The sequence below is a fragment of the Geitlerinema calcuttense NRMC-F 0142 genome, from assembly GCF_030285425.1.
In genome coordinates, this window is the sequence record NZ_JASVEJ010000040.1 from 1 (window position 1) to 57,671 (window position 57,671).

Sequence of the window (57,671 nt, forward strand, 5' to 3'; positions counted from 1 at the left end):
CTCATTTACGGTGGGGAAACCACCGTGACCATCAAAGGTTCCCCGGGCAAAGGGGGACGCAACCAGGAACTGATTCTGGCCGCGGCCGTCGAACTCCACCGGCTCGGCGCGCAAAAGCAAATTGCCTTTGCGTCATTCGGCACCGACGGCATCGACGGAGCCAGTGACGCCGCCGGAGCCATTTGCACCGGGGAAACGATTCACCGCGCCCGCAAGGCCGGGCTGAACCCGCGCAAATTGCTCACGGACCACGACAGCCACCATTTTTTCAAAACTCTCAACGACTTGATCATCACCGGACAAACCGGCACGAATGTCGCCGATGTCATCGTCGCCATTCACTCTGCCCCTCAGAAAAGACGCCGCACCGCACCGACCACCCGGTCGGAAAAATCGGTTCGGTGAGCATTGACCCCGCCTGCAGGACATTCCGCGAGAGATTCTTCGGGGCCGAACCGCATCACAGACTCAGGCGGATATCCGTAAGGCCCGGTGAGATCCGGATCGGAAGCGCCAAAAAGCGCGATCACCGGCTTGCCCAGCGCCACTGCCAAGTGCATCGGGCCGGAGTCATTGGTCAGGAGAGCCGCACCAGAGCGAATCACTCCGGCCAATTCCACCAAGCTCGTTCGCCCGACCAGATTGACGACATTTGGCGACTCAAGGCAACGGCTCTCGGGCAGGCTGGATTTCTCACCGATCAAAACAAATTTTACGTCCGGCATTTGTTTGATGACCGCGGCAAATCCGCTCAGCCGCCATCGTTTGTAATCACCCCGTGAAAAAGGATTCATCACGATGAATTTCTCTGGTATCAGCGGCGCAATTTGCGCGGGCAAATCCTGAGGCAAAGCCAGCGGAAACTCCACAGGCTGCTGTTTCAAGCCCAAATGGTCGATGACTTTCAGGTAGCGGTCAATCGCGTGCAACTTGCCCGGCGGCCATCGAACGATGTCGGGATAGAACCATTTGCTCCCCTCACGCCCGTCCTGAAGCCCAAGCTTGCGTTTGCCCCGCGCCGCCCAGGTGAAAATCCCGCTGCGCAGGAGGCACTGCACATCCACGACCAGATCGTATTCCTCCTCAGGAACCGTGGACAGGACAAACCGCGCAAATTGCGCGGGACTCCGCCAGGGTGTCCAACGCGCCCGGTCGAACTCCAGCGTGCGCCGCACCAGGGGGCAATGCCGGACAAAGGCGGCGTAGCTTTTGTTGATCAGCCAATCGATTCGCGCCGAGGGGAGATTGGCCGACAGCGATGCGGCCAAAGGCAACGTGTGAATGACATCGCCAAAGGAGCTGGGTTTAATGAGGAGAATCTTCACAAATCACTCATTTTCTTAAAAAAAAGACCGGAGCAAAACGGCATGGTCACAGCCTATGGGCAAAAGGATTATTTCCCGACCGCCAACCTCTCAGCGAGGCGTTTGGGCAGCCCGGCATCGAGAATTTTTTGTTGGGCCTTTTCAATGTCATAGTCCAAACGGCGCAACTGGACGAGCTGCGTCACCGTGTCATAAATCGCATAGGAGGCTTTCGGATTCCCATCGCGGGGCTGACCGACACTGCCCACATTGATGAAATACTTTTTGCCCAGCTCAATGCGCACAGTGTCCCAAGGGCCCCCATGCACAGAGGTGTCCCGTGTGAAAGCCAGAGGCACATGCGTGTGGCCAAAAAACAAATCGAGGTGTTCTGATAACTGAAACTGGCGGCGGCGGCCAACTGGTCAAAGACATATCCCCAACGGTGCGGGGTGTCCAAGGTGGCATGCACAATCGTGAATGCCCCCACCTGCCGGATCATTTTCAAGTCGCGCAAGTATTGTTTTTCCTCCGCGCTGAGCTGGTCGCGTGTCCATTGCATGGCGAAACTCGCCAGCGGATTAATCCCCTCAAAATCATCGTCGTTGCTCGCCTGCTCGTCATGATTGCCCTTCACGATGGGACAATTCATCTGCCGAACAATGTCCAAGCACTCGCGGGGGTTGGCATTGTAACCCACGACATCGCCCAAACAGCAATAATGGGTGACACGCGAAGCCTTGGCGTCGGCAAGAACGACTTCCAAAGCTTCGAGGTTGGCATGAATGTCACCAAAAATGGCGTAACGCATCAGGAAAGGATAGTAGCAATTCCCGTCTATCGCGCAAATAATCTTTTTTCGGAGGGAATCTGAAGTTGATCCTCCAACTCCGGGATTCTGGTCCTGAAAGTGGGCACATGGTTGTCCTCGCTGTCCAACCAAAGCCGCCGCATCTCGTCGTAAGCGCCTTGAATATCCCCGCCATCAAGAAGTTTGAAGGCCACCTGACGTTTCAAATAGGTCGGGGTCTCGGGAAAAGCCGCCGCTTTGCGGTAATATTCAGCCGCTTCCAGCGGGCGTTTCTGCTTGTCAGCCAGCAGTCGCGCCATGGCGGCGTGGAGTTCCCAGCTGCCGGGATTGTGCTCGATTCCTTTTTTCAGGGTTTCCTCCCCGAGATCGAACCACATTTGCTGGTTGCGCGCGCGAACCGATTCGCGGGGTTCCAGAGGATCCACGGAAGCCGCATAGGAGCTATTCCACGCAAAATGCCACGCGGCATTGTCCCAAAAATAAATCGAATTGGGCTGGAGGGTGTTCACGACATGATATTTTTCCTTCTGCTTGAACCACAGATGCCGTTCCCAATCGTTATGCGCGGATATCCACAGGAGATTGGCGACGACATTGCGGAATCCTCCCATGAGCGCGACGAACATGTATTGGCTGAGTTTCTCCCGCACACTCAGCAGTGAGGAGACATTGCCGAAGCCCAGCGCGGCATAGTCACGGTTAAGCGCGCGCTCCATCGGCAGTTTCACGGCGTAGGCGGCGACAATGACCGCCACGGCGGCGATGAAGCAGCTTTTCCTGAGTTGAATTCTTTCAATGAGAGTCATGAATGGGTCGTCGATGATGCCAAAGCGCTGTGTCAAATCTCCCGGAATTCAAAAAATGCCCACGCCACAGCCAGAAACGCCGCCGTCATCACCAGTCCATAGGCGCAGGAAGTCAGCGCCACCGACCACGGCAGGATATTGCCCATGACCAGCTCATCGGCGAGGTTGAATTTATTCATGTCCGGAAAAATAATGGCGACCACACCCAGAAAAACTTTTTTCAAGGGCTCGGTCGTCCCATGCCACGCCTCTTGGGCAATGGACTGCAAATGGCAAATGGTCACGGCCACAATGCTCATCAAAATGGTGAAAATCATGGATGTGGAAAAACTCGAGATCGCCAGTGTGATCGCCGCGACGAGAACGACTTTGACCAAAATCAGCACGATGGCCTTAAAGACTTCCGGATCACGGGACTGCTTGAGGATTCGGGCTTCCTCGGTTTCAGCAAAGGCGCGAACCTCGGGATTGTCCATGGCTTGGCTGTAATTGGCCCGCAATTCGCTCACCAGCTCTTTTTCCTTGTAGAAAATCACCCCGGTAAAGGTCGCACTCATCAGTCCGAGGGCCACGAGCAGGATCAGCACACTGCCGAGGAATTTTCCCAGCAGAAACTCCAGCCGCAAAACCGGCTTGGCCAGCAGGGTGTAGATGGTGCGATTATCCAGCTCCGTCGGGATCAATGAGGCGGTTCCGGCAATCGCCAGAATCATGCCCATCAGTGACATCGCCCCGAGACAGAAATCCTTGATGAATTTAAACTGCGCCTCAAAGGTGAATTGCGTAAAAATCACCGCCGACGAGATGAAACACAGCGAGAAAATCAGGAGAAAAATGAGCACTTTCTGACGGACAAGCTCCGTGACGGTGTTCCGGGCAATGACCCAGATGCGTCGGGGCGAGAGCATCAGGAGATTTTGGGCGGCGCTTTTAGCTTTCATGAGTCGGTCCCGCTTTTTCAACGGCCTCCAAAAAGAGTTTTTCGAGTGTGGTGGTGGGATGTCCGGTTTCGAGAACCCGGCCACCGAGCCGGGCAATTTCAGCCTCGATTTTGGCGAGATTCTCCGGGGTGATATTTTCCATGGTGACAGAATAACGGTTCTGCACCGGGGCAAGCTCTTCCATCCGTCCATCGAGGATTTTTTTGCCGCAGTGCAGGACGCAAATGTGGTCGCAAACCTCCTGAACCTGTTCGAGCAGGTGCGAACACAGCAGAATGGTTTTGCCGCGTTTTTTGAGCTCCAGAATCAGGTCGCGGATTTCACGGGACCCCACCGGATCGACTCCGGCGGTGGGTTCATCGAGAAAAAGAATCTCGGGATCATGAATCAATGCCTGGGCCAGCCCGATGCGTTGCAACATGCCCTTTGAATAGCCGCGCAAACGGCGTTTCTGCCGGCCATCGGCCAGTCCGACGAGATCGAGCAATTCCCCGCTGCGTTGCCGGAGCAATTTGCCCGACAACCCGGTGAGTTCCCCAAAAAAACGGAGGGTTTCCTCACCCGTGAGATAATTGTAAAAGTAAGGGTTTTCCGGCAGATACCCGATCAACCGGTGCGTCTCGACGCGGTGACAGCTTTCGCCGAAAATCGAGGCGCTCCCCGATGTCGGCGACACAAGGCCGAGGAGGATTTTGAGGGTCGTGCTTTTTCCGGAACCATTCGGCCCAAGCAACCCGAAAACCTCGCCCTCGCGCACGGTCATGTCCAGCGCATCCACCGCCGTCATGGTGCCCCGACGCCAGCCGAGCTGGAATTTCTTTGTCAGTTGTCTGATCTCAATGGCCTCTGGCATGATCCTTGGAATCCTTCACAAAAAGTTTTGTGGTTTCATCGTTCCCTTTCATATTGCCCGATTTTTTTGAACAGACAAAGGTTTTCTTTGTTGCGCACAATTTGCCTTCTCTGATGCGTTCCCCCATGATGATCGATCCTGTTCTTGACCATGTGTTATCAACCGTGTACACTTTTGGGTGACAATAAAGGAACACTATGAAATTTCTCAGCGTCCGTGATTTACGGGGAAATTCAGCCCGCGTCTGGCGTGAATTGCCCACCGAAAAAGAAATGGTCATCACCAGCAACGGCCGCCCTGTCGCCGTATTAACCGCTGTCAATGAGGCGAATGTCGAAAAATCACTCGCCGCATGGCGTCAGGCCCGCGCTCTTCAAATCATCACGGAGATTCAAACCGAATCAGCCCGCAAGGGGACATCCGTCCTTTCATTGGATGAGATCAATGCCGAAATCTCTTCGGCCAGAAAAACCCGTCGGAAAAGCTCCCGGTGAAGGTGGTGTTGGACACAAATGTCCTCATTTCCGGGTTGCTCAATCCTTTTGGCACCCCCGGAAAAATCATTCGTTTGATCGGCAGCCCTGACCTGACTCTCTGTGTGGATGCGCACATACTGGCTGAATATGAGGAAGTGATGAAACGTCCCCGGTTTCAAATTTCCCCAAAAATGATTGATGAACTCATGGAGTCCATTCGTCTCGCGTCTGAGATTCACCCGCCTTGTCATTTGAAAATCGATTTGCCCGATGAGGAGGACACCCCTTTTTTGGCTGTGGCAATCGCATCCCGCGCCGAGTTCCTGATCACGGGGAATATCAGACACTTTCCTAAAACCCATCGACAAGGGGTCAATGTCGTCACCCCCGCTGAATTCATCATGCTCTCCAGCAAACCCGGCAAATGACAGGCCGGTTCTCCGCTGATTTTCCCCTGAACAGACAAAGGTTTTCCTTGTTGCGCGCAATTTGCCGCGTGACAGAACGGGGTGAATCGTTTTGGATTTTTCTCCTGAAGGATTGCCTATGCCAGAGAGTTTTTATCATCATTTGGCCGATTACCACATGCACACGCCGCTGTGCAAACACGCCAGTGGCGCCCCGTGGGAATATGTCCAGCGCGCGGTGGAGCTGGGGCTGGGCGAGATCGGGTTTTCCGACCATTGCCCCATGCCGCCGTGGTACGATCCGGATTTCCGAATGAATGAAAATCAGATGTCGATCTACCGGCAGATCGTCGATGACGCCCGGCGGCGTTTTCCCGATTACCCAATCAAATTCGGCATTGAGGCGGACTTCCATCCCGGCACGGAAAAATATATCGAGACCCTGATCAAAGAGCATGAATTCGACTATGTGATCGGCTCGGTTCATTACATCGACGACTGGGGTTTTGACAATCCCGATCTCGTCCACCGCTATGACGACATGTCCATCGAGGACATCTGGGAGAAATATTTTTTCCTCTGGGAACAGGCCATTTGCTCCGGGCTTTTCGATGTCATGGCGCATCCCGATCTGGTGAAAAAATTCGGCCACCGCCCGAAAGGCGACTTGACCCGGTTTTACAAAGGCCCGCTTTATCAGTGCATGAAAATGGGCGTCACCATCGAGGTGAGCACGGCGGTCTGCGCAAACCCGTCGGCGAAATTTATCCCAGCGAGGATTTTCTCAAAATCGCGCGGGCCCATGACATTCCCATCGTGATCTCCTCCGACGCCCATAAACCCGGCGAAGTCGGCCAAGATTTCGCCCAGGCTGTGGAATTGGTTCGCAAAACCGGCTACACCCGCACGGTGCGTTTTTCAGGGCGGCAGAAACAATTCATCGACCTGCCTTAAAAAGGACTGTCCCCACACGCCAAGATCGGAAAAATCCGAAAACTTCGGCTTGCCATCAGGATTTTTTCGCCCACATAACTAAAAACTGCATATATCCAAAACATCAACTTCGTTCCCTTATGAAAAAACATTCTCCCCCGGCATCTGGAAACTCACAGTCGGCACCCCCGAAAAACACACGCCCGTAAGCATGCGCAACCGTTCACCCCGCCCGGAAACGGATTTTGCGGCCCTGCCCACTGTCGGGCAATCTCCCCTCTCCACCGCGCAAATCTCCGGGCGAAAAACCTCACGGGGATTCGTCATTGAACTCCCCTTGACCTCCCATGATGCGGTTTTCGGCTTGGGGCTGCAACTCAAGTCATTCAATCAAATCGCAAAGAAAAAAACCCTCCGCGTGAATTCCGACCCCATTGCGGACATGGGAGACTCCCACGCGCCCGTGCCATTCTATGTGACCACATCGGGTTACGGCGTCCTCATCGACACAGCCCGTTACGCGACCTTTTACATCGGATGCGCCACCCCGCTTCAAAAACGCTCCGCCGATGACAAAGGCGACAAGACCAATCTGGGGGCATTCACCCAAGATCTCTATGTGGATAAAAGCGTCGAACAAAACAAACGTGTCTATGTCGAAATCCCCCATGCCTCCGGCGCGGACATCTACCTTTTCGCCGGCCCGGACATGAAAAATGCGGTGGCGCGCCACAACCTCTTCAGTGGTGGGGGAGTGCTGCCTCCGCGCTGGGGACTGGGCCTGTGGTATCGCGGACGGGCGGACTTCGGGCATGAGGAATTCATGAAACTGGCGGATGAATTCCGCCAGAGCAAAATGCCCTGCGACGTTCTGGGCTTCGAACCGGGCTGGCAGACACATTCCTACGCTTGTTCCTATGTGTGGAACCGGGAAAAATTCCCCGATCCGAAAAACACGATGGATGCCCTCCGGCAGAAGGGCTTTCACGTCAATCTGTGGAGCCATCAATTCACTCACCCCGCCTCCCCCATCTACCAACAGGTTCAGGATTTCTCGGGCAGTTTCGAGGCATTCAAACAAGGGGTCGTTCCCGATCTCACCCTTCCTGAGATTCGCAAAATCTACGCTGACCATCATGACCGTGAGCATGTCGCCATCGGCGCATCGGGCTACAAACTCGACGAATGTGACAACTCCGATTTTATCGCCTTCCCATGGTCATACCCGGAAATGACGGAATTCCCCAGCGGACTCGACGGGGAACAGATGCACAGCCTGATGGGGACAAACTACATGGAAACCATCGACGGTATTTTCCGCGCGCGCAATTTGCGCACATACTCCGAAGTGCGCAATGCCCATGCGCTCTGCGCGTCCTACCCCTTTGTGCTTTACAGTGATCTCTACGACCACAATGACTTCATTCGGGGAGTCGTCAATGCGGGCTTCAGCGGTTTGCTCTGGTGCCCGGAGGTTCGCGAAGGAGCCAGCGAGGAGGATCTCATCCGCCGCATTCAAGCCGTTTGTCTGTCCCCTCAGGCGCTCGTGAACGCCTGGTATATCAAGAATCCCCCGTGGAAACAGTGGCGTTACACCGAAAATAACGAGGACAAATTCCTCGAAAATTTCGCCCAGCTTGAGGCAAATTGCCGCAAGTTTTTCGAGCTTCGCATGCGGCTGATTCCCTATCTCTACGGGGCGTTTTATCAATATTACCTCAAAGGCATTCCCGCCTTCCGCGCTTTGGTGATGGACCGGCCTCAGGACAAGGAGACCTATTCTGTCGATCATCAATGGATGATCGGTGATCATCTCATGGTCGCTCCGATCGTGGCGGGAAAATCCGAGCGCGAGATTTATCTGCCCGAGGGTGAGTGGTTTGATTTCTGGACAGGCCGGAAATATGCGGGTTCACAAAAAATCACCATGCCCGTGCCTCTGGACATCATCCCTCTTTTTGTAAAGGCCGGCACAGTTCTGCCTCTGGCCACTGTCACCCAGCACACGGGTGACGAGGAGAGTCTCAAGCTCGACGTGCGCATCTATGGCGACGGCCATCTCCCCGCCACTTTGATCGAGGATGACGGCACGACCTACGATTTCACCCGAGGACAACTCAATGTCGTCACCGTGTCAGGCTCCGGCGTCCCCGCGCAAATTGCGCGGGTGGGACAATATCAGGGACCGGCTTATTCAATTCAAACCACAACCCTCATCCCATAAAAACATCCATTCCACATTCCATGAAAACATTTCCTGAAAATTTTCTCTGGGGCTCCGCCACAGCGGCCACCCAAGTCGAAGGCGCTTGGAATCTTGACGGCAAATCGCCCTCAATCTGGGATGATTTCGCCCACACGCCGGGGCTCGTCTCGGACGGATCGAATGCCGACACGGCCTGTGATCAATATCATCGTTACTCCGAGGATGCCGCACTCATGCGGGAACTCGGGATGAATGCCTACCGCTTTTCGATTGCGTGGCCGCGTATCATTCCCACCGGCCATGGTGAGATCAATCAAAAGGGATTGGATTATTATTCCCGGCTCGTGGACACACTCATCGCCAATGGCATCACCCCTGTGGCGACGCTTTACCATTGGGATTTGCCGCGGGCGATTCATCAGAGCGGCGGCTGGCTCAATCGCAAATCAGTGGGGTGGTTCGAGCAATATGCCCGAACCGTTATCAAAGCTCTCGGGAACCGCGTGAAATACTGGATTCCCATCAATGAACCCAATGTTCACTCGGAACTCGGCTACCGTCACGGGTGGCATGCTCCTGCCTCAGTAGGGGGCCGTTACACCGCGCTCCAGGTCAACCATCATCTGACCCTCGCCCATGGGGTGGCCGCACGCGCGGTCAAGGAACTCGTCTCTGGCGGAATCGTCGGCACGGGGGTCAATGTCGCAGCTTTTTATCCGATGAATCATGAACCCCGCCACGCGGAGGCGCTCCGCCGTTGCGAGCAGGATCAGACCCAATGGTATCTGGATCCCATTTTCAAAGGCGGATATCCGGAGGAGGCCCTGAAACGCGCCTATGACAATGGCGACGATTTCTTCATGAAAAAAGGCGATGATGAGCTGATGTTTGGGCACACTGACCTGCTGGGATTCAATCACTACTTCAGCATTTGGGTCGAGGAAAGCGACGCGCATGGTTATCAGGGATGGAACTATGGCAAGACCCCTGAGGGGCTTGAGAAAAACGCTTGGGAGTCTGTGGTCTATCCGCAGGGGTTTTACGACTGTTTCCAGCGACTCTCCGTGCGTTACAAAGGATTCCCGCTCATCGTCACCGAAAACGGCCTACCCGACCCATCCGACGCAATTTCCGCCGACGGCCAGTGCCATGATGTCGCCCGGGTGGGTTACCTCCGCAAATATGTGGGAGCCATGAAACGCGCCCTCAATGATGGCATCGACATCCGCGGCTATATGTTCTGGAGCTTTATGGACAATTTCGAATGGGCCGCCGGATACCACATGCGCTTCGGCCTCGTGCACACCGATTTTCAGACCCTCAAACGCACGGTCAAAGACAGCGGAAGACTCTATCGCGAAATCATCGCCTCACAGGGCGCGTGTCTGGATTGAATCATCCCCGACACTCTAGGACAATCGGTAAACCCGGTGCGCGGGCAATTTGCCCCCCGCCGGAATTTTTTCTCCGCTGATGATGTCTTCCGCATTCGCCGGAGCCATTTGCTCGCGGAAAGCAAAAAGGTGATGGAGACCGCCGTCTCGCGAGGACCAACGAACCCCCTCGCCGTTTTTGAGCACTGTACGCACATCCATGACATCCCGGATTTTTTTGTAAACGGAGAAAACGTCGCGCATCCGGGCCAATGCCTGTGGGTCGCGCTCTTGGGCGGGCACCTGCCAACAGGCCATGTTCGGCACACGCTTGTGCGCGACACACTCGAAAAGATAGGTCACAGGCAATTTGCCCCGCAGAATGTCATTGTCGATATATTCATGTGTTCCCTCCTTGACCGGGGGATGAACGCAGGAGTCGTAGGAGTAACCCAAGTCCTCGCCCTGATAAGCGTCCAGCCCATACATCCCCAGACACGAATGGCTGGAGAATGTCGTAATGGCCTCGGGCATGAGATACAGCCCTTCATTGGCCAGTTCCGCATAAATCCGCGCCATCTGAGCAAATTGTGGTTTTTTGTCGCCTTTGGAATAGTCCAGCTGCCACCAGCCAAGATTCGAAAATGAATCCCAGAGGAATCCCTTTAACCCCGTCTTGGCGCTGATTTCCTTGATTCGAGCAATCAGGTAATCAGTCACGGGAGCATTGAGATTTAAAGCCCAACAGGCGGAGGCATAACCTGTGTCCGGGTGCGATCCGCTTTCTTTTGCGGCGAAAACGCCGAATGTTCCGTGTCCCTGGCCTTTGTTTGTGTGTCCATGATTCCAAGCGGAGCGCGGAGACAGGTGGGCCGCGATCCAGGACAGAATATTGATTCCTTTGGCTCTGGCCTCGTCACAGACTTTTTTCAGGCCCTCCTCACCCCCGCGCAATTTGTCCACTTCCAAATCAATGACCTCGCATTGGCTGGACAAAGTCAGCTTGGCAAGCACGCCCCCGACTTCCTTGTCCTTGAGCTGGAGTCGTTCGATCTCGTCAATCTGAGTCTGTCCACTCTCCCAGATGGGGTCAATCATCACATTGTCAGCATTGAGTTCGGCGGCCAGATCAATCACATCGCGATAGCTTTCATCGAATTTGATTTGCACCCAGACATTTTTACAAAGACTAATCTGGGGCGGGCCGTCCTTTTCAATGCCGAATTGCCGGCGGGCTTTGTCGCGTTCACGGTCATGCACACGTGTCCAGAGATTCATCAGGTCCACATTGTCCAGCGTGTCCGGGCAATGGAGAATGGTTTTGGGATTCGTGCGGAAGGAATGCGTCTCCTCGAAAAGGTGCAAGTCCCAGAAGCGGAGATGGTCATCCCCGACATTTTTTTCGACCACCGTGCGAATCAGGGACACTTCGTCGAAATAATTCAGCAAAACGCCCCGTCCCTCTCGTCCCCGTTGCAGGTCAAAAGACGGCAGGAGCGTCCAACGTGCCCAGAGATTCCCAGGCATGCAACCAATGACATGCTCGAATCCCGCCGTCGAATACGCCTCGCCCTTTGACATCGGGCAACGCGCCGGGGTGAGCCAACTGCGCAAGACTTGCGTATTCCCATCAATCGCCCCGCCAATCTCCCAAGTCTGCCGGTCCACGATCCGATGACATTTCACCTCAGGACTGTCACCCTCGAACCAATATTTGAACCCCTCAAAAGTGTGGCCGTCCACGGTGTCTGATGCCGGGCGGAATTGAATGCGGAAATCCACCTCCTTGGCCGGGGCGTCCCAGCACACATCCCGGAAACACAGGTCGCCGGATGTGTCCCTCTTTTCCCGAAAAGGATAGTCATTGCTGCTCAGAGCCTTCAAATGAAGTGTCACTTCATCGCCGGTCTGTTGCAAATTGCAAAAACGGTATTTCCCGAATACGTCCCCGGCAAATGTGTCAAACCACGGCAGAAACCTGATTTGCTCATTTCTGAGCGGGGTCTGGTGGCATCGCACCGCACCGATGGAATGCAACTCGGATTGCGCATTAATGACTGGAGTAATCTCGACTGGGCCAAAATGGATGGAATTCATAAAATGCAAATCCCAGCCCTAACCATCCCCCAACATTTTTCAAGACAAGTTTTTCGGCTTGTTCATCACCCAAAAACACATTCGCCCCCAAAGGATATCATGGACATTCAGACATTCCGGTTTCTTTTCCAGCATGAAAAAACAGGCATTGATCAGGCAAATTCTGAGGAAAACAATTCCAGATCAAATCTTTTTCAACATCTTATTGACTTGCTCAAGATTGAAAGCTTCCGGATCATAATCTCCCACCCATTCAAGAAATTCGGCCTGCTCCGCTGATTTCTGGGGCGCTTTCAGGGCTCTCAATATCGCCTCATATCCATAAGGGCCGCCGCAATCCTCCGGGGGGCAGGCTCTGGCTCCATCGGTGCAAACTGGGTAATCGGGGAGGTGATCATCGGCGAGGAGTTTCTCCACGAGAATTCCATGAATCCAACTGTCGCCGAAATCGTATTCATATAAAAATCGCGACCGGGCACGGAGAGCCACCTGACTCAACTCCACCTGGGCTTCATCTTCCATCCCAATGTCGTCTAAGCCCACATTTATCATTGAGTAGCTTTTCCCTTTAATGCGGAAAGCATGGAGATGACAATCCTCCCAGCCCATCCCGAACTGAATCACATCATGCAAATCCTCCAAGGTAAAAGTCAGAGGCAGAATAATTCTTCTCCAAATTAACGGCTCAATATACTCCAGAGTCACATTGATCTGAACATGTGTTTTTTTTAGCCTTAATGCCTTTCCAGCATTCGTCACGGGCGTTCTAATTCTTGCAATCATAATTTTTTCCAAATGGTTCCAACTGATTTTCGCCTGTCAAAATTGATGATGACAGGCTTTTTCATGAATCCCCATATTCAATCAAACACGCTGGAATCTCTGAGGGGTTTTTGACAACGCAATAATTCCAAACTCCAAATGACGCCTCTGCGTTGACTGCGGCAACCCATCTTCTGGCAGCGGCTGTTTTCACCTCTTCCAGCGGGTCATACCCTTTGGTTTCCAGAATCAGGCATATGGGCTTTTCTCCCTTAAGACGAATGATAAAATCCGGGATATAATCATGCATCTGCCCATTGTGGAGGTAAGGAATCGCAAAACCCATGCCGGCATTTTTTGCAAATGCGTCCACAGCCGGATGTGTATCAATAAAATAAGCCGCCGATTGTTCCCATACTTTGGTATCGGCCACAACATAGTTGAGATGACTCTTTGAAACCTCTCGGACTTCTCGGCTGGTCCAAAAATCAACCTCATTGGTAGTCCCAGGTCCACGAGAAGACTCATATCGTGGAATTTCCGGAGCTTCACCACTCAAAGAATCAGGACGAATACACTCCAAGAGCACTTCCACTAACCAACCATAATAAGGGGCAAAATGAAGATCCCTCAAATCGGCGGGGAGCTGAACGGCCACTTCTTCATGAATGTATTTATTCACAATTCCCACCATCTGGGGAAAAAGTTCATGACTCGGAACAGCACATCCACGATGCTCGATAAAATCTTTCGTCAGAGCTTTTGCCACATCAAAAACCAGTTCTTGAACCCTCAATCCTGCACGTCTCTCAGTAAGAGAAACCTTCACCTCTGGTCCGGGGCCCATCAGAGACAGTCTGCCTTTGTTTGTCTGATTAAGTCCCTTTACCTGAACTTCGGGTGGGATTTGATCCGGTTTTAATATTAAAGACGGCACATTCTTCCAATCCACACAAATACGATTCCTCACAGATTGTGTGTACCCTTCCACGCGAGGAAATTTAATCTCCAGATGCTTCCTCTGGGGAATGGAGTGAACATGATGACGTTTGACAGGCTCGGGTGGCGGGGCGGAGGAATTTGCTTTGAATGGCACCACTTCAAAGGGAACACCAAATACCTTGGCCACTTCTTCTCCCATCAACCCGGTTGCCTCATCAATCTCATAGCTTGCACGTCTCAGACCGCGTCCGACGACTTGCTCGCAGAGGAGCTGCGATCCAAAGGGGCGCATCCCAATGATGTGTGTGACCGTGTTACAATCCCATCCTTCCGTCAGCATGGCCACGCTGACTATACAGCGCACATCGCGGCCTGGGGGGTGAAGCGGCCTTCCCAGTTTATTCGCCAAATCGACAAACCCTTCTGGGAAAATGTCTATGCCCTGCATATCCTTGGGCCATGATGTTTTGCCGACTGTATCCAGAGTCAGGCGCATCCATCTTGATTCGTCCCCTTTGGATTCACCCGTATCCGTCTCATGGACGACCTTGGAGTGAACCACGATCGTATTGACTTGTTCTGGCGCATTGCGAAACCCTGGCAGTTTGGCGGAAGGTATTCCAGACGGGCACTTGTCATTAGCCAGCCATTCATATACCACATTAGCCATGGCGGTGTTTTTACAGACGATAATAAAAACAGGAGGTCGACTTTCCCCCCTTTTCTTCCAAAGCTCCCATTCTGCTTCCCACAGACCAGCCAACATTCCAATGGGAGTATGAGCCCACTTCAGCACAGCCTCGGGCTTTGGTGTCGCATGTTTGCCGCCCCGCTCGGCGGGAGTCAGCCGCCCTGGCTGCATAATCCACCGCCAGATATTGAAATACCCTGGGATTTCTGCGCCCGAAGTATCCCTGACTGCCAACTGGGGAATTTTTACCAAGCCAGACTCAATAGCGTCCATCAGGCTGAAATCACTCACCACCCAAGGAAAGGGACGATTGGTTTGCTGCCCCACTCGGCCTAAAAAATAGGGTGTGGCCGACAAGTCCACGCAGAGGTTGATGCCCCTGTTTTTTTGAATGCGATCCAAACCATCGATCCAAACGGTTGCCTCCCTGAAAAATTCTTCGGCTTCTTCGTCTCGCCAAACTCATCTTGCTCATATTCGTCAGGCTCGTCTTTTTTGATCCGATACGCATGATGCGCCTCGTCATTGAGAACGAGAATATTCTGTTTTCCGCCAATTTCCCGGCCAAGAATGCGCTCAATTAGCTTCACATCACTTTCCACATAGCGCCGGGAACGCACTTTGATTGAGTTATCATTTTGCGGGTCTCCTGACACCAGCTCCAGCAACCCATTATCAAGCTGTCGGGCGATTGTCTCACGTGTGAGATAACGAGTCCCCCTTTTCGTATCATTTTTTTCGCCGATCCGAATGATCTCCGTGGTCAATATCTCGCGCCCGCGCTTCACGACACGGGCTGCAGCACCCTCATTGATAGTCTGTGGCTCAAATACATGCCAGTTTGCGACAATGACTTTTCCTTGGCGTAAACGCTCCATCAAATGTGACGGCACAAGGTCACGTGTCCGATAGAGACTGGCTTCCCCTAGTTCTGGATCAAGCTCTCGGCACCGATCCCGAATGGTCACATTGGGCACGACTACTAATGCGACATCTGAAAATCGTGCATCCCCCCGATCATTGGCCTTATTCAGCAGACTCCAAGCAATGACCATACCCATGACTGTTGTTTTTCCAGAACCCGTTGCCATTTTGCAGGCATAACGGAGAAACCCGGTCATGCCCTCGGCTTTGCGGTCATCACTGGGCTCATCACGGGGGATTTCGATACCCTGTCGAAAATCCCCTCGCGCCTCGGTCAGAAAAATGATTGTTTCAACTGCTTCCAATTGCGCAAAAAAAAAGGCGTTTCTCGCGTCCTTCCCGTTGCCAGTGCTGGAGCAGCTCCAATGTCGTCCGGGTTACCCCAGCGTAACCGGCTTCGCGCCAGGCTTTCAGTCGCTCCCGAATCCGGTTGACCAGCTTGATCTCAATGGCCAACCCGCTCCGCTCATCCTCCCGTCCGGGCTCACGGTAAAAATACATCGCGGGGCGTCTTCCCACCCGGCGTTCGGCAGCCTGCCCCTCCAATATCCACCAATGCTCCTTCGGTTCCTCAAAAGGCGAACAAAGAATCGGACTGGAAACTTCAAAATTGCTCATAATCCAAAAGCCTGCTGAATAAAGTCCAGTTTCTCCTTCACCTCGGGATGAATCTCCTCCGGTTTCATCAAAGCTGCGATCTCGTCAAAGCGTGTGTAATCAAATCCATGAATTCCAGCTGTCTCCAACAATGATTCAATAATTTCCGTTCTTGCTTTTGTCGTTTTGAAATAATTCTCAATCAAGGGAGGAGGCGAAAACGGATTCTTAAAAAATGATTTGATCAAATCTTCACCAAATATGCCCACAAAAAACTCTCTCACAATACCCGTCGCATTCCATGTGATCTGTTTTTCGATATATCGAGCCAAGACTTCGGGATGAATGAGATAACTCTCCGACTCATATCGCGACCATACAATTCGATTAAGTCGTCCCGGTTCCGGATTCGGACTAGGGGGAATGCTTCCCTTTCCATCTCCGTCAATAAGCCAGATACCAGTAATACTTTCATTAGCCAATCGAAGTGCATCATAGTGATCATTTACTCTGACTTCCGATGCTCCGATGCGCTGGGGAGACTGTTTCCCTCTCCAAAAGGGAGTGCGATTTAAGTAATCACTCAATGGATGCGCCAATTTGCTGGCCCACACGCGGAGCAAATTCAAATCAGTGTATCCTTCCAAATAGAGAATTCCGGGCGTGGAGGTCGCGGCGACAATATCCGACTGTTGAAGTACAGCTACAGCCTGCTGAAGCTTTTGAACGTCCTTTGGTGCAGTCAACCTACGAGGCCTGCCCATCATAACACAAATTTGCTCTGGTGAAGTGGAATTGAAAATGACCTCCGAATGTGTCGCCACCACGAGTTGACTTTTGGTTGATGCCGCTGCCTTCCGTAGTTCAGCAAAGATAGTGTCCTGCAAAAACACATGAAGGTGCGCATCAGGCTCATCGACCAAAACAACTGAGCCGCTCCTCGTGAAAAGAGACGCCAAAAGGACGACAACTTGTTGGAATCCGCTGCCAGCGCTCAGGATATCTAAACGGGGAGCAGTTTCATTTAAGCGGTATTCACAAATAATCTGTCCTCCGGGTGTCTGCGGAACAAGCAACTCCACCCCAAAAAGCCGCTGAATCACTGCCGTTAACTCACCCCAGGCGGGCGTAACAGACGCTTGATATAATAAGTTGCGTATGACGTCGCCTGGCCGTTGGCGTCCAAGGAGCGTTTCAATATACTCCGCCTGATAGACTGGCTCTTCAACACTGAGACCGCTTACTGTGGAAAGATAGACAACATTGGGGGTTAACTGAGCCACTTGCTCGGGGTCAATACTGTTCTTGGGTCGAACATATATCTGTTCAGTGGAATCCTTAAGAAATTCCATTGCCAGCGTCACACCATCCTCCATCTTTACCTGTATTTCTACTGATCCCAAATAGGCGCGGTCTTTCCAAAGTAAATCAAAAGTACGAACGGGGACAGCGCTAAATGCCTGTCGTGCCAATGGGGCTTTCGTATAGGCCCCTCCATGCCTCTGAAAATCGTTGAGCGATTTCCATTGTTTTAATGCGAGTGCCCATGCAGCAACTGCCTGCAGAACTGTCGTCTTTCCACAATTATTGGGTCCCGCAAGGATGACATGGCCGCTGAGATCGAAGGTCTCTTTTTCAAAGCGCTTGAACCGTCTGAGTATAACTTCTTTGATCATTTTCTCGCCCCCAGCTTTCTGACCACCAGCAGTTCGTTGCCGCGTTCGTCGATGACCTTCACGGCGATCTCTTTGTGGGTTCCGGCGGTGAATGGCGCACTGGTGGTTCCGGCCAAGTGATCCCAGACATCGTTGTCATAGTCGCCTTTCAAAGCTTTTTTGAGACTCTCCCATGCCCCGGTCTTCGGAAAAAAGGCCTGTGTGACATGAAAAACCCGCCCGTTGTAGTCGGTATCGAGAAACCACGCGGGCACTTGATCTCCCCGTCTGTGATCGACCTCCATACTAATGGGGTCAAAGACATCCAGCCCGAGCAACTCTACCTGCCAGCGTTCCTCGGTCTCTTCCTTCGCCGGGGGCAATTTGCTCACGTTCACCTCGGGCGAACCGCACACGCTGAAAATCTGGCTGCTGCGCATATTCTTGAGCAAATCGCCCATGAGCAGGTCAGGGGTCGCCTGCACGTATGTCGCGGGCACGTTAAAAACCGCCTCGCAGTTGTCCACGGTTTCCCGCGCTTTGGCCTCGATGGCGAATCCAATGACATAGAGCCGCGCGTAATTCTTTCCCCAGGCCTCCTTGGCCGCCTCGGCGACAAGCCGTTCGCTCACGGCTCCGTTTTCAGGACCGAAGACAAAGGCGACGGGTTTGTCCTCGCCATTAATCTGCAAGGCCTCCGCCCCAAGGCACAAGGTCTTCGCAGGCGGGCGGATATTCTTGAAATTCACCGTCCGGTTCCCGTCCAGTCGGAGAACGGGCGATTTGCGCAAAACCTCCAGCATCCGGGCGGCAAAATCCGCATACGCTTCACTCTGAATGCCCGGGGTGTCGGGTTCCTCATCCAGCCCATGCGCTGTGGGAATCGTCGCCTCAACAACGAATGGCCCGCAGACCCGCGTGACATTTTTCGACTGTTCAGGTCGATCCACGAGCACCTCCTCCTTGGGCGGCTCGTTGTTGGCGATGCTCTTGAGGGTGATATGCGGAACAATTCCGCCCACTTCCTCGCCTTTCTGATTCTGCTTGCGCTTGTAAACAAATCCCCCAGCTGGTCCGATCGATTCTTCCTTGAGTTTAAACCAATCAAAAGTTGCAGTCAAAAGTCTCTGGCGCGCCAGGGCGAGTGGAACCCGGCTTGTGTCCATGGTGATCCAGCGCCGTCCCCATTGCTCCGCCACAAATGCGGTCGTGCCCGAACCGCACGTCGGATCAAGCACCAAATCTCCCGGGTCGGTCGTCATCAGCATGCAGCGTTGAATGACTTTAGTGTTAGTTTGAACGACATAGGTTTTCTCATCCAAAAAACTTCCGGTCAAAGTATCTGTCCAAATATTACCTATTTCTGAGAAAGGAAAGTCATTGGCAAAACGTCGATATTGAATGCTATTTTTTGCAACATGTATTCTATTTGCCTCAGCTAGAAGTTGCATTCCGTCCGGATAGCTAGCTTTCCAATGAGAATTGGCGGGCGGATTGTATATTTTACCCAAAAATTCAAACGGCTGTGGTTCCTTAGATGATCCCTGGCCCAACAAATTATCTGGCTTATATAATTTGGCACCTTCAGGGAGTGGACATTCACCTCGTTTTTCTTGAGCTGAAACACCACGATAAGTGCCGTCAGGAAACAACATCCAAGAAGCTCCTACATCTCCCGGTTGAATAGATTTTTCAGTGTAAAGCTTATGAACTTTTATTCTCTCTTTGTCCTTCGCATACCAAAGCAAAAAGTCACCTAAAGTTGCCAAAGTGTTAGTTTCAAATCCTGATGTTGTTTGAAAAGATATTTGGCTAACAAAATTCTCCGCACCAAAAACCTCGTCCATGAGTTCCCGGACATGGTGGAGATTTTCGTCCGAGATTTGGACAAAGATACTGCCGGAAGGTGTGAGCAATTCGCGCGAGAGCAGGAGTCGGTCTCGTAGGTAGGTGAGGTAACTGTGCAGGCCGAGTTCCCACGTATCGCGATAGGCCTGCACCATTTCTGGTTCACGTGTCATGTCGGCGTCGTCGCCATGGCCGACATCACGCTTGCGCACAAAAGGCTGGAAATTGCTGCCGAATTTCACCCCGTAGGGCGGATCGATGTAGATCATCTGGACCTGTCCGCCAAAAGACTCGTAGCGCAGGAGGGAATTCATCGCCACGAGCGAATCCCCCAGAATCATGCGGTTCACCCAGTCCTCGCGGTATTCGTAGGCGCGGAGCACCTGATCCGTGACCGAATGACGCGGGTCACCGAAAAGCTCAGCCATAAAATCGAGTGTCTTATCCTTTTTGTGTCCCGTCAGCGTCTCGATAATCGCCCGTGTGGAGAGGCGTTCATGGACAAAAAGCGGCAGTGTGGGCACCTCGAAAGACAACCTCTCGGCCTTGCCCGTCCAATTGAGAAAGGGTTTGGAAAGGGACTTAAGCTGCTCGGCCGCAGTCTTTGCCTCTGCGAGGTCCTTGGACTCCAATATCCTGCGGATCAGCGCCTCCCCTTTTTCCCGTGCCGGGTTTTGCCCATCCCAATCCAGTGCGGGCGACAGGGACGAGTCATATTTGTAGGACTGCGGTTTCTGATGCTTCTTAAACTGCGTCTGTGTGCCGATTTCAGGCCTCAAGGGCAGGTCGGATGTGGGATGCGAATAACTCGCAGTTTCTTTCACGGTCATTTTCCGTCCGGGAGAGGGGCTTTTGGGGCGAGGCATGGTGGACTCCTTTGTAGCAGATGCCTTCGCGGAAGGCATTAAATTTCTGAGGGCTCTGCGCATCCTTGATCATGGGGTTCATCAAAGACTTATTTTCAGATAAAACAGTGGAGCCAGTTGTCGGATTCGAACCGACGACCGACGGTTTACAAAACCGTTGCTCTACCCCTGAGCTAAACTGGCGTTTGGGAAGAATCTTTCACTGTGCCCGAAAGCCTCGCCGAGATCAAGCGCGTTTCTTTTCAAAAAGAGATTTTCTGTTTGATTGACCGGCCACCACGGGGCAAATTGCCCCTATGATCAAAACCCTTTTCTGTGCGGCCTTGTGTCTCAGCATGGCCTCCGCCCCGACCGTGCAAGCCTCCTCAGGCTCAAAACTCTCCCTGAGCCGCGAACAATACTCCTCCATCGGCCAGCGCATCTGGAAAAATGAATGCGCGGGCACCGTCGAGGGGCTGACCGCATGGAATAAAGGCGAGGAATTCATGTCCTTGGGCATCGGGCATTTCATCTGGTATCCGAAAGGCAAGGACTACGGATTCGACGAAAGTTTCCCGAAATTTGTGCAATTTGCCGCGTCACGCGGATACAAATTGCCCGGCGTTTTGCTGGGTAAAAATCCGGCTTGCCCTTGGAATTCGCGGCAGGAATTTCAAGCCGCATTCAACAGCGCCGAGATGAAATCACTCCGGGCTTTTCTGAAAGACACCGTCACACTTCAGGCCGAATTCATCGCGCGCCGTCTCGAAGCGTCCCTGCCCAAAATTCTCGCCGCCGCCCCGGCCTCACAACGCGCCGACATCGAGAAAAATTCTACCAAGTCGCGGCGACCCCCGGCGGCATGTATGCCCTCATGGATTATGTGAACTTTCAAGGGCGAAGGCGTCAAGGAAACCGAGCGTTACAAAGGCCAGGGCTGGGGCCTGCTCCAGATTTTTCAGGAGATGAAACCGACGAATTCCCCGGAGGCGGCGTTGGCGGAATTCCGCCGCGGCGCGGCATTCGTGCTGAAACGGCGCATTCAGAACAGTCCCCCCGCACGCGGTGAATCCCGTTGGGAGGCTGGGTGGATGAATCGTGTGAATACTTATCGCAACTAGCGCCATGGAAGTTTTTTCTCTTGTTTCTCCGGTGGAAAACACTACTTTGGCATCATGAAACATTTCAAAGCCGCATTTGCCTCAATCGCTGTCGCAGCCCTCTTCACGGGATGTTCCAGCGATGACTCCGCCAATTATCAGAGTGCCAGCGCCCACCACGCCGGAGCCGCTGATCAAGGTCTGCCCGCTGATGCTTCGACAGCACAGACCCAAGAGCAGCAGGTCACAAATATTTACACGCCGACCACCCATGAGGGACAACCCACAGTCAGCTCCACGGAATACACCCCACCCGCTCCCGCAGACACCGGAAGTTACTCCACGGTGGATTACACCGTGGTCGAAGGGGATTCCCTCTGGAAAATCGCCCGCCGTCACAATACAAATGTCTCCCGCATCAAGGAGGCCAACAATCTGACCTCGGACAACATTCGTCCCGGTCAAGTCATCAAGGTTCCAGTTCCACAATAACCCACTGGGACATTTTTTTGTTTTACCCAACATGACCTTGGAGCATCACCGCTCCAAGGTTTTTTTATGCAAACACGCGGCATCATCATTCGCAAATATCCTCTGACAGAGTCGAGCCTGATCATTCATTGGATGACCGAGTCCCATGGCCGGCTCAAAACCGCCGCCAAAGGCGCGCGCAAACCGAAAAACAAATTCCACGGCAAACTCGACCTGATGGATGTCGGCACCCTGTCCTGGAGCGCCTCCCGACAATCCGATCTGCATGCCCTGACCGATTTTCATCTCGAAAACCGCCCCGCGCAAATGGCGCAGGATTTGGCCCGGTTGGAATATCTCGGTTATGCGGTGGAATTGCTCGAAACCGTTTCCGAGATTGAAATCCCCCACCCTGAGCTTTTTGCGTGGCTGAGCAAATTGCACACGCACCTCGGCAAAAAAAGCCCTGACGGCCTGCTGCTGGCGCGAATGGAATTGTCCTTGCTCAAGGCGCTCGGACTCCAGCCGGAACCCGACCATCACAGCCTTGATCCGGCAACGATCCAATCGCTCCAAGATTGGATGAGGGGGGGCAAATTGCGCGAAGAATCCATCACGGACGGGCAGGCCCATTCACTGACGCGATGGACGGGCAAACTCATCCGCGAGGCGCTCCACCGTCAGCCACGTTCGCGGCCACATTGACCGGATTCTCCGGGAAAATATCGGCGTGAAAAACCAATCTGCGGCATGAGGTTCAAAAAAACTCAAACTGCGGCAGGCTCTTTTTTGACGGGGGCATCGACCCACTTGCCGTGCTCCTTGATGAGATCGACGAGGCGCTGAACCGACTCCTCCTCGGGGATGTTGAATTTCACAGCTGTTTTCCCGACGTAGAGATTGATCTTGCCCGGAGCGCCGCCGACATAACCAAAATCGGCGTCGGCCATTTCACCGGGGCCATTGACGATGCAGCCCATGACCGCGATTTTGACCCCTTTGAGATGGCTCGTCGCGGCTTTGATGCGGGCGGTGGTGCTCTGGAGATTAAATAGCGTGCGCCCACAGGACGGACAGGCGACATAATCGGTTTTGACCGTGCGGCAGCCTGCGGCCTGCAAAATATTGTAAGAAATGCGCGTGCGCTCCAGCGCGTCCAGACTCCCGTTGAAACGAACCGAGTCCCCGAAGCCGTCACACAACAGGGAGCCGAACACTGTCGAGGCTTCCAGCAGGGGATTGGGGGAATTCGTGCCGTCAAAGACAAGTTGCAATGGGTAATCGTAACCCTCCCTTTGAAGCCATGCCGCCAAAATGCGATAGGCGGGAATCGGCGCAAATTGCCCCGCGCCGGAGACAGCCACAGAGACAAGATGAAAAATTTCTTTCCGCGCAATTTGCAGAAATTTCTCCGCCTGCGCCATTTGCCCGTCACCGATTTCGATTTGAAGGACTTTGTTGCCCTCCCGCGCGGCTGTGACGAGCCGGGTCAAATCGTCTTGTGTCCACTCGTTGGAAACTTGGAAATTCACCTTGTCCACCAGCGACAGGCAATCAAAGGCAAATTGCTTCGACTCACCGACATTTGCCGACAAGGGCGCTTTCGAGACGGCGCGAATTTTTTTCAGCCCCTCGATATCGGCGGCGGAACCCACGGTGACATTGACAATCTCCGCAAAGGCGAGTTCATCCGCCCGAAGCCGGGAAAATTCCCCGAGCAATTTGTCCGGGTTCGACGGAGAAATCGGCACGGGAACCTCCACGCGGAGGGTTTGTTCGCCACCGATGGGCACATTGGCGACGACAATCTGGCCTGTGGGCCGGCGTTGGTAAGAGTAAGGATCACGGGTTTCAGTGACATTGATCTCCAGCGCGGGCGAGGCCACCTCAGGCTTGCCGAGCCGGGCATTGTATTTTTCCACCAGAGCGAGCGCGACGGGCACCTCATAAATCGCGTCCTCAGTCAGGGAAACACGAATCGTGTCGCCGATTCCGTCATCCAGCAGGGCTCCGATGCCAATGGCGCTTTTGATGCGGCCATCCTCGCCGTCCCCGGCCTCGGTGACCCCCAGATGCAGGGGATAATTCCAGTCCGGGCCTTGTTCATCCAGGATTTTGACAAGCAGGCGATAGGCCTCAATCATCACTTTCGGATTTGAGGACTTCATCGAGAAATTAAAATTGTGGAATCCGTATTTCCGCGCGATCCGGGCGAATTCCAAGGCGCTCTCGACCATGCCGCGCGGGGTGTCACCGAACCGGTTCATGATCCGGTCTGACAAGGAACCGTGATTGGTGCCGATCCTCATGGCGCGACCGAGTTCCAGACATTTGAAAACCAATGGCTTGAAGGCCTCCTCAATGCGGTCGAGCTCCTTCTGATATTCCTCGTCGGTGTATTCCAAAACGGCGAATTTCTTTTTGTCAGCGTAATTGCCGGGATTGACCCGGACTCCCTCGACCCATTTGACCGCTTCCATGGCGGCTTCCGGCTTGAAATGAATGTCCGCAACGATGGGCACCATACACCCCTGATCGCGCAGGGTTTTGACGATATTTTCCAAATTCGCCGCATCTTTAACCGTGGGGGCGGTGATGCGAACGATTTGACAGCCCGCCCGTGCCAGATCCAGGGTTTGTTGCACCGAGGCGGCTGTGTCCATGGTGTCGCTGGTGATCATGGATTGCACCACAATCGGATGGTTTGCGCCCATGTAAACAGCGCCCTGCCCCGGTGTGCCGACAACGACTTCGCGGGTCATGCGACGGTGATAGATGAAAGGATTGCGGCAGTAACTCATAAATCTCCTACGGTTCCGGTGTTTGATCAGGCGCAGTGTAAAATTCCGGCGGGGCAAATTCAATGACTTTCCGATCCTCCTCCTGATAAAGCTTTTCCTGTTGCTGGCGGCGGGCGAGGCGTTTGACATCGAAAAATGTCACATACACAAAAAGTCCGAGAAGCAGCACCACAAAAACCGTCTGAATCGCGTTGAGGATTTTAATATTCATCTCCCGCCCGCGAATTTTCTCAATCAACGCCAGAAGGATGTGCCCCCCGTCGAGCACTGGCAGGGGCAACAGGTTGAAAATCGCCAGACTGACATTGAAAAGCACACTAAACCACAGCGCCAGGCGGATGTCATATTTGACCATCTGCGAATAGGCGTCAAAAATGCCGACCGCACTGCTCAAGTGGCTGGGATTGATCCCGCCTCCGGGACTGAAAAGCGAGACGAGTATTCTTTTTGTCTGATAAAGGATTTCGCTGATCTGCTGGGCGGGATTCGGGTGATCCACATAGGCTTCACCTTTGACTTCAAGATTTCCAAGAATCACCTGCTCCATTCCCTTGGGTTTGCGCGGGATGATGGTCGTTTCAATCGTTTGTCCATCCCGGAGAACCGTCAGCGGAATCCCATGGTCGACATTTTCCCGGCAGACATCCATGATCGTGCTGTAGCTGGTCACTGGAATCCCGTCCAAAGAGACAAGCTCATCCCCCGGACGCGCACCGGCGAGTTCCAGCGGGGAATCCTTGATGAGTGGGCCCGCAAGAAATGTCATCGCGGGTTGAATCCCCACCCGGCGCAGTCGATCCTCATTTTCACGGCTAGGAGGAACCGCGATTGTCAGGATTTTGCCGTCGCGCTCCACTGTAAAAACAACCTCTTTGCCCGTGCCCAATATAATATTGAGCATGACCTGCCGCCATTTGCGCGTTTTGTTGCCGTCGATGGCGATGATTTTGTCCCCCACACGCAGTCCTGCGGCGGCGGCGGGCATTTTGGCATCGACATAGCCGATCGTCGTGATGAATTCGCTTTTGTCGGAGGGAATTCCCGCCACCCAGACAATCAGGGACAGCGCCACGGCCAAAAGAAAACTAAAAAGCGGCCCGGCAAAAGCCACGATCATTTTGTCCACAGGCGTAATCGGGGGCAGTTGCTCACGCTTGGAATCTGTCTCGCCTTCGATGGCCTCCATGGGAGCCATTTGCGGCAGGGCCACGTAACCGCCCAGAGGAATGGAGCAAATCGCGTAATCCACCCCCTTGCGCCGCCATGTCACCAGCGGAGGGCCAAACCCAATGGCGAACCGCTCGACTTTGAGCCCGCGCCACCGGGCTGCGAGCATGTGTCCCCATTCATGAACCCCCCACGGCCAATGAAAAGAAAAAGACAATCGCAAAAACGATGTAGAGATAAATCAGTATGTCCGACACAATTTCTCCGCCTCGGCCCGGGCCCAGGTGTCCGCCGCGCTGACTGTCTCCAGATCGTCAGCCGGACGCACTCCGTGCCGTGCCATACATTGTTCCACACAATCCCAGATCCGGGTGTAACGAATCCGGCCATTTAAAAACCATTCCACCGCCACCTCGTTGGCGGCATTAAAAACCGCAGGCAGGGTTCCTCCGGCATGTCCGGCCTCACGCGCCAGTCGCAGTGAGACAAACGTCTCCGTGTCGGGCTCCTCAAAAGTCAATGCCTTCATTTTGGCCAAGTCGAGATGATGCATGGAGTTCGGCACCCGGTCAGGATACACCACGGCATATTGAATCGGGTAACACATGTCATTGACGCTGAGTTGCGCAATGACTGAGCCATCATTGTATTCGACCATGGAGTGAATGATGCTCTGGGGATGAATGATGACATCGACCTGTTCAATCGGCAGGCCAAAAAGCCACCGGGCCTCGATCATTTCAAGGCCCTTATTAAACATGGTCGAGGAGTCGATTGTGATTTTGCGGCCCATGGTCCATGTGGGATGTTTCAAAGCCTGCTCCACCGTGACCTCATGGAGTTCATCGCGTTTTTTGCCCCGGAAAGGGCCGCCGGAGGCGGTGAGAATGAGGCGTTTAATGCTTTCGGTGGGTTTGCCATCGAGACATTGCCAAATGGCGCTGTGTTCACTGTCCACGGGCAGAACTTTGACCCCGTGCTTTTTCGCCTCGCGCATGACGATCTCCCCGGCAATGACGAGGATTTCCTTGCTGGCCACGGCGATGTCCTTGCCCGCACGAATGCGGCCAAGGCGGGCTTCAGCCCGGCGGTTCCCACAATGGCAATCAAGACCATGTCCGCCTCGGGGAACTGCGCAATTTGCTCCAGTCCCGACTCACCGTCGAGCACTGGGGTCACCCCCACGCTCGGATGACGGCGCAATTCCCCCGCCGCCGCGCTGTCGGTCATGGCGACGATTTTCGGGTGGAACTCCGCAATTTGCTCGGCGATCACATCCGCGCTGCGATTGGCGGCAATGCCGACGACCTCCATGCGGTCGGGCAAATCCCGCGCGACTTTGAGTGCGCTGGTGCCAATGGAGCCTGTGGAACCAAGAATGACGACTTTTCTTTTCATGATGCGAAGAATCTGAGGTAGAAATATAGAACCGGCCCGGTAAAGAGCAAGCTGTCAATCAAGTCGAGCATTCCGCCGATGCCGGGAATGATATTGCCCGAGTCCTTGATGTGCGCGCCGCGCTTGAGGAATGACTCGGCCAAGTCCCCGATCACCGACGCAAAAGCCAGCACCAGTCCCAATCCAATGGCCGCTGTCGGCGTGATCAGTGCCAGACTGGTGCCATGAAAATATTTCGCAAAAAGAAAACTCGCCAACACGGAGACAACCACACCCCCGGCCAAGCCTTCCCAAGTCTTTTTCGGACTGACACGAGGGAAAAACTTGTGTTTGCCCAGCGCCATTCCCGTCAAAAGCGCGCCCGTGTCACAGAGTTTGGTCACCAGCAGCAGATACAAAAGATACATGCCCCCGGTTCCGGCTTGCGCAATTTGCGGGATGCCAAAAACCACCAGCACCATAAAATGTGACAGCCACGTCACGTAGATGAATCCTGACAACGTGCCTCCGACTGTTTCCAGCGGGGAACGATCCTTCGCGCACCAAATCGCCGCGCACAAAACCCACAGACACAGCCCGGTGAACACCCCGCCCGTCCAAGCCCAAGCGGCCACCTCACCGTGATTTTGATGAAAATAAATCACCCCCGAAATCATGAAAACCGTCGCCAGCACGGCGCTCCCATAAGCCAACCGCGCACCTTCCTTGCGCAGGAAATGGTAATATTCCAAAAGGCCGACCACCGAGATAAAGTTAAACAGCAGATAATAGCCCGGCAGCCAATTGCTCAGAATGACACCAAAAACCGCCCCCCAAAGGATCAATGTGCTGATGACGCGCCCTTTCATTCGCTGACTCCTCCGAATCGGCGCTGACGTTTCTCATAATCGTCAATGGCCAGTTTAAATTCCTTTTCCCCGAAATCCGGGAAAAGTGTCTGGGTGACATAAATCTCCGTGTAGGAGAGTTGCCACAGGAGAAAATTGCTCAGGCGCATCTCGCCACTGGTGCGGATCAGGAGGTCAGGGTCGGGATAATACCGTGTGTAGAGATGCTGGGAGAGCACCACCTCATCGATCTGGGCAGGGTCGATCAATCCTTCCCTCACCTCCCGAATCAAGGATTTTACGGCATCAATAATTTCAGCCCGTCCGCTGTAGCTGAGAGCGAAAATCAGTGTGATGCCGGTATTCTTCGCCGTTGCTTGAATCGCCAGATGGAGCTCCCGCTGCACTGACGGGGGCAGGTCGCTCAGGCGTCCGATGGCTTGGAGCCGGATGTTGTTTTTCATCATCCGTTGCGTCTCTTTTTTGAGGAATTCCTCCAGCAGTCCCATCAGGGCGTTAACCTCCGTTTTGGGACGTTTCCAATTCTCGGTCGAGAAGGCGTAGAGTGTCACATATTTAATGCCCATATGCCCCGCCGTTTCAACAATCGCCCGCACGGACTCGGCGCCTTTGCGGTGTCCGGCGACACGGGGCAGCCCGCGCTGTTTGGCCCAGCGTCCGTTGCCATCCATGATGACGGCGACATGTTGCGGGATTTTTTTGCCTTTCATGGGGATCAGAGGAAAATGGTCTGGTCACGGGCCGGGCCGACAGAGACGATTTCAAGCTTGGCCTCGACCAGAGTCGCTACGGCCTCGAGATATTCACGGGTGCGCAGCGGCAGGTCGCGCCATTTGCGCGCGCCGCTGGTGTCGCATTTCCAGCCCTTGAATTTTTTATAGACGGGCTGGCACCGCGCAAATTGCCCCAGATCATTGGGCACGGCGCGGATGATTTTGCCGTCGAGTCGGTAGGCGGTGCAAAGTTGAATCTCATCAAGCCGGTCCAATCCGTCAAGGCAGGTCACAGCCAATGAATCAATGCCATTGATCAGTCCGGCGTATCCCGCCACGACTCCGTCAAACCATCCACACCGGCGCGCCCGGCCCGTGGTGGAGCCATACTCGCGCCCCATGGCATGAAGCATGTCTGTGACTCCCGCATCCTCGGTGGGGAATGGCCCTTCCCCGACGCGGGTGGTGTAGGCTTTCACCACTCCGATCACGCGGTCAATGCGGTTCGGGGGGAATCCTGTCCCAGTACAAGCCCCTCCGGCGGTGGTATTCGACGACGTGACATAGGGATATGTGCCAAAATCAATGTCCAAAAACGTGCCTTGAGCCCCCTCGAAAAGAATTTCTTTTTTCTTTTTGTATTCCTGATTCAGATACACGGCGGTATTCACGACAAAGGGCGCGAGGAATTTGCCCGCCTCAAGATAGGCCCGAATCACTGCGGCATCCCCGCCTGCTTTCGCGCCAAGGGATTTCAGGAGCAATTTGCTCTCACGAACCCGCTCGGCCATTTTGCGTTTAAAAACCTCAGGCTGGATGAGGTCGATCATGCGAATGCCGCAACGGTTTGCCTTGTCCGAATAAGCGGGGCCAATGCCGCGTTTGGTGGTGCCGATTTTTCTTTTGCCTTTGAGTTTTTCGCGCAGGCCATCGACCTCGCGGTGGTAGGGAAGAACAATGTGGGCATTCTCACTGATCTTGAGATTGCGCGGGGAAATCGAAATGCCTTTGTCCACCTGCTCGCGGATTTCAGTGACCAACCCGAGAGGGTCGATGACGACCCCATTGCCAATCACACAGGTTTTCCGCCCGCGCAAAATGCCGCTGGGAAGGAGGTGAAGCACGTATTTGACCCCATCGACGACGACAGTGTGCCCGGCATTGCTGCCGCCTTGGCTTCGAACGACGACATCGGCTTTTTCCGTGATGACATCAATGATTTTGCCCTTGCCCTCATCGCCCCATTGGGCGCCGATCAAAATTGTGTTGGCCATAATTTTTCCGACTTTTATTCCTGCGGGAATCGCGTGTTTGGTTTTTCAAAAACTTTCGGCTCCCCTCCGACACCCCCACCATGGAGCGCCAAGAGAAAAACATGAAAAAACCCCTCCTCGCCCGGCGTGGAATTCAAAAAACGATCTCGGGAGATTTTCCCGCTTTTTTTATTCTGTCATGCCGATTGGGTCGGGGTGTCCATCAAAAAACCACACAGGATTACCCGCATCCGCCACAGGTGTCAAATGCTTAAAACCCGCGCTTGGAAAAGCCCATGAAGGGGAAGTGGCGCTTTGTTCCGACTCACGCCTGAGCGGCCTTGTCCTTGTCCTCTGTCGGCCCATGGTCTTCGGCAACGTTGAGGGGGTCAGGAATCAGGAAGGCCTTGCCAGTATTCGCGTCGAAAATCCTGTCACCGGGCTGGCGTTCACCCGGCTCAATCGTGAAATCACTGTGAGGGGACCGAATTCTCCCGTCCCCGGTGAAGGTTCCCTCGAGCAATTTGCCCTCGGAAGAAATGATCTCCGCTGGGGTGCGGATCAACTCCTGCCGGGCCGTTTCAATTTCCTCGCGTGTCTGCTCGGTGATGGCCTTGATCTCGTGGTCAAATTCCGACTTCGCCTTCTGGAATTCCCGCAATGCCTTGCCAAGCCCCCGGGCAAATTCCGGAATCTTGGATGAACCGAACAGCAGCAGGAAAACCAACAGAATCACGACCCACTCGGTTCCTCCGGGGATAAATGAGAAAAATGATGAAAAAATGATTTCCACAAACCAACCCTATCAAAACACCCCGGCGGTTCAATTCCAAAAAAACTCAGGCGCTCATGCCTGGTTGACAGAGCTTGACATTGATTCATTCGCTACATAAAATGTAGCGAAATGAAAACAGCCTCGGTCAGGGATTTGCGGAATCATTACGGAAAACTTCTTGTCTGGATCAAATCCGGCGAGGAAGTCGTCATTCAGGAACGGGGGCGGGCGGTCGCGCGGTTGATCCCCACCACACCGCAAGAACCGGAGCAAATTGATTGGTCAGAGAGTGCGGCGCTGGGGCAGGACAAATCCGGCTGGAAAAAACTCTCCGCCAAAGAATCGGCGAATCTTTTGGATGAAATCCGGGCCTAGCGCAGGGAGAATTCCATGGAGCATTTTTGCGACACCAGTTTTCTTTGTGCTCTTTATGGGAAAGATGCCCACAGCGCCGCGGCGGAGCGATTTGTCCGGAGCCACAGAAAGGCCTTGTGGATTTCCCCCATGATCGATTTTGAGTTCACCAACGGGGTCAAACACAGGCTTTTCAGAAAAGTCCTCACCCGCTCCCAAGCGGACACGATGCTGGCCAATCTCCAGACCGACCTCAATGCCGGACGTTTGATTGTGCCGCCCTGCCCGATGTCGGACATTCTCGCAGAAGCCAAAAAACTGGCTCTACTCCATACGGAAACGGATGGTTACCGCAGTTTTGACATCCTTCATGTGGCCACCGCCTCGCGCATGAAAGCCTCGGGATTTCTGACATTTGACAGGAATCAGAGACGGCTGGCCGGGATTGCAGGACTGAAGCCTCCCGATTTCAATGGAAGCGATTTTTGACAAACAAATTATTTGTCATCCCCGAGACTCAAGTCCGCATCGGCGGTGATGGTCAGCCATTCGGCGGCGGCGACACAGTTGACTTGGGAAAACTCCAGCCCGTATCCGGCCCGGTCTTTGCCGAGACGGACTTCGCCGTGGTTTTTGAGTTCGAGGGGCAATTTGATCCGGGTCATGCGGCTGTGGGGGAGGGTGAATTTCGGATGAATGGTCACATGACCGAACCCCGGAATCCGGAGGCGGGCCTTCAACTCCACATCCTTCTGTTCATTCATCATGATGGCGATAATCGGCAGGGTCGGATCATCTTTATTCAGGACAAAACTGCCGTCGAGCTTGGCGGCGGTGGGCGCGAAAACCACGCCGATCGGGTCTTTGTCCTGCGCAGGTTCGGCAAAGGGTTTCTCCGGTTTCCCGAGTTGCGCATGAAACCCCACCTGCCCCTCGACCTGCACTGTTCCCGTCGCGTGGTATTGAATGATTTCATTCCCGTTGGTCGAGACCCGCGCTTTCATTGTGGCAATTTGCATCGTTCCATGGGTGGCAGGGGGATTGGCCAGCCAAATCTGGTAATACAGAGGGCCGACATTGCCATGAGCCAAATCACCGAACCGGCTTTTGCCGCGCAATGTGATGAGTTTATTCTCCAAGGGCATGTCATTGACCCGCGCCACTGCAAAGGCAAAACCCGCTTTGAAACACGAATGCCAATGTCCCGCCCCTCAAAACCCAACGCGTTGATTTTGTCCTGAAGCGACATTTGCCCCCAAGACTCCGATGGCACTATCGGACGGTCAGCCTCGCCGGATTGTTTTTCCAAATCCGCAAAAAGATGGATGCCACTGCGGGTAAAAAGCAGGCCTTGATAAACGACTTTTAAATCTGTTTCGATTTTGGGGAAGGTGAATTCCGTTTTGACATAAGGATCGCCCTCTTTGCCGCCGATTTTGATAATGACCTCCTGCTCCAGTGATGGCACGCGCACAGGAATATTCCTCTCAAAAGGCAATCTTAATCCCGGCCACGTCTCCGCATAATCGCGCACCATCATCCCGGAGACGCTGCCGAGCATTCCCCCCAGCGCAAATCGCACCGCGCCCACTCCCAGCGACGGCTGAAAAGAAATCGGCCGCACCCGAAAGAAAAAACCATCCTCCTTTTTCTCCAAAGCCAGAACCGCCGCCGCCTGTCCTCCGAATGACAAACCGCTGGAACCGTCATGATAGGCTCCCTCGATCCTGACCAAGGGGAACCCGTCCCTTAAATCCAGATTCAGCGCCCGAATCTCCAGTGTCGCACCATTCTCCAGCGTGATGGACCGGCCCCGGAGCACTTCGACGATTTTTTCGAGCACACCAGCGGAAATGAAAAACTCCACATCATAGGATTGGCGGGGGTCATCGGGGCGTTGAAGCCATTGGATCATTTGCGCGACATATTCCTGCTCGGCCTCGGCGACTTGGCGGGAGTATTCCCCGGCATTCTCGGACAACAAATGCCGACCCCAGAAATACAAGCCTCCACAAACAACGGCCAACACCAAAAGTGTGATTCCCAGTGACAAAAAAATTTTGGAGGAAGGCTGTTTCATTTTGAGTCTTCCCAGTATGCGCCAAAAAAGGGTTTGTTAGCCAGAGCAAATTGCCGCCCCGCATGTTCGATTCCTTGAATGATCAGCCACCCCGTGCTATTGTCTGCTCATGACCCAAGCGACCAATGTTTACGGCTCCCCTCTGGTGGCCTGTTGTTACGAGCCCATGACCGGATTTTATCGTGATGGATTCTGCCACACCGGGCCGGGCGACCATGGCCTGCACACAGTGTGCGCCGTGATGACCGATGATTTTCTGCGATTCTCCCGTGAGACGGGCAATGACCTCATCACACCGAGACCGGAGTTTCAATTTCCCGGACTCAAAGCCGGAGACAAATGGTGCTTGTGCGTCACCCGATGGGCCGAGGCTTTTCAGGCCGGATGCGCCCCGCAGGTGGTTCTGGAGGCCACACACATCTCCGCACTGGAATTCGTCTCGCTGGAGGAGCTCGAAGCGCACGCTTTCAAGTAATTTCCCATCCCGTGCGTTCCGCGCAATTTGCGGGGGGGCATTCAAACTCAAGCGGACAATTCAATTTTCCGAATTTCCACGCTTCCCCCGCGGAGGTCAAAGTAAGGTTTGCCATTTTTGACACCGACCACCCCATAGCCCGTCGCCGTGGACAGAAAACAGCGAAAATCACCCGTCTGAGTCGGCGCCATATGCAGAACTTTTTCAATCGCATCATAACGCGCCCCCGAATAAGCCCGGAGCAATCCATAACTGGTCAAAGCACGGGCATACCAAGAACCGCATTCATATTCGTTAAAAGGATTGCGCCGGACTCCATCATGGCGTTGACGCGCTGTGCGCACGATTTTGCGGGCCGGATCACTTTCTCCCAGAAGCATCAGGTGACCCGCCACATGGTATTCGAACCCAGTCCACACCTCGTTGCTGTATGGAAAGGGGAAAGTCAGCGCTCCCCCACGCGGCCACGTGCACAGAATCAATCCTCCGTCCCGGTCCAGAGCGTAACCCGGACGCTGGGGATTCGCATGATCCCAGAGAGTTTCCCGGAAATTATGCCGAATGACACTGAGAAGATGCTGACGCACTTTGTCCGGGTCGAGAATATCGGGCAAACCACACATGGCCGCCAGCCAAGCGCCGACCACACCCTCGGCCAGACATCCGTCGCCATACTGGTATTTTGGCCCCTCTTTTTTGAGCAATTCCAGGGCCTCGGGCGAATATTCAGTCCAGACAACCCCCCGTCTTTGATGCGGCGGGGGAGATTGGAGACCTTCTGTGCGCACTTGTTGAATGAAATATTCTCCATTCCATAACTCAGTCTCGACGAATGTGCGACCTTTCGAAGACAACTCCTCATACAACAAAGGCGAGTCCCCACAAGCGGGCGCCATGAGCGCTGCGGCTTTCAAGGCTCCAAGATAATGGGAGCAACACATCCCATTTGGCCCCCAGAATTCAATGTCGTATGTGTTATGATGGGGTTCCACGAGAATTCCACGGTGCTCGGGATCCCAAGTCCGAATGCAATAATCCAGGCTTTGCCGGACTTTCGGCCACAATCTGCGCAGCCATTCCGTGTCCCCGCTGATTCTCCAGTCGCGATAAACTTTCATGATTCCGCCGAGCTGCCCATCGGCGCGGCATCCACCCCGGCCCAAAACCCCTCCTGCGGACCAATGGGCAATGCCGCACGAAAGGTCTGATGCCCGCTGTCACTCTGGCTCGGGCCAAACTCCGTCTCTCTCATGGTTCGCTCCAAAGCGGGAAAAAGATGCGCCACAGCCTGGGCGTAATTCCAGACATGAGTGCAACTGCCTTCGCAACAACCCGTGGTGTCACTGCATCCCTCATAAGCCCAAATGCGTCCGTCCTTTTGCCGGAGCATGGTCGGGCTTTTCAATATGGAGAGGTTGGCGGAAACCGCTTCGATCATTTCCGGAGGCATGTCCGTGTCATGGAGTGCCTGACTGAATTTTTCGCTTTCTAGTCTCAAACGGTCATATTGATGGCGCCAATACCGCCTGATCTCTTCAATGCCCGAAAAATGTCCCGCATACCACGGTTGATGAAAATCCTCAGGATTCGGGTCGCATTTTGCGCCGTCGCAACAGGAATGTTGTCCGCCAAAATAAACATCCGAGAAAGGCACATACCATGACATCCGAATCACGATTTTGACACTCTGCCCAGGCGCCAAAGCAACAGGAACGTAAAGACTCGCCCCGGAACCGGACGCATCCTGCGGGTGCGCCTGCGCCTCGATGACTTCCCCTTTTTCCACAGACCGCCACGCCGCTGTCTGAGCATCCGACCAGCCGCCCCGGAACCAAGCCGCATTGACTTTTGTGTCCGGATGGGAGCATTCCACACAGAAATCCGCCTGATCCTGAGGACGGGCGGAATTGCCCGGTTGAGAAAAAACAAATCCTTTTTCAACTCCTCGAACATGCAGGCCGGGGCTTTCGCGCTGGAGAAAATGATTTTTGCTGTGGAATGAAAAAATGAATTCAATGCATTGCCCTGTCGGATTGGAAAACGCGTATTCGACTCCGGCCACTGGCAAACTGCTCTCATCGGCTTGGCCGGGCAGAAACGGGCTCCACCCGGAAATAACCGTGCTCAATGGCACAGCCTTGTCTTCCAGACAAACCTCCCCAAAAGGGAACCGGGAACGGAATGACGCATGCCGGAATCGCGGAAGTCCGTAGATTTTATTGAAATGCCCTCCGTTACCCGCGCTGTCAAATCCTGTCCCCCATGGGAAAAAAATTTTCCAATCCGGAGTGGGCCCCGCCAACAATCTGGCAATGCGATCACCGCCACATTTCACACTGATGGCTGCATACATGTAGGGTTCATGAAAAATCTGCGGCTTGTGATGGAGCGACATGTGCGAAAAGGTTCCCGTGCCGTCGAGACAGATCATGCCCGCTCCGAGTCCCCCCATGGGAAAAGCTGTGTAGTTAAGATTTTCACCCGAGTAGGAATCATTAAATGTGTGCGACATAATCAGCAGGTTAAATGTGTGACCTTATTATTCCGCATGAAACCCCATCGTTTGCAATCCCCTTTTCAAGAAAACCCGATCCTTCCACACAACCGAAAAGACAAAAACCTGAAGACCCAAGCAATCATTCTGTTTTCATCTTAAACAATCTCGAGATCATCTTTGTTTCCGAGTACGGGGAAAGCGGCATGTGGCTCGGTCTGATACCAGTACGCGACCGAGGAGATATCATCACGCAACTGAAGATAGCGACCTTCCGATCGCCAACCTAACGCTTGAATGGAGCAACGAAAATCCTCTTCGAAGCGGATGGGATCCATGATGTGCCAACGATACATGCCGTGGCGGCTCCCCGGCAGATTGTTTTCCGGCCCTTGGTTCTTGCCCATGAAGGAGCCTGTGAATTTTTCCTGAAATCCCCAAGCACCGCCGAAATAATCCTCCAGACCTGTGCCACAGATCGTGGGATATTCGCCATCGCCATCAAGCCAGGCTTTGAACTCGCCTTCGCCCCACCAGCCCTTGGCATTTTGTTGCCAGGTCATGAAGCAGCCGATGTATTGACCCCGTCCCTTGATCCCATCGAGAATGGTGTAATCCGTCTTGGGGTCATGGGGGCGTTCCTGTCGGAACTGGGCATGGAAATACGCCGCATCGGCCGGGACATCCGTGAATGCATAGTCAATGGTATAGAAAAACAGAAAACTATTATCAATGTGCCTGTTTTCGATGGTGATGCGTGCATGCTTGCGGAAAGGCATAGGCCAATACACATGCATGCTTTGCTTCGCATTGACTTGGATCGGCAATGAGGCAATATGGGTGTATTCCAACCAGCCTTGGCAGAAAAAATCGCCGAGAGGAGCTTCCACCGATGGCGTTTCCTCGTTGTCCCAATACATACGGACAATCAAGTTGCGAAACAGGTGGGGTTCCGCGGTCATCCAGATATGTTGGATGACTCCGGCTCCATCAATATCCATGAGATTGGTTTCTTTGCCGGGTTCAAGCTTGATACAAGGGCGCACTTTCCAACCTTTGCCAAGGTCGCGTGCTGCCGATTCGTGTCCTTTGCCTGCTTCCCAAGTCTGGCCAAGTTCAGTGACACCAGGAGGCGGCGAACCATACACCCCAGCTTTCGCCCCTCCCCCCTTTTCTCCATAAACATTTTCAGCCGTGATACTGCGGGTTTTCGCATTGCTGAGCATCATGAGATTGCCCAGCCCGTGATTGAATCCGTTTTGCCACATAGGTTTATCTCCCATCTGATTGCTATCGCAGAAAACATTTTTCAAACCTCAGAGAACCATGATCACAAAAAGACTTTTTTGTTTCTCATCTGTATTGCCTCCGTGTCTTTATTACTCCCTTCTTCAAATTCCTCAAATAATCTCCAACTCATCCACATTGCCCAATGGTTGAAATGGAGCGGTGGGCAGGGTTTGATACCAGAAGGCCGTCGAGCAAATGTCATCCTTCAAAGGCAGGTAACGTCCCCCTTCACGCCATCCTAAAGCCTGAATCGTAATCCTCAAATCCTTTTCGAACCGGACGGGATCCATGACATGCCAGCGGTAAAGGCTGAAACGTGTTTGGCTCCGGTATGTGCCATCGGGTTTATCGATGTGCATTCCGGAATAAGGGGTGGAAAAGTTGATGTATTGACCATTGATATCAAAATTCCATGCCCCACAGAAATAATCCTCCGTGCCCGTGCCGCAGATGGTTGGAAATTGAGTGTCGCCATCCAGAAAAAACTTAATTTCCCCTTCTCCCCACCATCCGGAGTTATTCACTCCCCACCCCATGACTGTGCCGACGTATTGCCCCTTGCCTTGAACACCATCGACAATGGTGTGAACCCCCTTGTAAGGCACGGGATTGGTGCGGCGGAACTGCGCGTGGAAGTAGGCACAATCCTCGGGAACATCCGTCAGGGTGTAATCAATCTGGTAATACATCACTCGTTCCTTGTCTAAACTGCGATTTTCAAGCGTGAGCCGGCCCCGTTTCCGGAAGGGCATTTCCCAATAACAATTGAATGCGTTTTTCGGATTCACACAGACCGCCAGGCTTTGGATCATCGGAGCAATTGTTTCGGAGAAGCAATTAATAGACCCCATTTCCTGCTTCCATGGGGCGGCAAAGAAATCTTGAAGTGGCGCTTCCACGGAAGGGATATCCTGATCATCCCAATATATCCGGAGGATCGATTCGCGGCCATAGTTGCCCGTAATCCAAATGTGCTGGATTGCGCCGCTGCCATTAATGTCGGCCAGAGTGATAGTTTCCCCAGGTTTGACGATTACACTAGGACTGACCTTCCATCCCTGCCCCAGATCACGGGCGCAATTTTTACCGGTTCCCTCCGTAGCCATTCCCCCTTTGCCTTTTTCTCCCGTTGTATTTTCCATGCTGATGGAACGGGTTTGAGCGTTTGACAGCCGTGACAAATTACCGAGATTCATACCAAGTCCATTGAATGACATATTTTGATTCCTTGTGAGAATTTAAAGTTTCCATCCCATCATATCATCCCTATACGAAATGTGTATGGACAGAATGATGTTTGATTTGTATTATCTTCTGATTGCGCCATATCAGAACATTTTTCAAAACACCCCCGGTTGACACTCCACAACTCTCAATCCACGCGCTCGGCACAAATGAATTCATGCCCCCTTGCATCATTGACCGCCCCAAGGGAACTGGCGACTGGTTGCTGATGTTCTTCCACGAGCCAGTCCTTCTTGAGTGGAACCGGGAACGTCTGTGGACGGCAAATTCCCAACTCATGATTTGGAGTCCCGATCAGAGCCATTACTATGGAAATCCACACCGGCGGTGGAATCACTCCTGGGCTCATGTGAATGGATCCATGCCGCGCAATTTGCTCCCACGTTTGAAAATTCCAATCAATGAGCCAATTTCTCTGTCCGAACCCCATTTTTCGAAAAACACATCCTGATGATCAATGAAGAAATTCGAGAACATCATTCTGTATCAGGCCAAATCGTGGTGAATTTATTTGAAAATTTGTTGATCTCAATTCAGCGGGACATCACAACCTTCTCACGGTCATCCCCTATTCCTGAAAAATTCCTCAAACTCAAACACGAACTGGAAACGCAATTTGCCCAGCCGGTTCGACTGAAGCAACTCGCCGCCCGTGTCGGATTGTCTGTTCCCCATTTCTGTTTTGAATTCAAACGCCACTTTGGGGTGTCCGCCATCGACTACGTCATCCAACTCCGACTCCATCAGGCATCTTTCCTTCTGAAAAACCGCAATCGAACTGTTGCAGACATCGCGGCAGAGGTAGGTTATGAGGATTTGTATTATTTTTCGAAGCTCTACAAAAAATATTATGGGTATAGCCCGCGCTCCATCCGTAAGCTGTGACCCCATCACCAAACGTTTCGTCATTACAAGGCCTTTCCCTTCAGACGAATTTTCCCCTTTCCATCCTCCTCAACGGGATAAAAAAGCGCATAATCATGAGGCTGGGCGGAATTCTGGTGCAGAGCCATCATGAGCTGGCCATCCAATGACTCAAAGAGCATCGGGTGCCCCGCATCGTGGGACACCAGCAGCTCGGAATCATGAACCCAAGGCCCGGTGACCTGCCCACCGGGAGCACGGGCCGTCGCGACAAAATAACCCTGCTGTCCGTAGCTGCTCCAGAGCATGAGCAGCTCCCCCTTCCGGTTGCGACGCAGGCATGGCCCATCGGTGACGTAATTCTCCTCGGGATTGCGTTTCACCTGTGAACACGACGCCGCATCGAACAGCAGGACAGGTTTACCCAAAGCCGTGCGCAAATCCTGACTGAGCTCAATTGCACACATCGTGCCATTCTTGATCTGCGTCCACTCGTGGCAATACACCATCCATGGCTTTCCCTGTTCATCGACAAAGAGAGTTCCATCCAGACATTCATCCTTGGACGGAGTCACCGGCCCATCGCTCCAAGGAGTGAAGGGTTTGTCCGGCGCATCGGAAACCAGAATTTGTGTCCCTCTGGCCACCCCCGGCGCCTTGAAGCTGGCGAACATATGCCAGCGTCCCTGATAAAAATGCACTTCCGGCGCCCAAAAATTCTCGTGCGACCAAAAAAATTCCTCAGGCTTAAATGCTGGAAAGGGCCCGTCCCACTCGCGCAAATTGCGCGAGGTGTAGTAGTCAAAGCCCTCACAACGCCCCTGCCAGACATTCGGGTCAGTGGAACCGAACATGTAATACAAACCTTTGTCCCGATTCGTCACGATGTAGGGATCACGAATAAAAATCTCCTGAGTGTTTTTCATAAAAGATTGGTCTGGTTCTTATTCATGAGTCTTCAATGTATAAACACCCAGACTGCCGGGTGGGAGGAGGATTTTCTCTCCTTCGACGGAATGAGGAATGACGCACTCTGGTCGGTCCAGTGTATTGGCTGCGGTCAAATCCTGATGGTGCAGAATCTTCCCTGACTTGAGTTTAAAATTCATCCCGGGCAGGGAGAGTTCACACTCCACGGGGCGAACCGGATCGCGGTTGATCAGATTGACAACGATGTGATTGGGGTGAATGGTCGCCGACGCATCCACCCAAGCCACTTGCGGATAAAATTTCCCAGGAAAACTCTCTCCATCCACCCATGTGTCCACTGCCGCTCCTCCCCGGTTTTCCAGATACATCTCCTGGACATAACTGATCGTTTGTCGCGCAAACCGCGCAGTTCCTTCTTCAGCGAGAAGGGCTGCCAGAACATTGACCAACTGGGCGTGATTCGAAACTAGGGCAATGTCGGCATGGCGAATGAATGCGTTAAAGTAGGCCGCCATTTGCAGCGCATCGATCATCGTGTAGGACTCGGAAAGTTTCGCCTCGCCGAATGATTTATACCACGGCCCGTATTCGTCCAGCGCCACGCCGATGGGTTTGCGATGGGGCTGCAAATGACTGACGAATCGAATCTCCCCGCGCATCACGCGGTAAGCATCATCGATTTCCATCATGTATTCGGAGAGATGGGCGAGCAATTTGCCCGGCTCCATATCTTTCCACTGGCCGACGCAATTGCCTTTGGCCATCAGTCCGATGTAATGATGCATGGAAATCGCGTCCACATATTCATACAACTTTTCAAGCACCTCCCGGTTCCAGTCCCGATTCTCCCTCATGAGCGGAAAATGATTTCCGCAAAAGACCAGCTTGATGTTCGGATCGGCCTGCTTCATGGCCCGCGCATACTCCCGTGCCCGGCGAATGTAATCGCTGGCATTTTCAGCATGGCCAAATTCCCATGGGCCGCTGATTTCATTCCCGAGCGCCCACCATGTGACCCGATGGGGTTCGGAATATCCATGCGCCACGCGCAAGTCAGCCCAGCGACTGCCCTTCTCGTGATTGCAATACTCAACCCAATCCCGCGCTTCCTCGGGGCTGCCACTGCCCATATTCACGCAGATGTAAGGTTCGGCACCAACCTTCCGGCACCAGCTGATCAATTCATTTGTGCCAAAGGTGTTCAATTCCGGCCAACCCATGCATTGCCCGTTGAAATTCGCCGCGCCATAACGGGTCAGCGGTCGCGACTCCTTCGGCCCGACTCCATCGCGCCAGTGATAATAAGGAGCGAAACATCCACCGGGAAAACGAACCATCGACACCCCCATGGCACGGGCCGCCGCCATCACATCGGCGCGAAAACCCTCCTCATCAGACGCCGGACTCGCCGGATCATAAACCCCGCCGTAAATGCAATCCTGCAAGTTCTCGATGAAACTGCCAAAAACCAGCGGGCTCAAATCCCCAATCTTGCGGCGGGGATTGATATGGATGGTTGTTTTCATTGATCACGCTTTTAACGGCACACGCAAAATCGTCACTGAGCACGGAGGCAGGCGACGCGTCATCTGTGAGGCCAGCCCGGTTGCCTCCCTTTCGGCGGGAATAATCCGTGTCGGGTTCTCCAACGTGTTTTCCGCGAGCACATCCGGATCGGCGCAGATAATCTCCCGGCCCGTGGAGGCAATTTGAGTGTCGGCCCCGATGTCGATCTGGACATCCTGCGTCTCATTGAGCGCATTGACCAGCTTGAGAATCACTTCCCGCTTCGTTTCATCAAGTGTGGCGGACGCGGATAAAGAGGGCCATTTCAGACAGGCGGCTTCCTGCATGAATTCCCCATCGAGATAGGTGCGGATACTTTCCTCGCTGACGACGAGTTTCATGTCATACCAGCGGCCTTCCTCCAGGGTGAAACGCTTGAGCTGAGTCAGCAATGCGCCACTGCCATTGGAGAACTGCTCGATCCCGGTCTGCCCATTGTTCCATCCATACTGCCAGCGGTAGTGGTTCTCCGGATTCTTGGTGTTGAACGCCAGCATGACACCATTGCCCTCAATCAATCGTGCCCGGCATGTCACCGTGTAGTCTTTCCAGTTTTTGTCTTCCAACAGGCATAAATGATTTTGCCCATACTCACACTGGCGCAAAGCCCCGTCGTGAAACTCCCATTTTCCGGAGCTTGGCTTGAGTCCTTTAAAATCCCCTGTCAGCGGATTCTCGTACAGAACCTCCCCTCCACTGGAGACGACCTTCAAATCCTTGTATTCGGAAATCGCCTGCCAGGTTCCGAAACCCACACCGCCCGATGTCGCGCCTTCCTCCACCGGACACTCCACCTTGATGTCGAGCACCTGGTCGCCCGCATTCTCCGCAAAAATCTTTTGCACATAGTAGGAGGGAATGCCGCAGACACGGCGGTTGTCGAATTGGATCAGGTCGGGATTCCAAGATCGGTCATTCACATTCACAAAAAGCGGCGCGTAGGAACTCATCGTCACCACATCGCTGTTGCGTTCCAACCCGGTCAGGAAAGCCGCCTCCCCCACTGCGCCGCGCAAATTGCCCCGGCCTGCACCCGCCCCTACGACAGCATATTCCCCGACATACACCTTCGGGCCGCGGCGGTCGGCCTTGTCATATTTTCCGGACAACGTGTGAAAGTATCCATCGTGCGCGTAGAAGTGATCGTCGATGACATCGACCCGCGCATGTTCCATTTTTTCATTGGCGATGAGAATGAGCTCAGGATGCTTCCGGCTGAGTGCTTCGTAGAACATTTTGTATCGTTTCTCATACTCCGGGCCCATGTTCTCGTTGCCGATTTCCAGATACTTGAGCGGGAAGGGTTCCGGGTGGCCGGCAGCGGCGCGCTTGGCCCCCCACACGGAATTCACCGGGCCAGTCGCATACTCAATCGCGTCGAGCGTGTCCTGAATCAGCGACTCGACCTTCTCCAAGGACATGAATTCCTCCCCGCGCATCTGGCAGGTGATCCCGCAGTTGAAAACATACATGCCCGCCGCGCCAATATCCTCGCAGAGTTCCAGATACTCATGAAAGCCGAGACCGTTGGTCACGCGGTATTGCCACAAGTTCCAATGCCCCCGCCGCAAATGCACCGGGCCGATGGTGGCTTTCCAGTCGTAGGCGGTTTCACAGCTGAATCCCTCGACAAAACATCCGCCGGGGAAACGAAGGAATGCCGGATGCAACCCTTTGAGCATGTTGACCAGATCGGGCCTGAGCCCGTTGGGGCGCTGTTTGTGGGTATTCACGGGAAAAAGCGAGACATAGCCGAACCAATGTGTTCCGGCATCCGCAGTGGCCAGTTGCAATTTGCCGGCGGCGTCTGTGGCCGACGCCTGAATGACCGCCTCATACCTGACCCACTCGCCTTCCTCGATCGGTTGCAGGTCTGTCTGTCCAATTGCATGGCCTTTGCCATCCAGCAAAGCCCCTTTGAGTGAAAAAGGTTTCACGTTTGGCGATTTGGCAAAGACCGTCAGCCGGTAGGATTCGCCCGCGACAAAAGACATTCCCCAGAACCCCTCGTTGACGATGCCGGCACTGCCGGAACCTTCCCCCACCTCCAGCCGGAGAGAACGCGGATTGCCCGGCGCGAGGAATTCCAGATCATCCGCACTCATCTCCGCCTTCCTCGGGCCCTCCACAAAAAGATGCCATCCCGGCAAATCGCCCTCGGGCATCAGGATGTCGAATCCTTTTGCCGACGGGCTATGAAAGACATTGCGCTCTTTGGGCCGGCAGCGGGCAGGAATCACCGCATCCGAAAAGGAGCGGTTACGCACCATCTCAGCGTAAATGCCGCCATCTCCGGCATGATTGATTTCCTCAAAGAAAAGGCCGTAAAGCGTGGGGCTGACTGGAAAGAGCGGCCTGCTCACATCGACGATGATTTTGCTGGGGGTCATATTGAAAAAAATCCCATCCCTCTCCTGAAAAGTCCATGCACACGACGATTGAATATTTGACTTATCCTTTTATCTGAGGATCAGCCCGCGAAGGCCAAACACGGGATTATGACGGGAGATTTTTGTGTTCCGGAGCAGCGGCGGCATCCCGCTCATTCTCGAAACGGCGCAGGGTTCTGAGGGAATAATGCCCCACGCCATAGATCAGTCCCATCGGGAAAAGGAGCATGAAAAGCACGCTGTAGGAAAAGCCTTTCTGCACTTGCCCCATGTCACGGCCATTGGCCCGGGTGGTTTGTTTGCATCCCGGACAGGCATGGGCGCTCCCGGTGGCGAAAACCACGAAAGCAGCCACGACAATGATGAAAGTCTTTATGCGCACGATCAAAATATAACCTCTGACCTCCTCCAAAAACAAGCCGCTTTTTCAGGCAAAACAGAACCGCTTTTAACGCCCCGCTCCGGCGTAATGGTAGAGCATCCAATAAATCACCACCCCGGTCACGGAGATATACATCCACACGGGCCAAACCCAACGGGCGAACTTTTTGTGTTTGTCCCAATTCTTTTTGATGGCGAAATAAAGCAGCGCAAAAATAAACGGCAAAACCACCATGGCCAGAATCGTGTGGCTGGTGAGAATGGTCAGATAAATGGTTCGGGAAAAATCCTCAAGCGGATAGCGGGTCACATTCCCCTCTTTCATGTAATGATAAAAAAGGTAAAATCCCAGAAAGACCGCCGACACCGCAAATGCCGCCGCCATGGTGATGCCATGGGCTTTTTTATGGCCGCGTTTGATCAGAATGTAGCCAGTTCCCAGCAGAATGGTGGTCAATGCATTCAGCGAAGCGTTGATCGTGGGAAAAATGGAAAGGTCCATGGGTTTATTTCAATCCTCCTTCGCGCATGAGAAAGCCAATGTCCATGGCGAGTTTCTGCAAAGCCTCGGGTTCAGACCCATCGTAATAACCCCGGATCATGCCGTGGGCGTCCACAAGGACAAGCCGGGAACTGTGCAGATATTTGCCGTCCATGGGAATGGCTTCCGGGGGATTTTCAGCAACCGGCAAAAGGAAACTTTTCTCCGCCAGCCGATGCACGTCGCGGAGGTCACCGGTCAGAAAAAGCCACATGCGCGGATCGGCCTGAAATCGTTTTGCATATTCGGTCAGCACCTCCGGGGTGTCGGTGTGAGGATCGATGCTGAATGTCACCAGCCGCACATCCCGGGTTTTGCGCAGGATGTGCTGGAGTTGCGCAAATTGCGCGGACATATTGTGGCAGATGCCGGGGCACTCGGTGAAAATGAAATTGGCGACCCAGATTTTGCCCTGCAAGTCTTTGTTGGAAACCGTTTCTCCACTGCGCTCGGTCATGGTGAAAGGCTCCACAGTGCGGAGATTGGGCAAATTGCCCTTGCTGGTCAGGTAAAAGGATTTCCACGACCGGAAAGCAAAAAGCGCGAGCAAACCGGCGACAAACACCACCAGCACCGTCCAGATCACGGCCCGGAAATGGGGGTTCGACGGCCTCACATTTTTCGGTTGATTTTGAGCGTCATCCATACACAAATGATTAAAAGCACAATCGTTGAAAGGGCCGTGACCGTCAATGACAGCCCGAGTGAAGGCAGGGCGATTCCCTCAGGCGGAGCGCTGCCGAGAAAGTGACGAACCGCTGACAGCGCGTAATAAAGGGGATTGAGATGAATGATCCATCCGATCCAAGTGGCCGAACCCGACGGCGGGAAAAGCGCGCCGGACAAGAGCCACAGCGGAATCAGAAAGACATTCATGATCGCATGAAATCCCATCGTCGAGTCCATGGGCCAAGCAATCACATACCCGAGCGCCGTCAACCCGATGCCGGTCAGGAAAAGCGCTCCGACCAGCGGCGCAATTTGCGCGGGGGCAATCGTGACTCCGGCCATGGGCGCAAAAACACAGAAAAGAACCGCCTGCATGAGGGCCAGAATCGCGCCGCCGAGCACTTTGCCCCCCACGATGGCCAGAGGGTGAACCGGGGCGACGAGAACGCCCTGCAGGAACCCCTCGCGCCTGTCCTCAATAATCGAAATCGTCGAGAAAATCGCAGTGAAAAGCACGATCAAAACCAGTGTTCCGGGGAAAAAATAGGCGAGATACCCCCCGGGGGTCTCCGTGCCTGTCGGATTGAATGAATCCCCCACGCCCGCGCCGATGAGCACCCAGAAAACCAGCGGGGTCAGGAATGCTCCCGTGATGCGGTTGCGTTGGCGGAGGAATCGCGTGATTTCACGTCCGAGCAAGGCAAGGCAAGGTTTGACGACAAGCAGGTGATTCATGCGGCCTTCTCCTGGCTCTGAGCAAAGCTCTTTCCGGTCAGCTTGAAAAACACCTCGTCGAGACTGGTTCGGGACAGCGTCACCGACCCGATCTCCCGCGCAAATTGCCCCATGACAGCGGCCACGATCCCGGCTCCCTCGGTGGAACCCACCTCGACGCGCAAATGATCTGGCTTTGACTCCATGGCCAGTGAACCGAATCGCTCTGAAACAAACCGCGCAATTTGCTCTGTGTGATGAGTGTGAATGCACAATACATCGTGGGGATAACGGCGAATCAACTCCTCCGGAGATTCATCAGCCACGACCCGGCCCTCATCCAAAATCAATGTTCGATCCGATTTTTCAGCTTCTTCCATCAGATGCGTGGTGATGAGAATCGTCACACGATCCCGATCACGGAGTTCGACGAGCGAGTCCCATAATTCCGCCCGGGAACGCGGATCGAGTCCGGTGCTGGGTTCATCCAAAATGAGCAAAGCGGGGCCGTGCAAAAGAGCCTTTGCGATCTCCACCCGTCGCGCCAAGCCACCCGAAAGGGTTTCCACCCGTTCCTGCGCACGATCCGCCACGCGGAGGCGCTCCAACCAGGCTTGAATCCGTTTGTCCCGTTCCTGCCCCGATAATCCGTAGAGTGCGGCATGGCAACGAAGGTTCTCCCGCACCGTGAGTTTTTTGTCCAAGCTCGGAGACTGGAAGACAACACCCAAGAATGGCCGCACTGGGGCAGCGCCCGCCCGATAGTCCACTCCCTTGCAGATCATGTCTCCGGATTGCAATGGCACCAGTGTCGAGAGCAATTTGAACAGGGTCGATTTGCCGCTGCCATTGGGGCCGAGAATGGCCATGATCTGGCCGGAGCCCACGGAAAAGGAAACCCGATCCAATGCCGGGCGTTTCCCATAAGCAAAGGAGATTTGACGAATTCCCAAAATCGTGTTGTTTTCAGTCATGGTTTTTCCTCAGAAAAAGCGCCCCGAATCTCGACTATTCCCCCCGCAATGTCAAACGAGATAACCCCGCCCCGCCCGGATTATTCCATCCGCAAAGCCGTGGCGCACCTGAGGCACGGACTCGCGCTCAAGTGTCCCTTGTGCGGTCAGCACCCGATTTTTCCACCCCTGTCCAAAACCCGCTCCTTTTTTGATTGGTTCCAGCCGCTCGACGGCTGCCCGAAATGCGGTTACGCCTATGAGCGTGAACCGGGTTATTTTCTTTTGGCCACTTGGGGCGGCATGTATGGATTCGGCTCGCTTTTCGGGTTGTGCCTCTACGTCGTCATCGTAAAAATCATTCGTCCAGAATTCAGCTGGATCTGGCAACTTGTCCTGATCTGCGTGGCGGCGGCCCTCTTTTGTTTCCTGACCGCCCGCCATGTGAAATCCCTTTTCATCGCCTTCGACCGCTTCTGGGATCAGGACACGACCCGCTAGGCCCCCCCCCGAGTTTCCCGCCTCCAAGTGCGATGTGCCCATCTGCGTGCAATTTGCCTCTCACAAAGGCACAGGGGCACGGAGAGAGCAGTTCATCGTGCAGGGTGCTTCAGTGCGGAGTTTTTTTACAAGTGGGGCAAGCAGGAGCTTGGCCCCTCCAATGATAAAAAATCTTCGGATGACTGCGCTGGCCCTAGAAAAGGCCCCAGATGGCGCGGCCCACGGGCATGAAAACTTTGCCCACGAGGTCGAAATACAAGAGGGCAAAAAGTCCGACCCAGACAATATCGACGAAGTGCCAGTAAAGTCCGGCGTTGTCGAAAAAGAGATGGCGTTCCTTCGTGAATTTTCCGCTCAGCACGCCGAAAAATGTCCAGATCAGGAGCAAGACCCCGATGATCACGTGCGCACCGTGGAATCCGGTCAATGCGAAAAAAGTCGCCCCGTAGATGCCATCTTGGAAAAGCACATTCTGATCGACAATGAGATAATACCATTCATACGCCTGACCGGAGAGGAAAACCATTCCCATCACAATCGTCAGCAAAAGCCATTTGGCGGGATTTTTTCCCGCCTTGATGGCGACCTCGGCAAAGTGAAAGGCGAAACTGCTCCCGATCAGGATGGCGGTATTCACCAGCATCAGGACATTGATCACCGACATCGGCCAGTGGAACATGTAGGAATACTTGCCTTCCGGGGGCCATTCGGGCGCCATCCAGCGCAGAACAATGTAGCCGCCGATCAACCCGGCAAAAAGCATCGCTTCGGACGCCAGAAAAATGATCATGCCAAAGCGGGAACGCGTCTTTTCCGCCTTTAATTCAAACTCGATTTCTTCTGCTGTCAGTGTGGCCGTGGACATATAGGGGTATTCCTCTAATGGGGTTTCAATAGGATAAACAAAAGACTTGCGGAGAAAAGGGCAACAATGAATATCAGGAGCCCCCACGCGAGGCGGCGCTTGTTTTGTCGGAGTTTTTCCTGCGGATTCATCGCGGTGCCTTTTTTCCGGTTAAAATTTATTCCAGACCAACCATGCCAGCAAAAGCGGCAGATAAATGACTGATCCAATAAAAAGTTTGCGCGCCGTCACCGGGTTCGGGCGGCGATGAATCCCCATGCCAGCCAGGCATATCCCAGCCCCAGCGCCAGAGCGCCGGGGAAAAAGAGGGAGCGCACCATGAGATACATCGCCGGGAAAAGGCTGACTGGCAGAAGCGCGACGGCATAGGCAAACGCCTGCCGCGAGGTGATCCGTCCATCCGGATCATCCAGAGTGAGCATGCGGAATCCCGCTCTGGCATAATCCTCCCGATACAACCATGCGATGGCCAGAAAATGCGGCATCTGCCACAGGAAAAGAATCGCAAAAAGATACCAAGCCTCGGCGGACAATCCTCCAGAAGCCGCTGCCCATCCGATGACCGGGGGCAAGGCTCCCGGCACCGCACCGACGAGGGTATTCAATGATGATGTCTTTTTCATCGGCGTGTAAACAAAGACATAAAGCACAAGGGTCAACGCCGCAAAAGTCGCGGCGGGCAGATTCACGGCAAACCCCAGCCAACACATTCCCGCAATGGATGTCACACAGGCAAACAGCATGACCTCATCCGCATTCAATCTGCCCGATGGCAGCGGACGGTCAGCGGTGCGTTTCATCAGCGCGTCGGAGTCGCGTTCGAGGAATTGGTTAAAGGCGCTCGCTCCGGCGGCCACGAGCGCGGTTCCGATCATCGTGTGGAAAAGAAGGACAAGATCGACTGAACCCCGCGCACCGAGGTAAAACCCCGCCCAAGTGGTCATCAGCACGAGCAGGGTCAGCCGCGCCTTGCAAACTTCAGTCCACTCCCGCACCCACACGGACAGCGGCGAAAAGAAAGGGGTCGCGTCAAAAGTTCCGGTTTTCATGCGTTTTGCCTCACAGCTTCGAGTCCGGTGGAGGATTCCTCATTGGCTGGCGCCATCACCCCTTCAGATTGCGCGGCACGATAAAAAACAATCACGAGCAGTCCGCACAAAAGAAGCAGCAATGCGCCCCCCAGCACATGGGCTGTGGCGATGTCAGCGGCCTTATTCGACAAAACAGTCCATGCCCCCAGCGCAAATTGCGCGGTGACACCGGCGATCAGGGCAATGGCGGCGAAGCGGGCAAATCGGGTTCCGGGCATGGCTTTCAGGATTTTTACAGCGTATCCGATGACCAGGGCGGCCACCACACAGGCCATGGCACGATGAACCATGTGCAGATGAATCTGTCCGATGGTCACGGGCATCAGATTGTTTTGCTGGCGGGTTAGATTGATTTCCTCAAGGGCGGAAACATTCGTGGACGGCCAGACCTGTCCGTAGGCCAGAGGAAAATCCGGCACAGCCAGACCATTGTGCTGATGCCGCATCGCCGCGCCGAGCATGAGCTGGACAAAAATCACCAGAGCCACCCAGCAGCCAAACCGTGCCAGCCTCGCGGAGGAATTCCTCACCACCGGAGCAAATTGCGCGGTGGCAACTGTCGCCCCCCAACGAATCCAGCTTTTGGACAGAAAAAGCGCGATCGCCGCCACCAGCAGGAGAAAGGCCTGAGCGAGACAACCATGGATTAATCCCAGAAAGTTATTCAACTCCGTCACGCGCAAACCGCCGAGGATTCCCTGAATAATCACCATCACCAAAGCGGCCGAACCCGTCCAACACAGCCAAGGTCTCTCCTGCTTTTCCCGGCTCAACCAGAGCCACAAGCACAGCCCGATCATCATGAATCCCAACCCGCTGGCCACGATCCGGTGCGTGTGCTCGTAAAAAATCGCACGGTCACCGAACCACCGTGAAAACGGAAAAAGAAACATATTGTAGCCGTAGCTCGTCGGCCAATCAGGCACGGCCAAACCGGAACCCGTGCTGGTGACGACCCCGCCGATGCCGATCAAAACCAATGTCACCACCACACACAAAAGCGCATACAGGTGAAGCAACCTGCGCGTCAGTCCGTAGGGCTGGATTTGCTTGTTCATCTTCAAAAATCAATTTCTCGCCCTGAAAAATTCATGTCCGGGGAATTCACTTGCCGGAAGGAAAATCCCTTTATCCTCCCCAGGGGCTCCACCCGCTAATGAGCCGCGGCAAGAGCCTGACTCATCTTGCGTGAATCCTCCTCGTCGAGTTTTTCATCCTGAGGCAGATAATCTTTTTTCAGGCCCGGCACGCTGTATTCATACGGCCCATGATAGACATGGGGGATTTTCGGGAAATTCCCGTGTCCGATCGGATTGGTCAGAGTCCATTCCAAAGTGGTCGCCTGCCAAGGATTGGCCGGAGCGGCCTTGCCTTTGAAAAGGCTGCGGAAAAAATTGTAGAAGAAAACAATTTGCACCAATCCGAGGCCGATGGCCGCCAAGGTGACAAATTGATTCACCGGCTGCAAATTGCGCAGGTGCTCGTAAACGGTCGGGTCCGCGATCCGGCGCATCATTCCCGCCAGCCCCAGATTGTGCATAGGGAAAAAGGTGAGGTTGAAAAACACCAGCGTCAGCCAAAAATGCAATTTGCCCAGCCCTTCGTCGAACATTTTGCCGAACATTTTTGGGAACCAGTAGTAGATGCCCGCGAACATGGCAAACATGGATCCGCCGAAAAGCACGTAGTGGAAATGGGCCACGACGAAATAAGTGTGGTGGACAAAGAGATTCACCGGCGTGGACGCCAGGAAAATGCCGCTCAAACCGCCAATGATGAACATCGACACAAAGGCAAGGGAAAAGAGCATCGGTGTCGTGAACCGGATATTGCCGCCCCAGATCGTGCCCAACCAGTTAAAGACCTTGATGGCGGAAGGAACCGCAATCAACATCGTCGAGGCCGCAAAGAATTCAGACAGCCCCAACGCCATGCCGCTGACGAACATGTGGTGTCCCCAGACGATGAACCCGAGGAATCCGATGGCGACCATCGCGTAAACCATCGCCTTGTAACCGAAGATCGGTTTGCGCGCGAAAGGCGAGAGAATGTCCGAGGCCACACCCATCGCCGGAAGAATCATAATGTAAACCTCCGGATGCCCAAAGAACCAGAAAAGATGCTGCCACAGCAGAGGATCACCGCCGCCCTCAGGCAGGAAGAAGCTGGTTCCGAAATTCAGGTCAAAAAAGAGCATGCAGCCCGCCGCCGAGAGAACCGGAACGGCCAACAGCAACAAAATCGAAGTCACAAAAAGCGACCAGACCGTCAGGGACAATCTGAAAAGCCCCATTCCCGGCGCGCGCATCAGCAGGGTCGTGGTCACGTAATTGACCGCCCCTGCGATGGAGGCCAATCCATTGACGAAAATGCCCAGAATCCAAAGGCTCTGCCCCATGGCCGTGAGATTGTAGGAACCCACCGCGCTCAAGGGCGCGTAAGCCGTCCACCCGGAATTTGCCGCCCCACCCGGAACAAAGAAGCTCCGCCAGCATGATGATGCCGGACGCGAAATTAAAGCCAGTAAGACACCCCGTTGAGCACCGGAAACGCCATGTCCTTGGCCCCGATATGAGTGGAATGACAAAATTCCCGAAAGCGCCAATGAGCAGCGGCATGATCACCAAAAAGACCATGATCGTCGCATGCATCGTAAAGAGCATGTTGTAAAAGCCCGGCTGAATGATCCCGTCAATCACATAAGGGGCGTGAAGAAATTGCCCCAGAATCGGGAGCGGGGTGCCCGGAAATCCGATCTGCCAACGCACCAGCAGGGCCAGAAACCCGCCGATTAAAAGGAAAAACAAACTCGTAAAGAGGTATTGCAACCCGATCATCTTGTGGTCGGTGGAGAAAATGTAGGTGCGGAAAAACCCGAGCTTGTGCTCGTCACCATGGTGCCCGCCGTCGTGATGGGCGGACGCGGGGGCGTGGGGGGCTGTCGTGCTGCTCATGAATCAATCCTTTTATTGCGGTTGGGCCATTGCGACGGGCTGTTCGGGCTTGGGCAGGAAATCTTTGAGCCATTCCTGATACTCCTCGTCGCTGACAATGGAAATTTTGGCCTTCATATTGTAATGCCCGGCTCCGCAGAGCTGATTGCAGGCGAGGTCATAGGCGCCCGTCTCGGTGGTGACGAACCACACCCAGTCGATCGTGCGTCCGGGAACCATGTCCTGATAGAGACGGAAAGACGGAACATAAAAGGCATGAATCACATCGCGTGACCGCATCAGCACATGGATCGGACGCCCCACCGGAATGGTCATGTCGTTATAGGTGACAAAATCATCCGCGCCCGCCGGATCATTCGCGTCGAGCCCCAGCTTGTTGTCCTTCGACATGGCCACGTCGCTGGCGGCCCCGAGCTTTCCATCGGGCCCTGGGTAACGCACGTTGAACCCGTATTGTTCCGCCGTCACCTCGATGGTAATCGCATCCTCTGGCGGGGTTTGATGGAATTCTTTCCAAAGATGATTGCTCCAGAAGAAAAGCCCGAAAAAAATCAGGGTCGGAATCGTCGTCCAAACAATCTCAAACTTGTTATTTCCATGACTGTAAACCGCTTGGCGTTTACGGTTAAAGCGGTATTTGACGCAGTAATAAATCAGCAAAAACTGGGTCGCGACGAAAACCGCCCCGGTCAGCCAAAAAATAAAGTAAAAAACCTTGTCCACCTCCTGCCCGCGGGTCGTGATGACCGGCGGCAACCACCAGAGATTGTCGGTGCGTCCGGCGGCGGTGGCATCCATGAGGAAAAAGCCCAGCGCCATGGCAAAAATAGTGACAAAAAGTGTCATTCTGCGTCTTGAGATCATCTTTTAGATCGTTAATTCCCAAGGCCCAAAAGTCAAGGACACATTGTGAAATTTTTCACGTTCTCAAGATGCCCACTCTCTTTTTTGTCCGAATTCCTTGTCTGTTCCCCACTTTTCCAAGCGGCTCATGCCGATCAGTCATTGTCGCCCCATGAGACGGCTTTCAATCTGCATCACCATGACATTGCGCGACCAGTGATGCTCAATGGCTTTTTGGGCGTAAAACAGGCGTTCTGACGGTGTTTTGAGTTTGGTCAGCAGCACGAGATTATGGCCCCATGGCAATTGTCCAACAGGCTGTTGGACAATTTGCTCATTCGGCCAGGCATCCGCGAAAGCCCTCATATAGAGCAAGTTGCTGCGCGAAAAACCTTTCATGTTGGGAAAGGCATTGCGCAAGTCATGCGCCAGCCGTTCAATCACCTTGGCGCCCCAGCCTTGGGCAACCTGCCGGGCCAAAATATCACGGCCGATTTGCCAGTATAGCTGAATGAGTTCACGGTTGACAGACAGCGTCGCCCGCTGTTGGGCGGCATGAATTTTTATTTTGAGCTCAGAGAGCCAATCGGCATAACCATCCGGCGCATTTGTCAGTGAGATGACTTGATCACTCATGCCTCAGCTCCTCCAGTCCGACATCCAGCGGCGGGTGGTTTTCCCAGCCCCGGTAGTCAAAATGCCACCATTCATACGGAAAAGCGATGAATCCATGCCTCACCATGGTCTGGCGGAGCAATTTGCTGTTTCTTTTCTCCTCCGGGGTGGCCCCGGCATAATCGATGTGCGCTTTTTCACTGAAATCGTCAAAAGCCGACGGCATGGGCAATTCCTTGCCGGTTTTCAGATTCACCAGCGTCACATCGACCGCCGTGCCACGGGTGTGACGCCCGGCATTCGTGGCGGGATTGGAGACGTAACGGTCATCCTGAATGAGGTCCCACATTTTCTGCTGAACCCGCAACGGACGGTATCCGTCAAAGATTTTCAGGCCCAACCCCTTTTTCCGGAGGTCTCCCTGCGCTTTGACCAGAGCCGCTGCGGCGTCGCGGTTCAAATAAGCCCGGGCCACGGGGTAAAGAATGACCCCGGTGAAATTATTTGTCGTGGCGTAGCGAATGTCCATGACAAAGCCGGCATTCAACGACTCCAAACAAACAAGGTTTCCCTTCGCCCGCGCAATTTGCTCTGGGCTGAAAGTTTTTTGAACTTTTTGCTGAACCGCCACCGGGCCGTCATGGGCGACGACAGCATTCACTGACAAAAGCGCCAGCGTGAGCCAAAAGAGGAATTTTTTCATCACGCGCATCATTCCCTATTTTTTCTCCGAATCCAATCTCAACTTTAGGCGGCTGCGGAAGGAAGGTCTCTCATCCGAATCCGGCACGATCCGGACTCCGCTGGACAGGCGTTCATCGAGCATTTTCTGAATCCCGGCCATCACCACCGGAGCCGGGGCAATTTGCGCGTGGGGCAATTGCCCGTAAAATGAATTCATGTCCCATGAACCGCCCAAACGTTGGATGGCGCTCTCGGACAATTCAGAAAGCACGGGCAAGCCCACCCCGCCAGCGGCCAAAGCGCGCTGAGCGTCGGCCCGCAAAAGAAATTTCATCAGGGCGAGCGCCTCCGAGTTTGCGGTTCGAGCTTCCCGGGATTCCCATGAGCCGCGTCTCAAGCCAATGTCGCCTTGTCCCGCCCCGTGGCGTGGGGCAATTTGCAAAATTCCCGGCCCGGAGCGCCGTCCAAAGCGGTGAGATCCCGCCATTGCACGAAGGTCATTCCCACTTTCCCCTCCCCGAAAATACTGCGGGGCTTTGGGGGGCTGCGCGACCACGGCCACATTCATTTCCCCGGCCATGTCCGCATAGAAATCGATTGTCTGTTCAAGAATCACCCGGTTCTCCGGACTCATGATCTGAGCGAGGGTTTTCGCCTCCGCTTGGCCGTTGAAAACCCCCTCGAATTGCCAGAACATCATCACGATCTCGTCAGCCGAACCGCGCAATTCGAGGCCGAATTGATCCTTGCGCCCGTCGCGATCCGTGTCCATGGTCGCCGCTTGAGCCGCCTCAAGCACGTCCGGCCAGCCCCAGTATTCAGACGGATAAGACATGCCGATGCGGTCAAAGATGCGTTTGTCGTAGGCCAGAACCGTTGTGCTCCAGAAAAGCGGGAGCGCCATCACTCCATTTTTCCCGGAGAGCCGGTCGAGCAGGGCGGGATGAATGGAGTCCACAATCGGTTTGACCCTGCTGTCCTTGCCCATATTCATCAAACGCCCGCCTGCGGACAATTCCGCCAATTCGCCCGCATCAAAGACAATCAAATCAATCGGCTGGCCCTTCGACTCCATGCGCGCCAATTCCCCGGCCAAGGCAAATCCTGCCGGACGAATGTGCAGGCGGATTTTCGCGTTCCAGTTAAACTTTTCAAAATCCTCAATTTGCGCCCGGATAAAAGATTCCTCCGCCGGACTTGCCGCCACGAGGACATTGATATCCCGCGCACGGGGCAATGGCTCGGTGTCACGCGAGCAGCCGAAAGGCAGGAGCAGGGTCAGCGGCAGCAGAATTCCAAGAAAAAATCGGTTCACGGTTGGCCCATGATAAAAACAAACCCGCGTCCCTCAAGCCCCAAAAAACAAAAAGGCACCGCCCTGTTTTCCAGGACGATGCCCCACCAAAACCTCGAACAAAAAATCGATGCCGAGGAGAAAAATTATTTGCCGTAACCGCCGCGCAGGACAGTCAGGGACTTGACTGGCAGGGGCCATTGCCATTGGTCCACATGGGAGATGCGAACCGAATCACCGACGCTCAGGCGGCTCTTGCGGGGTTCGCCCACCTCGAACATGCGGACTTGACCGTCGCTGGAAACGACTGTGATCGAGTCACGGTCGGTTTCGATGGCGGAGATTTCACCGGTGAAAACACCCGTGGTGCTGTAGGAGCCGACCCCGGCAAATGCCGATGTCGAGAGGGCCGCGCCCAGGAGGATGGAAGCCAAAGTTTTTTCATAATCAGGTTTCTTTTTTTAAAGGTGGAGTGGTTAAGGTTCGGGGCCGATATAGACCGATGAATATGGCGATTGCGTGACGGAATTTTGACAAATCAGTGACAAATTGCCCCGGTGGCCCATGGCGATTTTTCTCTGGTCAGTCGCCGGCATGGGGATTAGTCTTTGCGCCTGTCATGCTCTCACAAATCCTTTCAATCCCGACAAGCCTCGGACGCACAGTTCTGCGTTTTGTCGATGAGCTTGGCTCGCTGACCCTGCTGGTGGCTGAGACCGCCCGGTCATTGGTCACCGCCCGTCCGCGCTGGAAATTGACCAGCTACCACATTTACAACTTTGGCTGGACCTCACAGCCCGTCGTGCTCTTGACCGGAGCCTTTGTCGGCATGGTTTTCGCCGCGCAGATTTTCTGGCAGCTCAAAAAAGTGCAGATGGAGA

At 54.0% G+C, this 57,671-nt stretch carries 55 protein-coding genes, 1 tRNA gene and 4 pseudogenes (1 of these 60 running past the window's edge); 16 read left to right on the top strand and 44 right to left on the bottom strand.

The window, feature by feature from the left end; genetic code table 11:
• A partial coding sequence (locus QQ055_RS10440; RefSeq protein WP_286004675.1) for an MOFRL family protein occupies positions 1 to 405 on the top strand: 405 nt, incomplete at its 5' end.
• On the opposite strand, the gene QQ055_RS10445 is transcribed toward QQ055_RS10440, so the two are convergent.
• The 5 genes from QQ055_RS10445 to QQ055_RS10465 form a co-directional block, all read right to left on the bottom strand.
• Entirely contained in the window at positions 351 to 1,325 is a 975-nt protein-coding gene (locus tag QQ055_RS10445; protein ID WP_284478281.1) for a glycosyltransferase family 9 protein, read from the bottom strand. The genes QQ055_RS10440 and QQ055_RS10445 overlap by 55 nt on opposite strands.
• A gap of 181 nt (positions 1,326 to 1,506) precedes the next feature.
• The gene (locus QQ055_RS10450) at positions 1,507 to 2,115 is read right to left on the bottom strand and encodes a metallophosphoesterase family protein (RefSeq protein WP_286004676.1); all 609 of its coding nucleotides are present in this window, start codon (positions 2,113 to 2,115) and stop codon (positions 1,507 to 1,509) included.
• 26 nt (positions 2,116 to 2,141) lie between these two features.
• Positions 2,142 to 2,957: a tetratricopeptide repeat protein gene (locus QQ055_RS10455; protein ID WP_284478279.1), complete on the bottom strand. Its 816-nt coding sequence runs from the start codon at positions 2,955 to 2,957 to the stop codon at positions 2,142 to 2,144.
• Positions 2,954 to 3,862, bottom strand: a complete 909-nt coding sequence (locus tag QQ055_RS10460) for an ABC transporter permease (protein ID WP_284478278.1) — start codon at positions 3,860 to 3,862, stop codon at positions 2,954 to 2,956. The genes QQ055_RS10455 and QQ055_RS10460 overlap by 4 nt, the downstream gene beginning before the upstream one ends.
• Complete coding sequence (locus QQ055_RS10465) at positions 3,852 to 4,715, bottom strand: ABC transporter ATP-binding protein (protein WP_284478277.1); 864 nt, start codon at positions 4,713 to 4,715, stop codon at positions 3,852 to 3,854. The genes QQ055_RS10460 and QQ055_RS10465 overlap by 11 nt, the downstream gene beginning before the upstream one ends.
• 197 nt (positions 4,716 to 4,912) lie before the next feature.
• Between QQ055_RS10465 and QQ055_RS10470 the strand changes: the two genes are divergently transcribed.
• From QQ055_RS10470 to QQ055_RS10495, 6 genes are all read left to right on the top strand, one after another.
• Positions 4,913 to 5,209 carry a type II toxin-antitoxin system Phd/YefM family antitoxin gene (locus tag QQ055_RS10470; protein ID WP_284478276.1) on the top strand — a complete coding sequence of 99 codons (297 nt, stop codon included), beginning with the start codon at positions 4,913 to 4,915 and terminating at the stop codon, positions 5,207 to 5,209.
• Between the two features lie 2 nt (positions 5,210 to 5,211).
• Positions 5,212 to 5,619, top strand: coding sequence for a putative toxin-antitoxin system toxin component, PIN family (locus tag QQ055_RS10475; RefSeq protein WP_286004677.1), 408 nt, complete (start codon positions 5,212 to 5,214; stop codon positions 5,617 to 5,619).
• Positions 5,620 to 5,710: 91 nt separating this feature from the next.
• Entirely contained in the window at positions 5,711 to 6,418 is a 708-nt protein-coding gene (locus tag QQ055_RS10480) for a histidinol-phosphatase HisJ family protein (RefSeq protein ID WP_286004678.1), read from the top strand.
• Entirely contained in the window at positions 6,415 to 6,552 is a 138-nt protein-coding gene (locus QQ055_RS10485) for a hypothetical protein (protein ID WP_286004679.1), read from the top strand. Before QQ055_RS10480 ends, QQ055_RS10485 begins: the two co-directional genes overlap by 4 nt.
• A gap of 190 nt (positions 6,553 to 6,742) precedes the next feature.
• Complete coding sequence (locus QQ055_RS10490) at positions 6,743 to 8,755, top strand: glycoside hydrolase family 31 protein (protein WP_286004680.1); 2,013 nt, start codon at positions 6,743 to 6,745, stop codon at positions 8,753 to 8,755.
• 20 nt (positions 8,756 to 8,775) lie between these two features.
• On the top strand, positions 8,776 to 10,131 hold the full coding sequence (locus QQ055_RS10495) for a GH1 family beta-glucosidase (protein ID WP_284478272.1): 1,356 nt from the start codon (positions 8,776 to 8,778) through the stop codon (positions 10,129 to 10,131).
• A 15-nt stretch (positions 10,132 to 10,146) separates the two neighbouring features.
• Here QQ055_RS10495 and QQ055_RS10500 read toward each other — a convergent pair whose 3' ends face one another.
• The 6 genes and pseudogenes from QQ055_RS10500 to QQ055_RS10535 form a co-directional block, all read right to left on the bottom strand.
• On the bottom strand, positions 10,147 to 12,207 hold the full coding sequence (locus QQ055_RS10500; protein WP_285964357.1) for a hypothetical protein: 2,061 nt from the start codon (positions 12,205 to 12,207) through the stop codon (positions 10,147 to 10,149).
• A gap of 183 nt (positions 12,208 to 12,390) precedes the next feature.
• A complete protein-coding gene (locus tag QQ055_RS10505; protein WP_285964356.1) occupies positions 12,391 to 12,990 on the bottom strand; it encodes a plasmid pRiA4b ORF-3 family protein in 600 nt (199 codons plus the stop codon).
• A gap of 61 nt (positions 12,991 to 13,051) precedes the next feature.
• A pseudogene (locus QQ055_RS10925) lies at positions 13,052 to 16,144 on the bottom strand (BPTD_3080 family restriction endonuclease).
• The gene (locus QQ055_RS10525) at positions 16,141 to 17,799 is read right to left on the bottom strand and encodes an ATP-dependent nuclease (RefSeq protein WP_284478266.1); all 1,659 of its coding nucleotides are present in this window, start codon (positions 17,797 to 17,799) and stop codon (positions 16,141 to 16,143) included. Before QQ055_RS10525 ends, QQ055_RS10925 begins: the two are co-directional and overlap by 4 nt.
• Positions 17,796 to 20,492, bottom strand: a complete 2,697-nt coding sequence (locus QQ055_RS10530; RefSeq protein ID WP_286004682.1) for a site-specific DNA-methyltransferase — start codon at positions 20,490 to 20,492, stop codon at positions 17,796 to 17,798. Before QQ055_RS10530 ends, QQ055_RS10525 begins: the two co-directional genes overlap by 4 nt.
• Before the next feature lie 108 nt (positions 20,493 to 20,600).
• Positions 20,601 to 20,675 (bottom strand) — tRNA-Thr (locus tag QQ055_RS10535).
• 113 nt (positions 20,676 to 20,788) lie between these two features.
• Here QQ055_RS10535 and QQ055_RS10540 point away from each other — a divergent pair.
• Positions 20,789 to 21,358 (top strand): hypothetical protein, encoded by a 570-nt coding sequence (locus tag QQ055_RS10540; RefSeq protein ID WP_286004683.1) that lies wholly within the window; start codon positions 20,789 to 20,791, stop codon positions 21,356 to 21,358.
• Here the strand turns inward: QQ055_RS10540 and QQ055_RS10545 are convergent.
• Positions 21,344 to 21,598: a hypothetical protein gene (locus QQ055_RS10545; RefSeq protein ID WP_286004684.1), complete on the bottom strand. Its 255-nt coding sequence runs from the start codon at positions 21,596 to 21,598 to the stop codon at positions 21,344 to 21,346. The genes QQ055_RS10540 and QQ055_RS10545 overlap by 15 nt on opposite strands.
• 48 nt (positions 21,599 to 21,646) lie before the next feature.
• Between QQ055_RS10545 and QQ055_RS10550 the strand changes: the two genes are divergently transcribed.
• Positions 21,647 to 22,063, top strand: coding sequence for a LysM peptidoglycan-binding domain-containing protein (locus QQ055_RS10550; protein ID WP_284478262.1), 417 nt, complete (start codon positions 21,647 to 21,649; stop codon positions 22,061 to 22,063).
• 66 nt (positions 22,064 to 22,129) lie between these two features.
• Positions 22,130 to 22,747, top strand: coding sequence for a DNA repair protein RecO (gene recO / locus QQ055_RS10555; protein ID WP_284478261.1), 618 nt, complete (start codon positions 22,130 to 22,132; stop codon positions 22,745 to 22,747).
• A gap of 62 nt (positions 22,748 to 22,809) precedes the next feature.
• Here the strand turns inward: recO and ispG are convergent, their stop codons facing one another.
• The 8 genes and pseudogenes from ispG to tatA form a co-directional block, all read right to left on the bottom strand.
• The gene (gene ispG, locus QQ055_RS10560) at positions 22,810 to 24,843 is read right to left on the bottom strand and encodes a (E)-4-hydroxy-3-methylbut-2-enyl-diphosphate synthase (RefSeq protein ID WP_284478260.1); all 2,034 of its coding nucleotides are present in this window, start codon (positions 24,841 to 24,843) and stop codon (positions 22,810 to 22,812) included.
• Positions 24,844 to 24,850: 7 nt separating this feature from the next.
• Positions 24,851 to 26,233, bottom strand: a complete 1,383-nt coding sequence (rseP, locus tag QQ055_RS10565) for an RIP metalloprotease RseP (protein ID WP_349775347.1) — start codon at positions 26,231 to 26,233, stop codon at positions 24,851 to 24,853.
• An 18-nt stretch (positions 26,234 to 26,251) separates the two neighbouring features.
• Positions 26,252 to 27,049 carry a 1-deoxy-D-xylulose-5-phosphate reductoisomerase gene (gene dxr / locus QQ055_RS10570; protein WP_349775348.1) on the bottom strand — a complete coding sequence of 266 codons (798 nt, stop codon included), beginning with the start codon at positions 27,047 to 27,049 and terminating at the stop codon, positions 26,252 to 26,254.
• Between the two features lie 77 nt (positions 27,050 to 27,126).
• Positions 27,127 to 27,408, bottom strand: a pseudogene (locus QQ055_RS10860) (1-deoxy-D-xylulose-5-phosphate reductoisomerase); the annotation flags it as partial.
• Entirely contained in the window at positions 27,405 to 28,256 is an 852-nt protein-coding gene (locus QQ055_RS10580) for a phosphatidate cytidylyltransferase (RefSeq protein WP_284478257.1), read from the bottom strand. The pseudogene QQ055_RS10860 and the gene QQ055_RS10580, both read right to left, overlap by 4 nt.
• Positions 28,253 to 28,966 carry an undecaprenyl pyrophosphate synthase gene (gene uppS, locus QQ055_RS10585; RefSeq protein WP_284478256.1) on the bottom strand — a complete coding sequence of 238 codons (714 nt, stop codon included), beginning with the start codon at positions 28,964 to 28,966 and terminating at the stop codon, positions 28,253 to 28,255. Before uppS ends, QQ055_RS10580 begins: the two co-directional genes overlap by 4 nt.
• Positions 28,967 to 28,971: 5 nt before the next feature.
• Entirely contained in the window at positions 28,972 to 30,243 is a 1,272-nt protein-coding gene (locus QQ055_RS10590; RefSeq protein ID WP_284478255.1) for an adenylosuccinate synthase, read from the bottom strand.
• 304 nt (positions 30,244 to 30,547) lie between these two features.
• Positions 30,548 to 31,015, bottom strand: coding sequence for a twin-arginine translocase TatA/TatE family subunit (gene tatA, locus QQ055_RS10595; protein ID WP_284478254.1), 468 nt, complete (start codon positions 31,013 to 31,015; stop codon positions 30,548 to 30,550).
• Between the two features lie 111 nt (positions 31,016 to 31,126).
• Here tatA and QQ055_RS10600 point away from each other — a divergent pair, with 111 nt between their 5' ends.
• Together QQ055_RS10600 and QQ055_RS10605 are read left to right on the top strand one after the other, a co-directional pair.
• Positions 31,127 to 31,372: a type II toxin-antitoxin system Phd/YefM family antitoxin gene (locus QQ055_RS10600; protein ID WP_284478253.1), complete on the top strand. Its 246-nt coding sequence runs from the start codon at positions 31,127 to 31,129 to the stop codon at positions 31,370 to 31,372.
• 15 nt (positions 31,373 to 31,387) lie between these two features.
• Positions 31,388 to 31,840, top strand: a complete 453-nt coding sequence (locus tag QQ055_RS10605; protein ID WP_284478252.1) for a type II toxin-antitoxin system VapC family toxin — start codon at positions 31,388 to 31,390, stop codon at positions 31,838 to 31,840.
• Between the two features lie 8 nt (positions 31,841 to 31,848).
• Here the strand turns inward: QQ055_RS10605 and QQ055_RS10610 are convergent, their stop codons facing one another.
• The gene (locus tag QQ055_RS10610; protein ID WP_286004687.1) at positions 31,849 to 32,370 is read right to left on the bottom strand and encodes a hypothetical protein; all 522 of its coding nucleotides are present in this window, start codon (positions 32,368 to 32,370) and stop codon (positions 31,849 to 31,851) included.
• Positions 32,352 to 33,431 carry a hypothetical protein gene (locus QQ055_RS10615; protein ID WP_286004688.1) on the bottom strand — a complete coding sequence of 360 codons (1,080 nt, stop codon included), beginning with the start codon at positions 33,429 to 33,431 and terminating at the stop codon, positions 32,352 to 32,354. The genes QQ055_RS10610 and QQ055_RS10615 overlap by 19 nt, the downstream gene beginning before the upstream one ends.
• A 109-nt stretch (positions 33,432 to 33,540) precedes the next feature.
• On the opposite strand from QQ055_RS10615, the gene QQ055_RS10620 reads away from it, so the two are divergent.
• Positions 33,541 to 33,906, top strand: a complete 366-nt coding sequence (locus QQ055_RS10620) for a DUF2237 family protein (RefSeq protein ID WP_284478250.1) — start codon at positions 33,541 to 33,543, stop codon at positions 33,904 to 33,906.
• A gap of 47 nt (positions 33,907 to 33,953) precedes the next feature.
• Here QQ055_RS10620 and QQ055_RS10625 read toward each other — a convergent pair whose 3' ends face one another.
• The 4 genes from QQ055_RS10625 to QQ055_RS10640 form a co-directional block, all read right to left on the bottom strand.
• Positions 33,954 to 35,024: a GH116 family glycosyl hydrolase gene (locus QQ055_RS10625; RefSeq protein WP_286004689.1), complete on the bottom strand. Its 1,071-nt coding sequence runs from the start codon at positions 35,022 to 35,024 to the stop codon at positions 33,954 to 33,956.
• Positions 35,021 to 36,418: a GH116 family glycosyl-hydrolase gene (locus QQ055_RS10630; RefSeq protein WP_286004690.1), complete on the bottom strand. Its 1,398-nt coding sequence runs from the start codon at positions 36,416 to 36,418 to the stop codon at positions 35,021 to 35,023. The genes QQ055_RS10625 and QQ055_RS10630 overlap by 4 nt, the downstream gene beginning before the upstream one ends.
• 140 nt (positions 36,419 to 36,558) lie before the next feature.
• A complete protein-coding gene (locus QQ055_RS10635; protein ID WP_286004691.1) occupies positions 36,559 to 37,683 on the bottom strand; it encodes a glycoside hydrolase family 172 protein in 1,125 nt (374 codons plus the stop codon).
• Between the two features lie 117 nt (positions 37,684 to 37,800).
• On the bottom strand, positions 37,801 to 38,907 hold the full coding sequence (locus tag QQ055_RS10640) for a glycoside hydrolase family 172 protein (RefSeq protein WP_284478246.1): 1,107 nt from the start codon (positions 38,905 to 38,907) through the stop codon (positions 37,801 to 37,803).
• A gap of 478 nt (positions 38,908 to 39,385) precedes the next feature.
• Between QQ055_RS10640 and QQ055_RS10645 the strand changes: the two genes are divergently transcribed.
• Entirely contained in the window at positions 39,386 to 39,820 is a 435-nt protein-coding gene (locus QQ055_RS10645; protein ID WP_285964347.1) for a helix-turn-helix transcriptional regulator, read from the top strand.
• 23 nt (positions 39,821 to 39,843) lie between these two features.
• Here QQ055_RS10645 and QQ055_RS10650 read toward each other — a convergent pair whose 3' ends face one another.
• From QQ055_RS10650 to QQ055_RS10685, 8 genes are all read right to left on the bottom strand, one after another.
• Positions 39,844 to 40,725, bottom strand: a complete 882-nt coding sequence (locus tag QQ055_RS10650; protein WP_285964346.1) for a glycoside hydrolase family 43 protein — start codon at positions 40,723 to 40,725, stop codon at positions 39,844 to 39,846.
• An 18-nt stretch (positions 40,726 to 40,743) separates the two neighbouring features.
• The gene (locus tag QQ055_RS10655; RefSeq protein WP_284478242.1) at positions 40,744 to 42,255 is read right to left on the bottom strand and encodes an alpha-L-arabinofuranosidase C-terminal domain-containing protein; all 1,512 of its coding nucleotides are present in this window, start codon (positions 42,253 to 42,255) and stop codon (positions 40,744 to 40,746) included.
• A gap of 3 nt (positions 42,256 to 42,258) precedes the next feature.
• Complete coding sequence (locus QQ055_RS10660) at positions 42,259 to 44,685, bottom strand: alpha-L-arabinofuranosidase C-terminal domain-containing protein (RefSeq protein WP_284478241.1); 2,427 nt, start codon at positions 44,683 to 44,685, stop codon at positions 42,259 to 42,261.
• A gap of 106 nt (positions 44,686 to 44,791) precedes the next feature.
• Complete coding sequence (locus QQ055_RS10665; protein ID WP_286004692.1) at positions 44,792 to 45,103, bottom strand: hypothetical protein; 312 nt, start codon at positions 45,101 to 45,103, stop codon at positions 44,792 to 44,794.
• A 30-nt stretch (positions 45,104 to 45,133) separates the two neighbouring features.
• Positions 45,134 to 45,568, bottom strand: coding sequence for a DUF420 domain-containing protein (locus QQ055_RS10670; protein ID WP_284478239.1), 435 nt, complete (start codon positions 45,566 to 45,568; stop codon positions 45,134 to 45,136).
• Positions 45,569 to 45,572: 4 nt separating this feature from the next.
• Complete coding sequence (locus QQ055_RS10675; RefSeq protein WP_284478238.1) at positions 45,573 to 46,253, bottom strand: SCO family protein; 681 nt, start codon at positions 46,251 to 46,253, stop codon at positions 45,573 to 45,575.
• Positions 46,220 to 47,011, bottom strand: a complete 792-nt coding sequence (locus QQ055_RS10680; protein WP_285964345.1) for an ABC transporter permease — start codon at positions 47,009 to 47,011, stop codon at positions 46,220 to 46,222. The genes QQ055_RS10675 and QQ055_RS10680 overlap by 34 nt, the downstream gene beginning before the upstream one ends.
• Positions 47,008 to 47,964, bottom strand: coding sequence for an ABC transporter ATP-binding protein (locus QQ055_RS10685; protein ID WP_284478236.1), 957 nt, complete (start codon positions 47,962 to 47,964; stop codon positions 47,008 to 47,010). The genes QQ055_RS10680 and QQ055_RS10685 overlap by 4 nt, the downstream gene beginning before the upstream one ends.
• 48 nt (positions 47,965 to 48,012) lie before the next feature.
• Here QQ055_RS10685 and QQ055_RS10690 point away from each other — a divergent pair, with 48 nt between their 5' ends.
• Positions 48,013 to 48,444: a hypothetical protein gene (locus QQ055_RS10690; protein WP_284478235.1), complete on the top strand. Its 432-nt coding sequence runs from the start codon at positions 48,013 to 48,015 to the stop codon at positions 48,442 to 48,444.
• 193 nt (positions 48,445 to 48,637) lie between these two features.
• On the opposite strand, the gene QQ055_RS10695 is transcribed toward QQ055_RS10690, so the two are convergent.
• The 10 genes and pseudogenes from QQ055_RS10695 to QQ055_RS10740 all read right to left on the bottom strand — a co-directional run bounded on the left by QQ055_RS10695 (position 48,638) and on the right by QQ055_RS10740 (position 57,224).
• Positions 48,638 to 49,309 (bottom strand): cytochrome c oxidase subunit 3, encoded by a 672-nt coding sequence (locus QQ055_RS10695; protein WP_284478234.1) that lies wholly within the window; start codon positions 49,307 to 49,309, stop codon positions 48,638 to 48,640.
• A 227-nt stretch (positions 49,310 to 49,536) separates the two neighbouring features.
• Positions 49,537 to 50,358 carry a heme o synthase gene (gene cyoE / locus QQ055_RS10700; RefSeq protein WP_285964344.1) on the bottom strand — a complete coding sequence of 274 codons (822 nt, stop codon included), beginning with the start codon at positions 50,356 to 50,358 and terminating at the stop codon, positions 49,537 to 49,539.
• Complete coding sequence (locus QQ055_RS10705; protein ID WP_284478232.1) at positions 50,355 to 51,458, bottom strand: COX15/CtaA family protein; 1,104 nt, start codon at positions 51,456 to 51,458, stop codon at positions 50,355 to 50,357. Before QQ055_RS10705 ends, cyoE begins: the two co-directional genes overlap by 4 nt.
• 95 nt (positions 51,459 to 51,553) lie before the next feature.
• On the bottom strand, positions 51,554 to 52,822 hold the full coding sequence (locus tag QQ055_RS10710; protein WP_432806013.1) for a cytochrome c oxidase subunit I: 1,269 nt from the start codon (positions 52,820 to 52,822) through the stop codon (positions 51,554 to 51,556).
• A gap of 115 nt (positions 52,823 to 52,937) precedes the next feature.
• Positions 52,938 to 53,354, bottom strand: a pseudogene (locus QQ055_RS10715) (cbb3-type cytochrome c oxidase subunit I); the annotation flags it as partial.
• A 12-nt stretch (positions 53,355 to 53,366) separates the two neighbouring features.
• Positions 53,367 to 54,200, bottom strand: a complete 834-nt coding sequence (gene coxB, locus QQ055_RS10720) for a cytochrome c oxidase subunit II (protein ID WP_284478230.1) — start codon at positions 54,198 to 54,200, stop codon at positions 53,367 to 53,369.
• A 159-nt stretch (positions 54,201 to 54,359) separates the two neighbouring features.
• Positions 54,360 to 54,833 (bottom strand): annotated as a pseudogene (locus QQ055_RS10725) (DUF1016 N-terminal domain-containing protein); the annotation flags it as partial.
• A complete protein-coding gene (locus QQ055_RS10730; protein WP_286004694.1) occupies positions 54,826 to 55,527 on the bottom strand; it encodes a M15 family metallopeptidase in 702 nt (233 codons plus the stop codon). The pseudogene QQ055_RS10725 and the gene QQ055_RS10730, both read right to left, overlap by 8 nt.
• A 3-nt stretch (positions 55,528 to 55,530) precedes the next feature.
• Positions 55,531 to 56,811: an extracellular solute-binding protein gene (locus QQ055_RS10735; protein ID WP_286004695.1), complete on the bottom strand. Its 1,281-nt coding sequence runs from the start codon at positions 56,809 to 56,811 to the stop codon at positions 55,531 to 55,533.
• Between the two features lie 125 nt (positions 56,812 to 56,936).
• Positions 56,937 to 57,224: a hypothetical protein gene (locus QQ055_RS10740; RefSeq protein WP_286004696.1), complete on the bottom strand. Its 288-nt coding sequence runs from the start codon at positions 57,222 to 57,224 to the stop codon at positions 56,937 to 56,939.
• Positions 57,225 to 57,409: 185 nt separating this feature from the next.
• Here QQ055_RS10740 and QQ055_RS10745 point away from each other — a divergent pair.
• The coding region annotated (locus QQ055_RS10745) for an ABC transporter permease (RefSeq protein ID WP_286004697.1) crosses the window boundary (this coding region is incomplete at its 3' end): on the top strand, positions 57,410 to 57,671 show 262 of its 298 nt. The annotated region continues 36 nt past the right edge of the window.

Bases quoted from the DNA above. Each gene is read 5' to 3' on its own strand.
- QQ055_RS10540 (WP_286004683.1), top strand. From the start codon at position 20,789: ATGATCAAAACCCTTTTCTGTGCGGCCTTGTGTCTCAGCATGGCCTCC.
- QQ055_RS10530 (WP_286004682.1), bottom strand. From the start codon at position 20,492: ATGCCTCGCCCCAAAAGCCCCTCTCCCGGACGGAAAATGACCGTGAAA.
- QQ055_RS10640 (WP_284478246.1), bottom strand. From the start codon at position 38,907: ATGTCATTCAATGGACTTGGTATGAATCTCGGTAATTTGTCACGGCTG.
- QQ055_RS10495 (WP_284478272.1), top strand. From the start codon at position 8,776: ATGAAAACATTTCCTGAAAATTTTCTCTGGGGCTCCGCCACAGCGGCC.
- QQ055_RS10660 (WP_284478241.1), bottom strand. From the start codon at position 44,685: ATGACCCCCAGCAAAATCATCGTCGATGTGAGCAGGCCGCTCTTTCCA.
- QQ055_RS10625 (WP_286004689.1), bottom strand. From the start codon at position 35,024: ATGAAAGTTTATCGCGACTGGAGAATCAGCGGGGACACGGAATGGCTG.
- QQ055_RS10695 (WP_284478234.1), bottom strand. From the start codon at position 49,309: ATGTCCACGGCCACACTGACAGCAGAAGAAATCGAGTTTGAATTAAAG.
- QQ055_RS10590 (WP_284478255.1), bottom strand. From the start codon at position 30,243: ATGGCCAACACAATTTTGATCGGCGCCCAATGGGGCGATGAGGGCAAG.
- QQ055_RS10655 (WP_284478242.1), bottom strand. From the start codon at position 42,255: ATGAAAACAACCATCCATATCAATCCCCGCCGCAAGATTGGGGATTTG.
- QQ055_RS10705 (WP_284478232.1), bottom strand. From the start codon at position 51,458: ATGAACAAGCAAATCCAGCCCTACGGACTGACGCGCAGGTTGCTTCAC.
- QQ055_RS10580 (WP_284478257.1), bottom strand. From the start codon at position 28,256: ATGAAAGGGCGCGTCATCAGCACATTGATCCTTTGGGGGGCGGTTTTT.
- QQ055_RS10490 (WP_286004680.1), top strand. From the start codon at position 6,743: ATGCGCAACCGTTCACCCCGCCCGGAAACGGATTTTGCGGCCCTGCCC.
- QQ055_RS10690 (WP_284478235.1), top strand. From the start codon at position 48,013: ATGTCAAACGAGATAACCCCGCCCCGCCCGGATTATTCCATCCGCAAA.
- cyoE (WP_285964344.1), bottom strand. From the start codon at position 50,358: ATGAAAACCGGAACTTTTGACGCGACCCCTTTCTTTTCGCCGCTGTCC.
- uppS (WP_284478256.1), bottom strand. From the start codon at position 28,966: ATGAAAGGCAAAAAAATCCCGCAACATGTCGCCGTCATCATGGATGGC.
- QQ055_RS10450 (WP_286004676.1), bottom strand. From the start codon at position 2,115: ATGCGTTACGCCATTTTTGGTGACATTCATGCCAACCTCGAAGCTTTG.
- QQ055_RS10605 (WP_284478252.1), top strand. From the start codon at position 31,388: ATGGAGCATTTTTGCGACACCAGTTTTCTTTGTGCTCTTTATGGGAAA.
- QQ055_RS10680 (WP_285964345.1), bottom strand. From the start codon at position 47,011: ATGAATCACCTGCTTGTCGTCAAACCTTGCCTTGCCTTGCTCGGACGT.
- QQ055_RS10600 (WP_284478253.1), top strand. From the start codon at position 31,127: ATGAAAACAGCCTCGGTCAGGGATTTGCGGAATCATTACGGAAAACTT.
- QQ055_RS10465 (WP_284478277.1), bottom strand. From the start codon at position 4,715: ATGCCAGAGGCCATTGAGATCAGACAACTGACAAAGAAATTCCAGCTC.
- QQ055_RS10500 (WP_285964357.1), bottom strand. From the start codon at position 12,207: ATGAATTCCATCCATTTTGGCCCAGTCGAGATTACTCCAGTCATTAAT.
- QQ055_RS10675 (WP_284478238.1), bottom strand. From the start codon at position 46,253: ATGGATGACGCTCAAAATCAACCGAAAAATGTGAGGCCGTCGAACCCC.
- ispG (WP_284478260.1), bottom strand. From the start codon at position 24,843: ATGAGTTACTGCCGCAATCCTTTCATCTATCACCGTCGCATGACCCGC.
- QQ055_RS10630 (WP_286004690.1), bottom strand. From the start codon at position 36,418: ATGTCGCACACATTTAATGATTCCTACTCGGGTGAAAATCTTAACTAC.
- QQ055_RS10635 (WP_286004691.1), bottom strand. From the start codon at position 37,683: ATGGGAGATAAACCTATGTGGCAAAACGGATTCAATCACGGGCTGGGC.
- QQ055_RS10545 (WP_286004684.1), bottom strand. From the start codon at position 21,598: ATGGCGCTAGTTGCGATAAGTATTCACACGATTCATCCACCCAGCCTC.
- QQ055_RS10645 (WP_285964347.1), top strand. From the start codon at position 39,386: ATGATCAATGAAGAAATTCGAGAACATCATTCTGTATCAGGCCAAATC.
- QQ055_RS10670 (WP_284478239.1), bottom strand. From the start codon at position 45,568: ATGGACCTTTCCATTTTTCCCACGATCAACGCTTCGCTGAATGCATTG.
- QQ055_RS10620 (WP_284478250.1), top strand. From the start codon at position 33,541: ATGACCCAAGCGACCAATGTTTACGGCTCCCCTCTGGTGGCCTGTTGT.
- QQ055_RS10525 (WP_284478266.1), bottom strand. From the start codon at position 17,799: ATGATCAAAGAAGTTATACTCAGACGGTTCAAGCGCTTTGAAAAAGAG.
- QQ055_RS10730 (WP_286004694.1), bottom strand. From the start codon at position 55,527: ATGATGCGCGTGATGAAAAAATTCCTCTTTTGGCTCACGCTGGCGCTT.
- recO (WP_284478261.1), top strand. From the start codon at position 22,130: ATGCAAACACGCGGCATCATCATTCGCAAATATCCTCTGACAGAGTCG.
- QQ055_RS10650 (WP_285964346.1), bottom strand. From the start codon at position 40,725: ATGAAAAACACTCAGGAGATTTTTATTCGTGATCCCTACATCGTGACG.
- QQ055_RS10505 (WP_285964356.1), bottom strand. From the start codon at position 12,990: ATGATTGCAAGAATTAGAACGCCCGTGACGAATGCTGGAAAGGCATTA.
- QQ055_RS10685 (WP_284478236.1), bottom strand. From the start codon at position 47,964: ATGACTGAAAACAACACGATTTTGGGAATTCGTCAAATCTCCTTTGCT.
- QQ055_RS10460 (WP_284478278.1), bottom strand. From the start codon at position 3,862: ATGAAAGCTAAAAGCGCCGCCCAAAATCTCCTGATGCTCTCGCCCCGA.
- QQ055_RS10610 (WP_286004687.1), bottom strand. From the start codon at position 32,370: ATGCAAATTGCCACAATGAAAGCGCGGGTCTCGACCAACGGGAATGAA.
- coxB (WP_284478230.1), bottom strand. From the start codon at position 54,200: ATGACACTTTTTGTCACTATTTTTGCCATGGCGCTGGGCTTTTTCCTC.
- QQ055_RS10550 (WP_284478262.1), top strand. From the start codon at position 21,647: ATGAAACATTTCAAAGCCGCATTTGCCTCAATCGCTGTCGCAGCCCTC.
- QQ055_RS10615 (WP_286004688.1), bottom strand. From the start codon at position 33,431: ATGAAACAGCCTTCCTCCAAAATTTTTTTGTCACTGGGAATCACACTT.
- QQ055_RS10470 (WP_284478276.1), top strand. From the start codon at position 4,913: ATGAAATTTCTCAGCGTCCGTGATTTACGGGGAAATTCAGCCCGCGTC.